A 57,671-nucleotide genomic window follows, 5' to 3' on the forward strand; every position below is an offset into this window, starting at 1 on the left:
GTCAAAGGCATTGAAAATGAGTTTGTTGGCCACGCATTGGTATTTGGCAAGTTTATGCCGCCCACCAATGGCCATCTGTTCCTCATTGACTTTGCCAAGGCTTCTAGCCGTAAGGTCACAATTTTGGTCTGTTCTCTGCCTTCTGAACCCATCCCGGGGGAAGAGCGCTACAAATGGATCAAAAAGCTCTACCCTGACTGTAATGTGGTGCATCACGCAGTGGAAATTCCTCAGTACCCTGAGGAAGCTCCTGACTTCTTTAATATCTGGAAAGACAGCATCCATCGCCACTGCCCAGGGGAAAAGTTTGATGCGATCTTCGCATCAGAGCCTTACGGCTATGACATGGCCAATATCATGGGGCTACGCTTCATTCCTGTGAATACGCGCCGCGATATTGTGCCCATTACCGGCACTGAAATGCGCAACCAGCCTATGAAGCACTGGGACCAACTGAACCCCGTGATTCGGCCCTACTTTGCCAAGCGGGTTGCCATTATTGGCCCAGAGCATTGCGGCAAAACAGCGCTATCTCAGGCTTTGTCTGAGCGCTTCAAAACTGTGATGGTCGGCGATTATGCAGAGATTTTGGTGGATGACTATCAAACCAACATCCCTGACTATGATCGTGAAAGCATGCTGAATGTGGGTGATGTGTCCACTGTGGCTCGCGGCCAATTGGCCAGCATGGAAGCACTTCTGCCCCAATGCAACAAAGTGATCTTCAGTGACACTGAGCTGATTACAACCATGCAGCGCTCCAAAAAGCTGTTTGGCGAGGTACCAGACTGGGTGGAGGATTTGTCCTATTCGCAAGAATACCACCTGTATCTGCTAATCAAACCAAGCAGTCAGGCCGACAAAGAAACGGTCTCCTCTTATAAGTGGCTGCGTGGCGAGATGATTCGCCGCAACCTGTCCTTTGTGGAGATTCACGCAGAAAAACCTGAAGCCATGTGCGATCAAGCCTTCCCTCATGTGGCAGAACTGATCTCTTAAACGAAAGAAAACAGCCCCTATTTAGGGGCTGTTTTTCATTAAAAAAATGGTGCCGTCGAGAGGAGGGCAGACCAGATTCTAAAACCTATTTTCAAACAATGTGTTATTCCACACCTAGGTTTTGATTGTTACATAGGATTGTACCACCTGCAATAAGAAAAGAGCCATGCAATTAATGCACAGCTCCTTAGATTCGCTTTATAACTACCGTTGAGGGCGGATAAAGTAATACTCCGTCTCATCAGGCAGGTAGTCGCCATGTGACTGGCTCACAAGCATAAATCCATGTCTATCAAGCAAGCTCTGTAGCTGGGGTAAGTTTACTCCTGAGACAGTAATGCTTATCTCAGCACTTTCAAGAGTAGCGATACTCTCTTGCATCAGGATTTTACCAATACCAGCTTTGCGGTATTCTTGCTGAACAAACAAAGTGCAAATTTTGTGTTCATCATGACTCTTTTTCAGAAAGGCAACACCAACAGGCTCACCAATCTCGTTAAACACCGCCACAATAGCACGAGTACCAGCTTTTAAGTCTGGAAGGAATGTGTTAAAAAACCATTCTCTATGCTTTGGATAGTAGGTGTTGATGTAGTCAGTTAGCTCATAGAGCTTTGTGTACAGAATGTCATTATGTTGACTGTCTGATGTATAAGTAACAACGTTAAGCATTTGCCACCTCCTTAGGGTAGTGTGCTTAAAGTAAACAGAAGGGATTGAAATGATGCACCACAAGATGTCGGTACAAACAAAGTATTACAACCTCTTAAAGACTGGCTCAAAAACTATTGAACTCAGGCTTTTTGATGAAAAGCGCCAACAAATCAAAGTTGGGCACAACATCACATTTTCAAATTCATCCAATGCTACTGATAGCTTTGAAGCAGAAGTGGTAGCCCTACATAAAGCGCCCACATTTACAGAGCTCTTTTCAACCATTGACGTAAACGTCACAGGTGAGAGCCATGCGGAAACAATGGTGAATGTTCTTGAAGAGTTTTACCCACGAGAGAAGCAACTAGAGCATTCAGTCGTAGGTATTGAAGTAAGAAGGTTGTAGTGTGAAGCTTTCAGCTGGTGGGTTTAAGGCATAACATACACCTCCACTAAGCTAGAGCACAGACCAAAAAGCCTGAGCAGTAAAGATTCAGATAAATAATCTTCCCTTTATGAACCCAGACAAAACTCAAAAATGACAACTAAAAGTTGATTCAAACTAAACTGTCAATTTTGCAAGAAACATAACTTCCTCATGGATAGAGTTGGGCTTTAAACTTGGGGGAGGGAAAAGGGCAAATCCATCCTCGCTAGCCTTAATATCTCCTTGATCTCCAGAAGCAATAACATCACCCTGAGTAACTTTAGAAAAGTGTTTAAACTCTTTAGCAAGAGAGTCAGAAGAATCTCTGAACACAATACTATCAAACACAGTATAGTGAGCAGGCATCTCTAAGGCTTCCTCAGAATGGTCAACAACACCAGTATTTCTTAAAAAGGCAAGCATAGCCTGAGTTGCATTATACCCAGCCTGTTCATCCTCATGTGATCCTGCTTCATAACCAATACACTCTCCAGCATAAAAACCAATTGCAGGTGTTCCGATTTGTTTCTCCACAATACCCTCTATAGCAAGTTTAGCAGGGATACCTTGATATAAAGCCTTAGGTGTTCCCTCTGGTAAAATCAACATTGTGTCTGATGGCAAGGCTGTGCTGTGTATATCTAGAGCATAGTCAAACTGCTGGTATATCGGTTTAAGTTCCTGAACACGTTTAAACTCATAACTATCCTTGTTCTCAGATGTAATACGATTCATGTTTTCATCTATGAACCGACACCGTCTTTTCTCCTTTGCTGAAGTAGCTTGAAAGTACTGCTCCCCTGCTTTGATGTTATTGAGGCAGAAAAACACCTTACCCTTTTTTAGAATATCAGAATGTTGAGAAAAGTAGTTATAAGCATCAAGGCCACAAGGCTCGTTCCCGTGCGTCATAATAGTAATGGCAACAGAAGGGCCAGCAACTCCTGAATCAAAGAGCTTTACTCCTTGGGCACCCTCAAAACTTAAAGAAGCCAAATCTCTAAACACTGTTTCCATACCTAACCTTTCCACATAAATCTTTGCTGTACACATGAGAGTTTACACAAATATACACAATAAGCTACCCACCACAGCATTCCTTAGACTTCAATTCTAAGGCTTTAGCATCTTGTAATATGTTGATTTTCTGCTGACACTAAACACTATTAAACCATTGATTTACATAGAAATTAGATTGACAAATGGCAATACCTTAGGTATAATGCCTAGGTATATTAATAGAGAATATAGATGTATCAACTATCTAACTTCTTATAGATTAACCTTCTACCACCATACCTTAGTAGACCAAAACGGAATAAACATATGATTTAATTTAAAAAACATATGAACAAAAAATGGAGAAACATGACATACGATAAACTTGAAACAACCCTTCAGCTCGCAACAAGCCAGCCAACACACTTCTTTAAAGCAGATTACCTTCTGCTAGACCTTAAAGCCACATGGCATGCATCACGAAACAAACAAGCAGAACAAGCCCTCAGAGCCCTTTGTAAGAACATTGGTGAAAGACCTATTGCAAAGAACTTACAGAGCCTTAAAATGCTTCTTATCAACCTCTGCGAAGGCCTTAAGGTTAGCACTGTTTCAGCTATTGCCTACCCAAGTACAGCATTAAGTTTTAAAAAGTTTACACCCAAGGATAATCCCTATGGCATCACGCCTTACATTCAAAAGATTGTTATCAAACTACAAGATCAAGGTTATGCTCTTCACAGAGCCATCCACAAACCTGAGGTGCATCACAAGGCTCTTGAGTACCTTGCTCAAGCAGTTCATCTCTCATTGTGACAGGAATTAAATATTCTCCATCAAAGTCGCTCTCAGTACGCTTTAGGAGTTCTTGACCTATGGATGGATCAAAATCATGAATATCTACATCTCGAAGGTTTCTCTCGTACTCTAACATTCTATCCATCTCAAGAATTCCCTCACGGAAATAAGCTCTCACAATATCTTTTGCCTCTTGGTCGCTTAATGTTCGCCTGATGTTAGACACGATCTGAAATATCTTCTTTGCCATTTGAGCCAAAAATAGCCCCTTTACCTTTGCATCATCATAACAGTAGGCCTTAAGGGAGTAAATCAACTCACCCTTACCTAGGAATTTCTTTAAATGTTTAGGGACTGGATGACGGAAATAATAGACTCCACCTCGCCTTTGAATATACGAAACCTTAGCCATGCGATTGTACCACCTGTTTGTACGGGTTACTTTTACATGGAACAACGTGTTTGAAAGGCTTGGATTTCTAAGAAAATGGTGCCGTCGAGAGGACTCGAACCCACTTTGCTAAAGCACCGTTTTCGCTCAATCACTTACTCATAGCACCTAGCTAATTTCAGTTCTTTTGTTGCACCTAATTGTAGCACTTTGTTGCGCCTTGGCAATAGCGAACATGATGAAGACTTAAACTATGAAAGCATAAAAACACTTTACCATATTCCCTTAAAGTCACTCCAATTAAGCAACACACTAATAAGCATGACAGCCAAAAACAATATACAGTATGCCAAGGTACCTACAGCTCCTAACCTAAAGAAATATTTAAAAAACAAATTAGAGTTGGAGCTACACTTCCAAAGCATTTTCGCATATGGGGCAATATGCCAAATAAGGAGTAGCACCAACGCACCTGCCCATATAACCAATGCCCTCATATCAAAGTATTCCTCAAATGACATAATAACACCGTAAGCAATCATGATTAAGCATGATGGAATAAGGGAACAGTACAGAAAGATCTTACTGCAAAACTCCTCACCTTTAAGTGCTCTTTGAATAAACCCCATTTATAAACCTCCTGTAATATTAACAATAGTAAATGACCGCTCAATGAGCGGCCGGAGGTTCGAAACTGCATAGAAGTACAGCCAGTGCCTTTTAGGCAAAGCCTTGGACATAGGCACTGCCTCCGGCCTTATAAACCGAAGACAGCACTTTGTTAACGATGATGCTATCACCGCTTCTATTGGAGTTTCGACGCTCCAGAACAGCAAAGCTTGTTCCGCCAACAACCCTAATAATAGAGTCATTCAAAAGCAAGCTAAAAGATTTTATAATTCAAAAACAACTAATGCGCATGGTCATGTCCCTCATGACCGACTGGCACCTCTTGCACGTCTTCAAGAGTTACATGTTCCTGCCCCGCTACATGCCCGTGATCATCATGTCCTCCTGCACTTTGTGGCATTGACATAACGCCAAGACCATAGCGATAAACCAGTTCCCCGCCTTTAAAAGCAGTTACTGCGAGGATACCTGTAGCAATAATGAGGACAACCAAGAAGGTCGTTCCTACTTTTACTCGAGTAAAGGTTTTAAAAGACCAAAGCGTCACAAGAGTAAAAAGAGCAGCCGTTACAAACGCCCAGTTTTTATGATCAGTCATCGCCATATGAGATGGTCCATCATGATTCACAGTATTATAGGCATATAAACCAGCAGAAACAGTAGCAATGGTTGCCAGTGCACCCAGCCATAAATTAATATGCGCCGCCTTAATTATAGCTTTTGCCCACTCTCTCTTATTAAAGAGCCTTCCCAAGATAAACAGCCCAGTGGAAGCGCTAAATAAAGCTACCGTAAAATGGACAAAAACAGGATGCCAATTCGGAATGATTTCAATGATCATTTTATATTTCCTTTATTTACATTTTTGAAGCGTTTTCCTTCCCATAAGTAGTAAATGACAGGAATAACAATAAGAGTAAGGATAGTTGTGCTGACCATACCACCAAGCATTGGCAATGCAATACGACGCATCACGTCTGAGCCTAGCCCCTCAGTAATAAAGATAGGAGCTAAACCTACAAATATGGTTAGCACAGTCATAAGTTTAGGCCTCACCCTCAACACGGCACCATGCACTACGGCATTAAATAGTTCCTGTAAGTCTTTTGGAGGACACAAGCGCATTTGCTGATCAATATATAAAAGCATCACCACAGCTGTTTCCGCAGCTATTCCTCCCAAGGCAATAAAGCCTACACCAACAGCAACGGAAAAATTATACCCAGCAATATAAAGCGCCCACACACCACCTATTAATCCAAACGGCAATGACAACATAACCATTAAGGTGCGATCCAATCTGCCAAAATGAAGCATCAAGAGTACAAATATAATCATGATAGCTAATGGGATGGCAATTTTCATACGTGCCTCAGCTTCAAGCATTTGCTCAAACTGACCAGACCACTCAATTGCATAACCAGCAGGAAGCTTGACCTGGCTTGCCACAACCTTTTGTGCATCCTCAACATATGAGCCAATATCTCGTTCTGCAATATCAACAAACACCCAGCCCGTCAGTCTTGCATTCTCAGATTTAATCATTGGTGGCCCTTCCACAAACTCAATACTAGCAAGCTCACCTAAAGGAATATGCTGTCCATGTGGCGTTGGAACCAAAACATTGCCAAGATCTTCAGAATGCTCACGGAAAGATCGCTCATAACGAAGCATAATATTATAACGCTCACGCCCTTGAACAGATTCTGAAATTCTCATACCACCAAGAGTCGTTTGGATAACTTGTTGGAACATACCAAGGTCAATGCTCTGCCTTGCAAGCTCATCACGATTAGGCGTAATTTCAAGATATTTACCGCCAATTACGCGATCAGCAAACGCAGAACGTGTCCCTTTCACATCTTTTACTGCAGCTTCTATATCTAATGAAATACGACTAATTTCACCAAGATCAGCCCCTGATATCTTGATGCCAACCGGGGTACGGATTCCCGTGGAGATCATATCCATACGAATTTTGATTGGATACCCCCAACTGTTGACGAGGCCCGGTAACTTAACAGCCTGATCCAACTCTTCAACAATCTTCTCAACAGTGATACCTGCACGCCATTCGTCTTTAGGCTTAAGCTTAATCCAGCTCTCGATCATAGATATAGGCGCAGGATCTGTTGCTGTATCTGCGCGCCCGACCTTACCAAATACATGGTGCACCTCTGGCACGCTTTTAATAAGCCGATTGGTTTGTGCCAAAATTTCCTTAGACTTAGTAATAGACACACCGGGTAATGTAGTTGGCATATAAAGCAGCTCACCCTCATACAGGGCAGGCATAAACTCTGAGCCTGTACGCCATAATGGAATTGCCATGCTCATAAGAAACCCACCCGCAAGAGCAACCGTTAAGTATTTACGGCGCAAAGCAGCATTCAGTACAGGTTTATAGATATGTACAAACCAGCGATTGATAGGGTTATCTTCCTCTCTCTTTATCCTTCCTCGCACGAGCCACAACATCAATACCGGAACAAGTGTTACGGAAAGAATTGATGCAAATGCCATCGCATAAGTTTTCGTAAAGGCTAGAGGTGAGAACAAACGAAAGGATTGTCCTGTCAATGCAAACACAGGTAAGAATGACACAGTAATAATCAACAAGGAGAAAAACAATCCCGGACCAACTTCTTTAGCAGATAACAATATAGCAGCACGCTTTTCTTCTGCGCTTGCACCTTCTGCCATTTCAGAAAGTTTACGGTGGGCATTTTCAACCATGACAATAGAAGCATCAACCATTGCTCCTATCGCAATTGCGATACCACCAAGAGACATAATGTTTGCGGTAATACCTTGCATAGACATAATCATAAAGGCACCAAGAATACCTAGAGGTAAGGTAATAATGGCAACAAATGCTGATCTTACATGAAGCAAGAAAATCAAACATACAAGCCCAACAACAAGAGCTTCTTCAATGAGTTTTGTTGTCAGGTAATCAACTGCGCCCTCAATCAAAGGAGCACGATCATAAACCGTTTCAATCTCTATGCCTTCCGGAAGGCCTTGCTTTAGCTCTTCTAGCTTCTCTTTAACAGCCTCAATAACCATTAGAGCATTTTCGCCAGAACGCATAACAACTACGCCACCAACAACTTCACCTTCACCGTTTAACTCCACAATACCTCTGCGCAGTTCAGGCCCTTCAATAATGCGTGCAACGTCAGATAAAACAACAGGCGTTCCTCCTTTGGCATAAACAACAACTTTTTTCAGTTCATCTAAATTGGTGATATACCCTTTAGAACGAATCATAAGCTCCATTTCACCCTGTTCAATGACACGCCCACCCACTTCTTTACTGGCGGCTTGTACTGCCTGAGTAATGCGATGCAATGGCACGTCATAAGCACGAAGTCTGTTAGGGTCAACTAAGACTTGGTACTCTTTTACAAACCCACCTACAGACGCAACTTCAGACACACCATCCACAGTGGCCAACTCAAACTTAAGAAACCAATCTTGAAGAGATCTTAAATAAGACAGGTCATGCTTGCCTGTTCTATCTACTAAGGCATATTGGTAAACCCAACCAACCCCTGTGGCATCAGGTCCAATTTGTGGCACTGCGCTTTGTGGTAAGTCGCCTTGTATTTTTGACAAGGCCTCAATCACACGACTTCTTGCCCAGTACTGATCTATCTCGTCTTCAAAAATGATATAAACAAAGGACGTACCAAACATTGAGAAACCACGTACGTCTTTTGTTTTGGGTAAGCCAAGCATAGTGGTAGACAGAGGGTACGTCACAAGGTCTTCTACAATTTGAGGAGACTGTCCCGGAAAGTCTGTTCGGATAATAACTTGAGTGTCAGATAGGTCAGGGATCGCATCCAACGGTGTATTCTTAACAGACATCCACCCTGCAACCAATAGAGCAATCATACCAACAATAACTAGAAGCTGGTTCTTAACAGACCACTCTATGACCTTAGCCACACCTGACTGTGTTGGGTCATGGCTTAAATGATTAGTGTCCTGCATGTGCGCCTCCTACTGGTGCAGTTACAACTGGCACCTTTGCGTTCACTTCATCTGGTAGATCTACTTCTACAGCATGACCAGCACCATAAGGATGAGCCATAACTCCGTCTAATTGCAGCCAATAAAAACCTGTTCCATGATCAAGATACAGCTTAATCCCCTTATCCTTGTAATGCTTCGGTTTTCCTTCTGTAATCCAAGGCTTTAAGGCTTTAACGAGTTCTGCTAAGGCTTTATCACGCTCTGTTTCAGTAATTGCTTCATTGGCACTGTTGAGCGCCTCTTCAGCAGACTGCAGAATAAACTTCAGCTTTGTCCCCCTGAACTGTGGCAATAAATGGTCATTTAGTTTAAGTGCTGGCATCAGCATTTTTGAGTCAGCTTCAAATCCATTGGCCTGAGCATCATGTAAATAAAGTGCAGCATCCACTAGATGGTCAATCATAGAGAGCTGGTCCTGCGTGATATCAATCAAAGCGAGTGGCGTTTGTGCGCTCTCCAACTTACGGAATGATTCACGTAGAGAGCTTTCAGAGTCGATCATAAACTGACTACTTACGACCACATCTTCACCTTCTTCCAAACCACTCAGAACCTCTGTGCGCCCCTTATTATGGATCCCTGTTTGCACGGCTTGCGGCTGAAACTTACCACCGCCTAAAGCTACAACAACAAAGTCACCCTCGGAGCTTTTTAAGATTGCTTCTGAAGGAATGCTTAAGCGTTTATCAATATTTGTTTCAAACTGAACATCTGCATATGCGCCCGGCTTTAGATGACCGCCAACATTATCCAGCACCAAGCGCACCTGACCTGTTCTGCTATTAACATTAATTGTCGGGTGGATGTAGTCAACTTGTGCTGTACGCTCTAAGTTCCCTAAATTAGGAAATGTTACAGTTGCCTGACTACTTTTTGTTAAAAACTGCAGATCCTTTTCAGCAACGCTCACATCAATCCAAACACTGCTGTAGTTTTGAATCGTCGCAATCTGCATTCCGGGTTTTATATAACTGCCTTGGCTCACCATCAGCTGGCTCACAATTCCATCCGTTTCTGCATAAAATGGTAAATATTCCATTTTCTTACGACTAACACGTATTTCATCAATGGCTTTCTGACTTACCCCTAGAGATTTCAAACGTTTTGCACTTGAATTCATACGTCCTTTTACTCCAGTTGCAATAGATGAAATATAATCCTGCTGAGCAGAAATAAGGTCTGGGCTATATAGCGTAAAGAGTAAGTCACCCTGTTTAACTTCATCACCTATAGCCGTAATTTTAAGGTCTTCTACCCAACCTGCTACACGCCCTGAAATAGCATGAGTGAGACGCATGTTCTCTTTAATAAGACCAAAGCTTCTCACATGCGTTCCAAAATGCGCCGCTTCTGCTTTTTCAGTTCTTACGCCAATGTTCTGAATTGTTTCTGGTGGAATCGTAATGGACTTACGCTTATTCCCACTCATGTGCGCACTATGATCCTCTTCCATGTCACCTTCCTCTGAGCTTTCCATGGGTACTAAATCCATGCCACAAATCGGACATGTTCCCATTTCAGTTGAGATATAGTGTGGATGCATTGGGCATGTATATTTTTGTGCTTGTGCCCATACAGGGCTTAACGTAAGTATTAACATTACGAGAAGTATTTTAATTATTCTCATTGTAAGATCTTTCTATAATATGGCTATTAAACTCTGCTGAAAGGCGAGCATATCGACTGCGCTGCTTCGCAAGCTGAGATGCAATAGTGAGTTCATCAATTTGTGCATCTAAAACACTTTCTAATGGCGCATTACCTGATTCATAGTTTCGGTTTGCTGCCTCTACCATTTCTTGAAGCGATGCTCTCTTCCCTTTCAATAAAGCAATATTGTCCTGCGCAACTTCACGCTCAGCTTTCAATTCAGACATACGCTTAACCCAGTAGCGAGCAGTTTCATCGTAAGCAAACTCAGCACTACGTTTTTCTGCTTGTGCTGCACGTAATTTAGGTTTTTGGTTCTTCTTGTACCAAAGAGGAATAGAGACTGTTGCTTGAACACTAAACCAGTCATCACCAGAATAAGTGCTGCCAGATTCCCGTTGTTTATAAAGAGCTTGAATGCCGTAATTTGGCTTAAAAGCAGCCAGAGCAGCATCAGTGCCTTTAGATGCAGCATTGACACTTTCAGATGCAATTGCGACAGGATACAAGGAAGCCTGCTCTCTATGCCAAGCAACATCTGGCAAAGCAGGTAATTCAAGATGGGGCACTTCTCCAACTAAAAAGATAAGCTCCTCTTCAATGGAAACACGCTCAGCTTTTAAACCATTTAAGTACTGCTCTATTTCTGTTCGTTCCACATCAATCTCAGAGAAACGTCCATAAACAGGCTGCCCTGCTTCTAACTGACCTTTAAGGTCATCCTCCATGAGCTTGTAATAACCAAGCTGCTTTTTAGCAAGCTTTTCGAGCTTTTTAACTTTATCTAACTCACTTAACTCGCTTAATAAAATAGCTTTTAAACGCTTTTGCGTGTACTCCGCCATAAGCTGTTGGCGCTTAGATAGCATAACTTGCTTTCCAGCTTTAGCTTTGCGAAGCGAATAGCTTGGTATTTGCTGTTTAAAACCTATTGTTTTTGACGTTGGTAAAAACCTATCAAACTTTGGCGAGTTTACTGGCACATTATCAACTCCCAGAATGAGCTGAGGGTCAGGTAGACCCATTTCAGAAATAGACAGCTCTTTAAGTTTATAGCTTTGCTCTAATATCTGCGTAACTTGAGGATGTTCTTCAAGTTTTTCAAGATACTTTTGTAGTGCTTGCTCCTCTGTATGCGCTTGAATAGAAGCTAAAAGCAGAGTCACAACACCAAGATATTTTATAATCATAATAATTCTCCCGGTCATAAATTAAGGGGCGGCTGGCAAAAAGATGCACGTATCCCACAAGAACACAACAACTGTGTCAATTTATCTAAGAGAGGAGTTTAGGAGGATGCTCGATACCCTGCAGGCCAGCAGAGTGGTAAAGAACAGCTTTAAGAAGGTTGTTTTGTGTATGTGTTGGCAGAGCTGCTGCTTTATGATTTAAAATCATACTCTGCGTTGGAACTTTACAGTGATCACAAGCACACGTATCACATTCCATAGTATTTTGTGCATGCTTATTCGCATCCATATCAGCGTCCATGTCCATCATGTCATGGCATGGCACATCAGAGGACACAACATTTGATGACAACATCTCAATGCAATCACATAAAGACAATGAAGTAACCGCATACGCATTCAGCGTAAATGCAAGCATAACCAGCGCAACCAGTATGTTTTTTATATACTTCATCATTCCACTCTAGCACCTCTATTTATGAGTTGCTACTTATTTTGTTTATTTAGTCTGGCTGCTTATGCATGTTGCTACAAATAATTTTTTCCAGAACCTAACAGACTGACATACTAAAAATTTAAATTTCTGATATTACAAACTCAAACATTCTTCAAGTTTAGCTCTTCCATATACAGCCATATAAATCATTTTATTTTTGCAAAGCTATGGTTGTACCAAACAGTACTCATAACACATCAGAGAGTAGCTTATCATTCGAATTTGAAGAGGTATTAATTACAAGAGTAGCTAACTATTAATAGAGTATAGATTTAACAAGAATTTTTCATAAATCTAATACTCAATATCTTATCTCAACATCTCATTACTATCAAGAATAAATATCACCAAACATAAGAACAAGTAACTTAATCTAAGTAGATATACTGCTACTTATCAATACTTATACTTACTAATAAATATACTATATAAATAATATTATAATTATTCTAAATAAGACCCTATAAAACTATATAGTCCTATATACAAGGGGGAAGTGTAGATTTATATATATATTTATATATAAGAAATCCTCTGTATTAAATTTTGAGACTATTTTCAAAAAAACTTATGAATATCTTTGAAGTCACAATAGATAGAAAGTAACTCTTGATTTCCCCCTAGGGGGTACCTACTGAGGTTCTTTGAATAAAGATATAGCTCTTAACTTTTGTTCGAGGGTATACCCATCATTATACCTTTGGGTAATAGTTTTCTTGCCATGACCAACAACGCTTGCAATTAGGGCCTCTTTTTCATCAGCTCTTTCAAGAACAGAAATAAAGGTTCGCCTTAAACTATGCATATCAACGTGCTTACTCTTCAAACCTAACTTAGTCAAAAAACCATTCTTGTTGTCATTGAACCAGCGACTTACATTCTTAGCATATGTACCTCTATTTGGCTGGTAGTTAAGTTCAGGAAACAGCCTCTCCGAACCCTCTTGCCTAATACTCTCCACATACTCCAAGAAACCTAAACCTACAAGATGCAGGTGAATGGGAACATGCCGCCTACTGGAGTCAGTCTTAATGCTCTGATTTTCAAACCTGTCACTGATTTCTATGTAGCGGATTCCATCCTCTTCATGAATATTCTCAACATACAGCTGAGCAATTTCATTAAGCCTCGCACCAGAAAACATGAGGATCATTGTGATCCAATAATTGTGAATTTTATTACGCTTAGACTCGGCACAAGCGGCTCTGTATTGTTGAAGGGACGTGTAAAGGGATAGTAATTCGTCTTTTTCAAACCCTCTGACTTCTCGGGAGCCTGTATTCCCTTTAAATTTAACAGAATCAAACAAAGGCTCTTTACAATATCTCTGTCCCTTACACCAAGCGAAGAAGCTACGATAGAATGACACATACTTCTGTTTAGTTGGTATAGCCTTGTTTTCAGCATCTAGCGCATCCCTAACCAAGTCCACCTGCTCATATGATAAACTTCCTACAGCAACAGACTCACCAAGAGTCTTATACAGATACCTTACATATGTTTGATAATCACGCTGAGTAGATGGAGTCCAAACATTACTATTCTCTTTGAAATATCTATCTACAGCATCTGATAAGGAGATCAGCCCTCTCTGACTAATAGGAGACGCATGAGAAGTATTTACAGACATAAGGTTACTCACTGTATAAGCAGGGTCGGAAAGCTCTTCATTTAGCCTTACACGCTCTTTATTATAATGAGCAAGTCCCTTAAGAATTTCATCATACACATCAGAGTCATTGCAACCCTCTAGGCCAGCCTCTTTCTTAATATCTTGAATAACATTGCTGGCAAGCAAGTGTGCCTGCCCCTTCTCAATTCGTAAAGCAAGCTGCTCTGACTGAATAACCTCCTCTGAAGAGAGCAAACCACCCTTATGCATATCAGCTCTATCAGCCTCCAGCATATCCTTAAAGCATTTCTGTATAAGCTGTTTCTTCTCAATGTAGTCCACTGGTAAACCTTCAAGGTAAGTTATCAATTGGCGTACAGCATACCTCAGACGTGCTGAACAAGCCAAGGCCTCCTTACGGCAGCTTGTCTTGAGACTCACCTGAATACTTTCACGCCTACGCTGCGGGTGGATAGAAAGCGGTATAGGATACCGGAAGTAGTACACACCATGACGTGATTTAAGTAGATATGAAGGATTATAAACCATAATTGTAGCACCTTTGTGTAGCACCAGATGCAATTCGTACAATTAAGTAATTGATTATAAAGAAAATGGTGCCGTCGAGAGGACTCGAACCTCCACACCTTGCGGCACTAGCACCTCATGCTAGCGTGTCTACCAATTCCACCACGACGGCAAGCTCGGCTTGTTCTACTTTCACTCCCACAAACATTGCTGTTACTTCTAGCGGTTGTTTGTGCTTGTAAAAAGCAGTACACTTTGCTTATTCACGATTTATAGCAAGGAAACGCCAGTGACGCAAGCACCAATCCGTATTATTCATGTCGGACAAGATGTCCCTTACGAGGACGTGGTAAAGCTGCAAGAAGATGCTGTGCAAAATGTGATAAACGGTGGTGAAGAAGTCATCTTTTTTGTGGAGCACGCCCCTGTTTATACTGGTGGAACATCGTTTGAAGAAGGCGCAGTTGGCTCAATTGGCGATATCCCCCTCGTTCATACAGGCCGCGGTGGTAACGTGACTTATCACGGCCCTGGCCAGCGTGTTATTTACCCCATTTTAGACCTCACCAAACGTGGCCGAGATATTCGTGCTTACATTTGCATGCTACAAAAGTGGATGAAAAGCATGCTTGATGAATATAACATTCCAACAGATATCTGCGATGAAATTGGAGTCTGGGTACCTATGCCTTCAACCGCACCAAAGGAGCAGAGATCTATCCTAGGAAAAAGCCCACAAGTGGGCAAGATTGCTGCCATTGGTGTACGTGTACGCAAGTGGGTGACCTTCCATGGTATCGCACTGAATGTAGATCCCAATATGGAGCACTTCACACGCATTACCCCATGCGGCATTACTGATAAAGGCGTTTGCGCTATTAAACACTTTGCACCAGATGTCACCATGGACGAAGTGGATGAAAAACTAAAGCGCCATATGATGACGCATTTAGGCGCTTAAAGCAGAGACGCAATACTTGATGAGCTGCCGTTTTGAATATCTGTGAGCAAAGACCCTAAATCATTACGGTTACTACCTTGATCTTCCCCATTCAGAATACTCAAAAACAGAGATGTCGTTTGCGCACGAGACTCAAGAAGGAACGAACTCATAGAATTGGCTTCTGCTTGCTCAAACAGTTCCGCAAGTTCATTTAAAAGCTTTTCTGCTTCACTCTTTTCAGCAGCGCTTAGTTCACGTGCAGGCTTTTCTGTACCGTACTCTGTAAAGGCATTATCAATATTTTGAGCAATCACTGCAGCGCGCTCTGTTTCAGATGCCGAAAGCGACCCTCCACCAGAGACAAGCTCAGCCAGCACTTTAAACTGTGCGATCACATCTTCTTGAATATCAGCGGGAAGGTCTGCAATATTATGACTTGATCGCACGCGGCTCTGATCTAACAGCACATCAAGCTCAGCTGTTAAGCGATTCATCTCTGCCTGCTGTTCATCTGTTGGCTCAACTCCATCAGGAATACCTTCATAAATGCTAGAAAGCTCTGTAATGATCTCCGCACCTGCGGCACGGTTTTCTTCTGTCATATACAGATACGCCTCAGATGGTGGAACTGTTTCAACATCGTAAATATCGTCAAGCTTTGCTGTGATTTCAGAAATTTGCGTAATTTCACCCTGCGTCAGCTGGCGCCCACCCAGTTGCGTTTGAATCGTGTTTAAGTGGCTTGTGAGGTTATCAATACGCTCAAGCGCTGCACGCGCCTCAGGAGACAGCGAAACTGCATCATCTTTCCAGTTGGTTTCCTCAACAATTGCACCTGTCTCAGTGTTCACACGTACACCCGCAATTTCTTGCGTGTTTTGTGATCCTGTTAAAAGGTTATTTGTGTAGCTTGTTAAGCTTTGTAATGAAGATGAAATCATCTCAGCGTATCCTTTGTTTAAACATACAGATAAATACGCAAGATATAGGCCAAAAAGAAGAGCCCTGCAGGGCTCTTACTTAATCATCTTCTTGTTTGCGGAGGAAATCAAACAGGTCATCAATGTTAGATGTGTCAGGCTTTTCTTCCTTCTTCTCAGCTGGTTTCTTCGCCGCTTCACCACGCACAATTGGAATTGGGTCCGATTGTGGCAGGTCCATCAGTTTATCATCTGCAGGCGCTTCAGATTTCGCCTCACCGTCTTTTTTGAGGAAGTCAGATGGCAGCTCTTTCTTCGGCTCTTCATCGCCAGTGGCTTTCATTGCCCCTTCAACAAGCTCTTCATTTGAACGTGTCTTTGTTGGCGCACTGTCTGAGCCTTCTGGCACAAACAGGTAACATTCTTTTGTAAAGCCATGCGGTGGTACTTTACCAACCTGTGCACGCTTACCAACCCAGTCTTCAAACTCGTTAAGGACACGGTCTTTTGTACCAATTGTGTTCTTAAGTCCAATACCAACACTACTGTTGAACGAAACAAGATCAGCAAGGACAGCTTCTTTGGCTTCCATCAGCTTCACACCCTTACCACGGCCAAGAACACTGATCTGATCACGATCAAACATCAACAGACGACCATTCTTGTTTGTGAGTAGGCATGTTGACAGACCAACCATATCATACGGTGCTTCCACCATAAACTTAGCCTTATCGCCTTTGGCAACGTTAATAATTTGCTTACCGTTCTTGGTTTGTGAGAACAGGTTATCTTTTTCAACAAGGAAACCAAAACCACCTTCGCTTGCCATCAGCACATACTGAGATGACGGCACAAGCGCTGTCACAATTTCTTGACCAGGTTTTAGATCAATACTGACATTAATCGGCTCACCAAAGCCGCGCCCGTCAGGAAGCTTAGAGCCATGAAGTGTGTAAACCTTACCATCACTACTTAGGAAACAGATGTTATCCGTTGTGTAAGCCGGGATACGTACAAGCTCATCATCACCCTCTTTAAAGCGGTATGTCGTGTCAGCAGAGCTGTGGCCCTTCATGGCACGCACCCAACCTTGCTGAGAGAGCACCATTGTAATTGGCTCTTTCTCAATCTGGTCTTCAAGAGAGACAACAACTGCCTCTGGTGCACCCAGTACTTCTGTACGACGCTTATCACCAAACTCTTTTTCCATGTGCTGAATTTCTTCAGTCAAAATGCGAGTTTGCTCTTCGTAAGAGGCGATAATTTTTTCTAAGCCAGCAAGTTCAGCAGTCAATTCATCGTACTCACGTTGAATTTCCATTTCTTCTAGCTTACGCAGACGGCGCAGGCGCATGTTCAAAATGGCATCAGCCTGAATCTGATCAATCCCGAAGCGTTCCATCATAATTGGCGCTGGATGATCGTTCTCTTTAATAATCGCAATCACCTCATCAATGTTGAGGTAAACAATCTTGTAGGCTTCAAGGAGGTGTAGACGCTCAGCGATTTTACCACTGCGCCACTTAGATTTACGCACAAGCACCACACGACGGTGGTCTAGGAATTCATCCAGAGCTTCCTTCAGGCTCACACATGCAGGTGTACCGTTAGAAAGAATCACGTTCATGTTTAGTGAGAAACGTACTTCAAGGTCTGTGAGCTTAAAGAGCGTTTCCATAAGAGCGGCGGCATCAATTGTGCGGTTCTTTGGTACAAGTACCATACGGATGTTTTCATCCGACTCATCACGCACATCTTCAAGCCATGTAATCTTTTTCTGGTGCATCAGGTCAGCGATTTTCTCAATCACTTTACTCTTCTGCACTTGGTAAGGCATTTCCTTAATAATAATTTGGTACTGGCCACGATCCAGTTTTTCAATCTCGTATTTTGCACGGACACGCATGCTGCCACGGCCTGTTTCATAAGCCTTAACAATCGTTGCATGGTCTTCGTTTAGCGTACCACCCGTTGGGAAGTCTGGGCCTTTTACACTGCGCATCAGTTGTGCTGTTGATGTTTCTGGCGCTTTCAAAAGCGTCAGCATCGCTCGGCAAAGTTCACCCACGTTATGCGGTGGAATGTTTGTTGCCATACCTACGGCAATACCCGTTGTCCCGTTTGCAAGTAAGTTCGGGAAAGCAGCAGGCAACAGCATTGGCTCTTCATCTGAGCCATCGTATGTTGGCATAAAGTCAACGGTGCCAGACTCTAGGTCACGCATCATAGCAATGGCAACTTTGGTCATACGAGCTTCCGTGTAACGCATCGCCGCGGCGCCATCACCATCAATCGAACCGAAGTTCCCCATACCATCAACCATTGGGTAACGCAGAGAAAAATCCTGCGCGAGACGCACCATTGCATCGTAAACCGATTGGTCACCATGTGGGTGGTATTTACCAATCACGTCACCGACGACGCGGGCACACTTTTTGTAACCTTTATCTGGATCAAGGCGAAGCATACGCATTGCGTAAAGCAGGCGACGCTGTACAGGCTTAAGACCGTCACGAACATCAGGTACAGCACGAGACATAATGGTTGAGAGCGCATACGTGAGGTAGCGACTCTTCATCTCATCTGCAAAATTACCTTTAACGATCTCTGTCATAAATACACCTAATATTTGTTTGGCACTGCGCTCTCATCAGCGCAAAAGCGTGGTTTTGCTCGATGCTCACACGTGGCTGTGGCAATCCGTGCCCCAGCTCGCTGGGTTTAGGCAATTGCCTAAACAGCTCTAAAACCCTTTGAATTTGGCGCATTATAGGGCTTTTCGGGGCTTTCGTAAAGGATCAGATACCTGTTTTTATGAGATTTTTTGCTTAAAATAGGCGCATTTTAGGTAAGGGCAGCAATAGAGTAGGCTACTTTTGTTTTTTCTCGCCCACTTAAACAGCCCGAATACAGCAAATCATATTTATGAATATTCGCAGCATTCACTTCTACGCAGTGCACTAACGTCCCCGGAACAAATTGCCATTCTTCATAAGCTGGCCCATAACATGCGCTCGGCAAAATCTCGTAAATATCCTCTTTGATATACCTTGCTAAAACAGGGCGGTAGCACCACTTGCCCAGCAGGCACACCGCAACTTCTCTTTTCTCGAGGCAAGATTTCAAATAGATCACGACATACATGTCTCACAGAGACACGGTCACCCTTTTTCAAAAGGGTTGCATCCACCTGCACAAGATTCACATCAACATATATATCTTTTGCAAGAGGGTACATGCGATTCAAAACGTATTCTTCAAGACCGTAGCGCTTAATATAAGATATGATTAACCTTGCCTTAAACATAACTATTTAACCAACTCATAAGACTTCTTTTCGTATAACTTAAACACAAGACGTCCTTTACCTTTATTCAGATATAGACATATGTTTATAATACTGCCACACATGACAAACACAATTTAAAATTGCAGAAACAATGAAAAAGCTCTTTATTCTTTTAACATTGGTAACAACGCCTTTCACATCAATTGCTCAAACACAGGCTGAAATGAATATGGATGCACTGGAAACATTGAAGTCCTATAAAAGAACAGAGCAACTTGTATTGAATGGTGCTTTATCAAGAGCAACCCCAACACAACAGAAAAAACTCCAAAGAATGCAAGAACTCTGGGAAGAATACACCAGAATCTATTCTTCACTATATATAGAAGGGCATACGGGGAGCGCACGCCCCATGTGTGCAAGCTATGTGCAAGAGGCGCTTACCAACCAAAACGCTCAGAATCTAAAGAGCCTCATCACAAGAGAAGAAGGCGATGTTTGTACCCCTGTTTGGATGCTAAACTAGGGCTCCTTCCTAAACAGTGCCTCCTCTCGGGCTCTCCGCTTAATCAACCCCCTACTTACGACCTTCTTGCCATCTACAGTAATCTTGTTCCATCGTTTAAATTCACTAGCAGCTTCATCATAAGCGCCGTTATTTAAACGTTTGATTAATGTTGAATCTTCAAAATTTTTAGCTCCCACGTTGTAGCCAAACGATACTAAGGCATCAAACTGGTTTTGATTAAGAGGAACGCTAACATGAGTACGCACCGCATCTGTTGCAACTTGAACATCTCTTTTCAGCAAGTCTTCAGCCTCTATTTCTGAAATCCCTTCAGAAAAATCTTCACCAGACTGAATTAAATGCCCGTACCCAATAGTAGGAAGACCTGCCTGTATAGAGGTTTGAAGGGTGTGAATTTAAGAATCTTTAGTTTGTGCAAGCGCAATCAAATGACGTCTCGCATCACTCTTTTTGCCATCTAGTGCACGCTCTAGAAAGTGACCTGTGAGGGTAAATACATCCTGAATGTCTTCGCTTTTACCGCCAAATACCTTATGGAGAGGAAGAAGCTTATCGCGATACGGCGCACCAGCTACTTCACCCACCGCGCGGCCACTACGCGGAGACACATAAGCCAGCTGCTCGCCTTCGCTTTCCACCACCGCCTGTTCGGGTTTGAGAGAGAGACCATAGCCCAGTTCAAGCAGAAGCTTAAATTCAAACACACCAAACTTTGGCAGAAGTGCGCCTTCTGGCATGGTGCACACATCTCTGAGGAAGCTTTCAGTATAGCCGTAAAAGGCTGTGTGAGGATCATCACTTTCAAAAGATTTAAGAATAAGATCAGAAACAGCACTCACTGTAGTGAGGCGCTCCTCACTCATCATACACTGTGCAGCCACAGGGTGCTCAAGTTCTACAGAGAACGTCCCAAGTTGGGTTTCTAGCCTGCGGTAGCGAGTAATGTTCACCACATTACCTTGTTGAAGCGCATTCATCTTTTTCTTTGCCGCCTTCACCATGCCACGGCTTACACCCCACTCTTCACTAAACACAGTAAGGAGCACCGCGTTCTCATTATAAGGTGCAGCTTTTAAAACAATGGCTTTGGTACTTTGGCTTGACATAATATCTTACTCTACCTTAAACCAAGGCATACACACCATCTTTTTTACGTTCCTTTGGAGATTCCTCATGGAAAGTTTTGCACTTCAAAAAAAACCTTTAAAGGCAAATGAAGCAGCCCTAAGCAAGTGATTTGAGCATATTATGCTCATCGTTACGGTGGCTTCTATTGTTACAGGGCTTATCTGCACACTCCTTATCAATGGCCTTCTCTATCAATATTGGAGCAGCAACCTCCCCGGCATAATGAAAAGCGCTGCAGGGCCCTTAACATTGGTTTTCTCGGTCATGCTATTTATGACCTTCTCCCAGCTCGCAGCCATTGCGTATTGCGGCATTCTGCAACGCCTAGGCCTCACAGACACATGGAAGTTTTGGATATATATGGATACACGTTAACCGACTCAAAAACACAGCTTCATGCTGTGTTTTTTTTATTTATTTTCACCTCGCCCCTTGATCTGCACAAAAAATAGGCATATATATCTTAAAAGCAAACGATCAAAAGGAAACACTGAATGATCAATACCGCTAGCACCTCTACATTCAGCCAAGCTGAATCTTTGATTCAAGATTTTGAATCTCAAACCCAAATGAATGCCGTAAAAGACTTTGCCAGACGCACTCTTAACCTAGAAGAGTACGAATGTTCATTGATCTTTATGAGTGAAAACAGCCATGTCTACCTTATGAAGGACGGCTCACTTGTACTTGAAGCCCTTACAGAGAGCTCAGTACATGCCATTACAGCAGACGAGCTTAAAGAAATGGCTCGCGCTGAACGCATGGCACCTAAGGGGTCTATTCCAGATGTCATTAACAACAAGGCCATTGATGAAGCCTTTGCACGTGCAGCCAGCATGAGCGATGCTTCTAAAGTGCCTCTACTTTGCAAAGCAAACACCTTCAACATGACAAGGGCTCTGCTTGAGAACCCAGTTGAAGTGATGGCACAAGCCGCTTAATGCGCACACATTTAAAACCCTCCCAAACCATGGGAGGGTTTTTCTTGCAGTATAGGGGCCGGATCCCTATAATGGCGCCAACACAAGCGAATATGAATGTGTCACAACCAAATAGGATAAAGGATGAAAGGACGTCATGATGTCTGTAGAAACAATTCAAAAAAACGGTTATGAAACAATTGTTAAAGCCACTGACCCAGAAAGCGGTCTAAAAGCGATTATCGCTGTTCATAACACCAATCGTGGTCCTGCCGTTGGAGGTACTCGCCTTTATCCATACTCATCTGAAGAAGAAGCTATGACAGATGTTCTTCGTCTTTCTCGCGGTATGACTTACAAATCAGCTCTTGCTGGTATCCAGTTTGGTGGTGGTAAGTCTGTTATTATTGCTGATCCAAGCAAAAAGAGCCCAGAGCTTCTTAAAGCGTTTGGTAAGTTTGTAAACAGCCTAGAAGGTAAGTACTTCTGCGCTGAAGACATGAACACAACACTTGCAGACATGGACACAATTAAAACAAGCACAGACTTTGTACTTGGCCGCGCAAGTGGTGACCCTTCTCCAATGACAGCGCTTGGTATCTTCATTTGCCAAAAAGTTGCTGCTGAAGAATTCATTAAAACACAGATGTCTGACCTGACAGTTGCGATCCAAGGTGTCGGTAACGTTGGTAAAAACCTTATTAAATGGCTTACAGAAGCTGGCGTTAAAGGCGGTAACATTACAATTGCTGATGTCAACCAAGACGCTCTTACTGAAATGGCAACAACATACGGCTGCACAGTGGTACCAACTGAAGACATCCACAAAGTGCCATGCGATATCTACGCGCCATGTGCAATGGGTGGTATCCTGAACGAAACAACAATTCCAGAGCTGAACTGTAAAGCTGTCGTTGGTGGTGCAAACAACCAACTGGCCACTGAATCAGACGCTGACCTTCTACAAGGCCGCGGTATTCTGTACGCACCAGACTACCTTGTAAACGCTGGTGGTATCATTAACGTGTACTACGAAAACCTAGAAGGTGGTTATGAGAAAGACCAAGCTCTTAAATCAATTCACGGTATCGGTGATACACTGCGTGAAATCTTTGCGATGGCAGAAAAAGAAGGCATCCTGCCTGCAGAAGCTGCTGACCGCGTTGCTGAAAGCCGCTTTACACACTAAGCGCTTACATGCGAAACCATTTAAAAGCCGCTCCTTTTGGGGCGGCTTTTTTGTTGCTATAAACCTTTTCTTTATGTATACCACGGAGTATTCTTTATCTGTGTCCCTCTTTCATGAAAGGAATAAAACCATGAAACTCGACCTGACAGGCTTCAAAAAAGACACCCCTGCCAAGGCGATCATGTATTTTCGTGGAGAGTTTAAATTCCTCTCCAACATGGAACCTTGCAGCGTCACCCTGCCTGCTGAACCGGAGTTTGGCCTACCCGCCATTGAGTGCGGCAGCACTGAAAATGCCTACATGGCATGGAAAAGTGTCGATCCAGAAATTCGAGCTATGCTGGCGACTATGGACCCGAAGGAAGCCAAAACCTTCACCCATGAAGATGATTTCATCACCCGTCCTGACGACAGCCCTGAAGGGCGCATTGCCATCATGACGGAAGTTAACAAGCAAAAGTACTCAGAGCGAAACCCTGAACTTCGCGCAAAGCTTCTGGCAACAGATGATGCGCCGCTTTTTGAAGGCAATATCTGGGAAGATAAATTCTGGGGCATTGACCTTCTGTACGGCAAAGGTGGTGAAAACTACCTTGGCCGCATCTTGATGGCCATACGCTACGATATCCAACTGAAACAAAGACTTTTTCAACGATAAATAAAAGCCCCGTAATGTACGGGGCTTTTGTTTATTTAAAACTTAGAGTTTTTCGCCGAGAATATCAGCGAGCGGTTTCAGTCCGCTCCCATATCTGCGCCATTTATCTACTGAACCTGTGTAAATCGGCTGACGCACTTGGTTGAGGCTCGCCGTATGTACACTTCGTGTTGATTTATGGAATTCAAGAGCTTCTTCTACCCATTCCAGCCCCACATATGCAAACAGCTCTTTACTCTCTGCTTCTTGATCAGCCACCATATCTTCATATTTCACAGTGTAAATATCATCAAATAGCTCATGCCAATACGCCATCAGCTCCTCATGCATCATGTAGTAACGCCCCAGCTCATCAAGGTCATAGCTGAAACCTTGGCCATGTGTGAAGTTCTTCTGGAAGCAAGACAGGCACGTATCCATACCGCTACGCTCACAATGAATAATCTTCGCTTGCGGGAACATGAGCTTAATAAAGCCAACAAGCAGTGCATTTGATGGCATCTTATCGCTCACAAACTTGGCACCACTTTGCGGGTCCTCTGCACTTGCGAGCGCGAGGTACTCCTGCGCCCATGTTTTCAGCTTATCTGCCGTTACAGGCTCTGCCCAATCAGAAAAATCTTTAAAGAGGTTATTGGTTTTCTTGAGGCCTAGTACTTGTTGCAGGTGGTTTAACTCCCCTGCGCCATATACATCGGCACTGGTTGAAAGTATCTGCTCCACAAGCGTTGTACCACTACGCGGCATACCCAAAATAAACACGGGCTTTTCTGTTGAAAGACCGCTACCAGAAAGCTCTGCCACTTTCTCTTTTGTAAAGAAGGACTTCATCGCTGAGATATGCGCGCGCGTGTTTGATTCCTCATAAGAGAGGAACGGACGCTTCAAACGGCCTGCCGTTTTCAGAAGCTCCAAACTCTCTTCGTACATCTTGCTGTTCTCATAAATCGCAGCAAGTGTGTAAGCCGCTTTGTATTTATCAGGGTTTGTATCCGGCAATGTTTCAAGCGCTTTCCTAATATGCGCAACATTCTCATCATCGCTTTCAACCTTCTTAATACGGATACGCTGATACTGTAGCCCCATATCATCAGGGAAAGCCTTTACACCCTCTTCAATAATCATGCTCGCCTGCTGCTTGTGGCCTAGCTGAAGCTGAACACTTGCATAAGCATTATACAGCGGTGCAACGCGGTAGCCTGCATTGTAAAGGTCTGCAAAGTAGCGAAGCGCCTCTTCACCTTTACTTTGGCTATTAAGAAGTAGACCCATGTAGAGTTTCGCCATCAGAAACTCTGGCGCAATAGATAGCGCCTTCTTCAAATCCATTTCAGCCAATGGATACTGACGATGACGTAGCCTCACGACAGCGCGGTGTACCAGTGAAATAGGTAAGTTCTCATCCAGTGTAAGCGCCATATTTAAATGATGAAGAGCCTCATCATCTTTATGCTGTTCCTGTGCACATACGCCAAGCCCCTGCAAAGCATGGACATGCCCTGCGTCATGGTCAAGTGCATCCTGAAATGCCTTTTCCGCCTCAGCATAATTCAACGCCTGCAAATATACATTCCCCAGTGTTGTCCAGTACACCGGCGTGCTACTGTGGAGCTCAAGCGCCTTTTTTGTAAATTCTTCTGCCTTTTCATAAGCGCCACGTCCAAGCTCAATTTGGGCCTTCATATGCCATGCATCAGGCATGCTTGGTTGGTGCTGAAGCACCTCATCATACATCGTCTCAGCTTTAGATAAATCACCCTGTTGATGAGACAAAAGGGCATCTTGAAGAGTTTTTACAGCTTGTTCTGGCGTCATTTTTTTTGCTTTTTTATTTACGCTTTACTTCCCAACAGGCTTGCGTTGGTCCTGAAACAAAAGCTTAGCTTTTTATTTTTTTAATAGCGCACTTCTTGCTTATGCGCTTGCGTTGGTTTGGGTATGCTTACGTAGCTTTGCACCATTATATACCAAAACAAAATATGGCACGAGTGCCAAAAGGGCGACCGAAGTCGCCCTTTTGAATTTCGATTATGACATACTACATGAGCGCATGAATAACAGATGCATATTTTGCAGGGTAAGATGCGTAGAGTACTAAAGGGTACTTAAGCAGGTTACCTTGATAAATAGGCGCTGTTAGGCTGCGTTCCTATCCGCATGCATGCGCCAACCCTTCTGCATTTTCTCAATGCGCAGCTGGTGGCAAAGCAAAACGTCAAGTTTAGCAGCCTCTTCAAGTGTCACCCATTTCATGTCCATGCTTTCATGGCTAATTTGCAGAGGAACACTCTCACTCACTTCAAACAAGAAGCACGCATTCAAGTGAATATGCTCAGGTTCAAGCTTGCCGTGCTTCACTTGAGTTGGCTTGTGCATACCGCCAACATCAAACAGCTCCATACCATGTACAGGTTTCAGCTCAGACTCAGGAATCCCAGTCTCTTCTTCAACCTCACGTACCGTGGCTTCGTAAGCATCAGGGCTGCCATCACAGTGTCCACCAGGACCAACCCAAAGGCCATCATCACCGTGCTGAAGCATCAAAATTTTTGTACGTTCAGGGTTTACAATCCAAGCATCACCACAAATGTGGCCCAGCAGGTTTGAGCGGCAGTACGGGTTATCAGACGTATTTAGAAACTGTTCCATCTGCTCAACAAAAGCAGCTTCAAAGTCGTTATAAGGGGTAAAAGCAGCAAGCTTCTTCTTCAGGTCAAAAGTCATGACATCTCCTTTAAGAGTTCGTGAGAGAGTATTGTGCAAGAAAAGCGAACAAAGATCAAAACAGAAACGTACTTTTAACGAAGTTCCTGCAAAAGGTCAATTAGTATACGCCGTCTAGAGCAAGGAAACGCTGACGTCTCGACTTCTTATCGCCTTTAAGATCTTTCAGGTGATCTGTAATAGATTTAGAAACACGCTTAATAGTGAGGTCTTCATCACGATGCGCGCCACCTACTGGCTCTTTAATAATTTCATCAACAACATTCAGCTTAAGAAGTTCGTCAGCAGTCATCTTCATGGCACCAGCAGCTTCACTTGCTTCTTTAGCATCACGCCACAAAATAGAAGCGCAACCTTCTGGAGAGATCACTGAGTACGTGCTGTTTTCAAGCATAAGCACTTTATCTGCTACAGCAATAGCAAGAGCACCACCACTTCCGCCTTCACCCGTAATCACACTCACAACAGGTGTGTTGAGGTTTAGAAGTGTTTCAATGCAGCTCGCAATAGCTTCACTTTGGCCGCGTGCTTCGGCGTCAATCCCCGGGAAAGCCCCTGGTGTATCGACAAAGGTAATGAGAGGCAGGTTAAATTTATCTGCCATTTTCATGATACGTTCAGCCTTACGGTAACCTTCAGGCTTTGGCATACCAAAGTTAAACTTCACACGCTCAGCTGTTTTATGCCCCTTTTGTGTGCCAAGAATAGCAACACTCTGGCCATTAAACTTACCAATACCTGCAAGCATGGTTTTATCGTCTGCAAAGCGACGGTCCCCTGCAAGTGGTGTAAAGTCTTCAATCATCAATTTTACATAGTCTGCAGGCTGAGGACGTGCTTGGTGGCGCGCCACTTGTACACGCTGCCACGGCGTAAGGTTACGGTACAGACGTCTAAGAATTGTTTTTTCCTTCAACTGAAGGCGCTCAATTTCACCATCTACATCCTTAACAGCAGGGTGCTCCACACCTTGCTCTTTGGCTGCACGAAGTTCATCCATTTTAATATGGATATCTTCAATCGGACGCTCGAACTCTAGAAACATCATGGGATGTGTCTTTGCCTTTCAGTTAGTGGAAATTTGAGTTATAAACCAAAACGTCTGATTTGTAAAATTATTGCGTTTTAGATGGCCTTCATATTGGCAATAGGATGAGATGACTCCAAAACAGTGCGTAAACGATCTCTCACGACATCTGTATAAATTTGCGTCGTCGACAAGCTGGCATGCCCCAATAAAATCTGAACACTACGCAAGTCTGCCTCATTTTGAAGCATGTGAGTTGCAAAACTATGGCGCAAAACGTGCGGCGAAATCGCAATGTCTAAATCGTATCCAATTTGTTTACAAATTTGCTGAACTCTCTGCCTTGTCAATGGCTTACGCACATCCTTCGGTGAAGGAAATAAGTAAACAGATTGCTGCTGCCCTAACATGGTCCGACGCGCGCCCTGCATGTAACCAACCACAACAGCACCCGCCATGTCCCCCAGTGGCACAAGCCGAACCTTACCGCCCTTACCTTGAATTTGAATATAAAGATGTTCGCCCGCATCAATGTCGCTCACCTTAAGGCCTATGAGCTCACTTACCCGAAGTCCCATGGAGTACATTAAATAGAGAAGCGTATAATCACGTTGGCCGCGCTCGTCCGTTGTATCAAATTGATCCAGCACTTTACGGACTTGCTCCTTGCTTAAAGCTTTTGGCAGGCTCTTTTTACGTTTAGGAAAAGCAATGCCCTCTGTTGGATCATCATTGCGTAAGTTTTGTTGAATCAAATACACAAAAAATTGGCGCATAGCACTGAGATGGCGAGCCTGTGTATGAGGGTGTTTATCTTGGAACGTTTCTAGATACCCCTTCACGTCATCTGCTGAAAGAGATACCAAAGATTTTTCAAGCACACGCTCCACTGCAAGAAGGTCAAGCTTGTAGCTATTATGGGTATTCATAGAAAGCCCTCGCACAGATAACAGATGATTTAAAAATCCTGCAAGTTCTGGCGAGGGTTGTTGTTTCATATATGAAATTACTGGATTTTCATTTCTGCAACTGCCGCACTCACAAACAGTTTGCGCGCCTCTTCTTGCATACCCATCAGGCGGAATGCAGACGTTACGTTCGCAAGTGTGTTTGTACCGAGCTGGTCAGGTGAGCGCTTGCTGAGTGGTACCAATGCACGCAGCATTGATTCACCAGTACGACCACTGTTTAGGCTAGAACCCAGTAGACGCAGCCATAGGGCACCTGTTTCTTCTGTGTGCATTTCACTTGAAAGCGTGTCGTCAAAACGCAGCCATACAGACTCATCAACAGCCACACCAAGTGCTTCAAGCAAAGTGAGAAGGCGCACAACGTCATCGTTACGAGCCGCAGGCTGAGAGAGTGTCCACTCTGTTGCAGACCCCGCAGTGAGTTTACCGTCCATAACTTCAAACAGTACGTTTACGTCTGCGCGCTGCTTCTTAATACTTTGAGAGAGAGTTTCATTGCCTTTTAGAACTGTCATCCACTGACGCGCCAGCGCAACGTTACCGCTGTTTAGGCTAGATTGGATCACATGTGGCGCAAACCAAGCGAGTTTTACATCTGGTTGAATGCGACGCTTATCTGGGCTAAGAACCACAGAAAGCTTATCAAGGCCGTCTTTATCCGCTTCACCCCAAAGCTTTTTCAAGATCAGAGCACGCTCACTACTCAGGCGTTCTTTTTCAGCCGCCTGCCAGAGAAGAGCACGCGCACGGCTGCCTGTAACATCATCCCCCACGCGTTGCAACGCATGTTTCATAAGCTCTTTATCAAACTGTTGAGCTTCATAAAGCTGAAGAAGAAGCAGGCCATCTGCTGTTTTACCGTAGCTGTTTACAAGACGCTCCACACTGTACAAACGTGTCTCCATTGGCGCACGTGTATTGGTTGCGATAGTACGCAGAGAGACATCGCTTAGTTGGTCCATGTGGTTTTCTGTCAGACGCTCAGGGTAATGCGCAAGCAGAGCTTGGCTCAGAGGGCTCCAACGGCGACCACTATCAAGCAGGATAAAGTTATCGCCTTCTTCTGCGCTCAGGTAATCATCAAGCAGTGTCATCACATCGCTTGCATCTTTCACCTTTTTAGAAATATTCAGGCTCAGCTTTAGACCCGCTTTATCACCTTTCATCGCTTGGCATGTCCAAAGGGCATGTTTCCAGAAAATCGTATCCACGTTTGGAATCATCTCCTGCACGTATGTACAGACTGAAGTATCTCCTTTAAGGAGGCGTGTTTGCACCCAAAGCTCAGGTACACCTGCATCTACAGGCACACTCTCAGGGCTAGCCATACGCTCAACAAGTGTTGTGGCTGCGCCGGCAAGGCCTTGCTGAATCAGTGTGTTGGCACGAACAACTTTCCAGCGCTTTTCATTCATACCTGATGGTGCAAGACCTTCTGGTGCTGGCACATCGCTCAGCATGAGGCGCTCCATAATATCGACCACCATTGGCGCGCTGTATGGCGTTGGTTCAATTTTATTTAGAAGAGAAAGGATTGTTGAAGAATCTGTATTTTGCCACAGATTTACAGGAAGACCTGTTTCATCTGTCTCGGCAAGCACAGGGCGTTGAATCGGTTGTGGTTTGTATGGCTCAGGCGCCACCTCTGGCATTGGGCGTTGCATGCCTTTTGGCTCTGCAGGTACACGCTCTGCTGCACGTTCCTGCGCTTCAAGGCCTTCGGCTTGCATTTCACGGAGAACATTCTCAAGCATATCATCACTCAGTTCAGCAGGGGCTGCTGCAGCTGCACTGCCTTGCAGTTGCGCTTGCTCTGGCGTTGTGCCGCCACTCATTTTAGGGACACGTTTTAGGTCCCCAATGGCAAAGCTTTTAGAGCCAGCTTGTGGTTGAGGCATATTTTTAGGCGTTTCAACTTTTGTTGGTGCCGGAGAAGGAATTTGCTGAGTCGCTGCACGTACGGCAGGTGTACCGTTTAAAAGTGCTTCATCGCTTGCAAGTGCATTCTCATCAATCAGCAGCTCATTCCCAGATGGAGGAGGTGCTAAAACATCCTCACCTGTGAATGATTTAAAGATGCTGCCAATGAGTGATTTTTTCTTAGGAGCTTCCTCCTGAACCTGCTGTGGTCTTGGGAAGTTTGGATCTTCCTGACCAAACAAATATGTCAGCACCATAATGCCAACCATAAACATCACAATCCAACGAAGAATAGCCATGTATTTTTCCTTTTGTTCTTCTCGCGAGAGATAATGTATCATATTCTTCTACTCCAGCAACGGAAAAGACAACATTTTAATTGCAAAAACAAAGGTGTTTTGCTAAAAAGAAAAAACGATGGACATAGACCCCAATTTAGATATTTCGACTTTCAGCCATACCCACCTGTATGATCATAAATTTGACGTGGACGATATTATCCACGCGCTTTGCAGTGCAGGAGACGCATCTTTTGCTGGAAGATTCCTATTAGACACTGAAGAAAAAGAGCTTTTACAAGATACAGGCACACATGCTTCTGTTAAAGAAGGCGACAAAGATGGCCACATTTTTGAAATTACGCCCCTACCCCTTGAAAGTTTAAAAACTGAGCTTACATCTCATGTCATGTTACAGAGACTCACAGAGGAAGACAGGCAAGCTGTGCTGACACAGATTGACACCTCTACTCATATTGCAGACTTCCCCGCTCTTTTTGAGCAGGAACATACTGGCGGCTGGCTCCGTGAGCGCATTAAAGAAAAAGCGCTTGAGTGGCTTGATGCCAGAAATCTTATCCCACCATCAATGGACCACGTCTACGATCGGAATATCTATAAAACACCCCCTGCGAAAACGCAGATTCAATTTACTGAGGAGAACTAAAACGCCATGAGCGACCCCAATGTCACGATGACCTTTGCCACAATTGCAGGACTGATTGCCTGCTCAGGATTCTTTAGTGGTAGTGAAACTGCGCTCATGTCAGCTTCTAAAGCAAAGCTGCACGCTCTAGAAAAAGACGGCAACAAAGCTGCCAAGCGCGTCATTCAACTGACAGAAAACCCAGATGTTCTTCTTTCAACAATTCTACTCGGTAACAACCTTGTAAATATTCTGTCTGCCTCTCTTGCAACTAAACTTGCTCTAGATTTATACGGCGATGCAGGGATTGCGTTTGCAACGATGATTATGACTGTCGTAGTTCTTATTTTTGCAGAGATCTTGCCGAAATCTATTGCCAGCAGAAAAGCAGAAACCTTTGGTATGTTGGTCAGCATTCCCATGTTGTTTATTGTAAAAACTCTCCGACCAATGACTCTTGTTTTACAAGGCATTAACTTTAGCATTATCCGCGCACTAGGATTTAAAGGTGACGGTGATTCATTTGATGAACGTGATGTACGCGGCGCCATTGGTATGGGCCTTGAACATGGTGTCCTTGATGACGGCGAGCAACGCATGCTGGATAGCATCCTTGACCTTGATGATATGGTGGTTGAAGACGTCATGATTCACCGTTCAAGCATTGATGCAATTAGTGCAACGTGCACAACCGAAGAACTTATTGATGCCTTTGCTGAAACAGATTACAGCCGATTACCTGTATATCTAGATGATGAAGATAACATTATTGGTGTCATTCATGTACGTGAATTTTATAATGCGTTACATACGGCACAAAAGAATGGCACGCCATTTGACCCCAACTCTGTCATGAAAAAGCCTTACTTTGTACCAATGACAGCTTCAATTGATGATCAACTGCTTGAGTTCAAACGCCTACGCACGCACCTTGCGCTTGTTGTTGATGAATATGGTGATTTGCAAGGTCTTGTAACACTTGAAGATATTCTTGAGGAAATCGTTGGAGATATTGTTGATGAATTCGATACTCACGAAAACCTTTATAAAGCCCAAAGCGACGGTAGCTTTGTGGTTTCAGGTACACTTACCGTACGTGATGCCAACCGTGAGCTAGACTGGGAACTTCCAGCAGATGATGCTGTTACTCTCGCCGGTCTTGTGATAGAAGAGCTCGGACGTATTCCAAACGTTGGTGAAGAAGTAACGGCCTACGGCATGACCTTCCGCATCATGGCTAAAAAACGCCAAGCAATTGTTAGAATGCTTGCCAAAGTAAATCCGAAAGAAGCTGACGAATAATGACCGTACTGATTTTGCCAGCCCTGATGTTTCTTGCAGGGCTCGTTATCCTTATGAAAGCAGGTGATTATCTTGTTGATGGCGCCGTAAGCATTGCCCATAAATTTAAACTCTCAGATGTCTTTATTGGCGTCGCGATTATTGGCTTTGGCACAAGCTTACCAGAACTCCTCTCTTCGCTGTCTGCCATGAGACTCGGCAGCCCAACTCTTGCTGTTGGTAATGCAATGGGAAGTAACATTGCTAACGTAGGCCTTATTCTTGGTCTAACTTTGCTTGTCGCGGGTACATTTAAACGTGCGGCAGGTCAAGAGCGTGAATATATCTCCATGATGATTGTGACCTTCCTCTTCCTTGGCGCTCTGTTTGTCTTTGATAGCATTAACCTTGTGCTTGCAGGCCTTATGGTTGCAGTACTCTTTGCTTACCTTGCACTTGCTCTAATGGCTGGTAAAAAGAACTTTGACGCCGCTCTCGAAGAAAGTGCTGAGTCTCACGAAGATACAAACATGAAGCGCGCAGGCCTTATGGTTGCGCTTGGTCTACTTGGTCTCTTTGCAGGTGCAGAACTTTTGGTACGTGGCGCAGTTGATATTGCACACTTCTTTGAGGTTCCTGAACGTATTATTGGTCTGACACTCATGGCCATTGGCACAAGCCTTCCTGAGCTTGCCGCCGCCATTAGTGCTGCCAAACGTGGCCGTAGTGCTCTCACATTCGGTAACATTATGGGCTCTAACGTCTTTAACCTACTGGGCGTACTTGGTGTGGCAGGTCTGTTTGGCACCATTCCACTGGTAGAAGGTACTATGACTGATGGCTTTATTATGACTGGCTTTGCCATTGTGCTGATTCCGCTGTTCTGGCAAGCATTTGCTAAAAATGCGTCACGCGTTTGGGGAATAGGCCTTCTTGTGGCTTACTTTGCTTACATTGCAAGCCTAGCCCTGTAGGAGAATACTTTATGAAACACCTGACTGGCCTTTGTTTATTCCTAAGCATCGCCACGATGGTGTTTCTTCTTCCGCTCAGCGCATTTTACTTTAATCTGCTTGACCTTAACCCTGCTGTTTTGCCTGTTTTGCAAGGGCTTTCTGAAGCTGAAACTTTACACCATGTCTTTGTTAATAGTCGTGGGTTTGAGTCTCATGAAATTGAACATTTTGCAGATGTCCGCGCTCTTATTGTGAAAGGGCAAATGCTTCTCCTTTGCACAAGCGTTGTTCTTGTTGGCATCGCTCTCTACAAACCAGAACATCTTAAACATAGTCTCAAACACCCTCTTCTTTATACAGGCGGGCTCGTGAGTTGTGTTGGTCTGGTTTGGATGGTGCTGGGATGGAAGAAACTTACAGCGATTTTACACACCCTTGCCTTCCCTGCTGGCAATTGGCGCTTTTCAAGCAGCAGCCTAACGATTGAACTTTATGGCCGTTCACTTATGCAAACTGGTGTTCTCACCACAGTTGGATTATTACTTTTAATTTCAGTAGGGCTATTTTTCCTACAGAAGAAACTCTCTAAACAACCTCTATAAACAGGATTAAGTGCGCAGCACGTTTTGAGAGTAGATATTTTAATTTGAGCTGCCGCAGAGTAGTCCCGCCCTACTTCAGGCAGAACACAAGTAAAATAGATACCTCAAATAAGCGAGTTTATTCGTCCTCAGGTTCCTCAATATTTAGATACGGCACCCACTGCTCTGGGAAGCGCCCTGTCGGATCAATCTCACGACTGTTCTTCCATAGCTCTCTTACTGTTGGCTGATGTGGTTTACGATTCAGCTTCATCCCTGCTTGCTCAGGTGTACGACCACCCTTCTTTGTATTACAAGGGCTGCAACTGGCCACCATGTTTTTATAACCTCTACCACCGCCTACACACTTTGGAATCACATGATCCAAAGTCAGCGCACCACCTTTACGAATCCCAGGAATATTACCTTCTTTTCCGCAATATTGGCACTCAAACATATCCCTCAAATACAAGTTCACCCGGTTAAAGGCCGGGCGTTGTTGAGGCGTTATGTATTCGTTAAGTACGATTACACTCGGCATATCCATCTCAAAAGAGGGAGAGTGTAAGGTGAGGTCGTAGCTGGCTGCGATGTGGGCTCTGCCCATGAAAAATGCTTTCACAGCATCTTTCCAACTTACCACCGAGAGAGGGTACCAGCTGAGAGGTTGATAGTCTGCATTTAGAACCAACACAGGTTTATTATATCCCGCTGTCATGACGTCTGTCCTTTATCGTTGTTGAAGTCTAGGTCTCCTTATTTGCCATTTTTGATGCATTTTTCTCTTTTGCATCTTGTATTTATCTCTCTTCTATCTTATGTATGTCTCTATTAATATTGTAAGCATAAATTGCCTATTTTTTGTGCAATTTCCACTTATTTACCTCTTGTATCTCTTTCTCTGCACGCACCCTGCGTGGCAGATTCACAACATCCAAGGACACCACCAATGGCTCCATACTCACTCAAAAATGCCCTTAATTTACTTTGGGTTAGCTTAAAAAAGAAGCGGCGAGGCTTCTCCATGGCCATCAACAATGATTGCCTACAAATCCGCGCACGCAGCATGCCTGGGCAAAGTTTTTCTCTCAAACGAGGAGACAAAGCCTGGCAAATCAAAATCCAAGGCCCTCGCAACATGCTGATTGAACTGGAAAACCCTTCCTTGAAGGCCTTGTTCCTTGAGCTTTGTGCCGCCATCAAAGAAGAGCAATGGTGTGCAGAATTTACACCCATCGCTGAATCAGGCGCCGAAGCCTTTGCAGCATAAACGATAGATCAAGCCCCCACTTTGGGGGCTTGCTTTTTGATAACATGGTTGTACGCGACCTGAAAGCTCTGACACAGTTAAAAGAACGCTTCAAATCATAAAACGAAAAAACCCCCTTCGCATACGCAAAGGGGATCTCTCTATCGATTAAAAAAGGGGTTAACCTTCGGCGGGTGCTGCTACATCGGCAGTAGGTGCTTCAGGAGCAGCAGTTTCCGCCACCTGCGCAGGCGCGGCTGTTGCTTTTTTCCGGCGCGGCAGCACAGACATCAGCGCAAAAATCACCAAATAGGCACCAATTGCGCCCAAACCTGACCAAGCCAAGCTTTGAACGTCATCCGTCCGCACAAGCTGGTCAAGTGTCATGCTTTGTGCTTGCAGGCCTTCAACAGCAGCCTGAATGGTCTGGTAAGCCGAGTTATTGCTATATTGCATCGCGGCTTCTGTACCCAGAGGAACAAACAGCAGGCCAGCAAGTATCGGCGACCAACGCGATGCCAGCGCACAAGCAGCCGCAGCGCCTGCTGTGATCGTGAAGAGTGGGTTTCCCTGCACAGCTTGCAGCAAGCCCGTACCGAATTCGGCAATATTGCTGAGCACCAACGATGCCTGGTCAGCAAACGTCAAAGTGGTTTCGGTCGCGGAAGTTGCCACAGTTTCATTAGCCATCATGTATTCTCCTTATGAGGCGTGGATAGAAAAAGGAAAGCTCCCCCAAAAGGGCGGAGCGGTATATTCATTTGCAGAGGGGAATATAGCGAGTTTTCCTGAACTTGCAAGGGGTTTTTACACAAAAGTATACATTTTCATTCTGAAAGCTGTTCTTCGTAGCGCTCCCAAGCCTTTTTAGCGTACTCAAAGCTAAAGCCACGACCAATCAGGAAGCGTAGCCCTTTATCTTTAATTTTTTGTTTTTCGGCGTATTCATCAGGCAAAGTGCCATCTGTCTTACGACTCATCCAGCGTTCTAAAAGCTCAAAAGCACGGTCATCTTCACTCTGCTCTTCTTCTTCAAGGTCATATGATGCCTGCTCAATAAGTTCACGTGGCAAACCTTGCTGCTTTAATTCTTGTGCAATACGCATCCAACCCCAGCCAGACACATTACGACGGTATTCGATGCGCCCCTTAAGGTACTTTTCATCATCCAAATATTCCATCTCATAGAGGCGGGCGATTGTAGCAGCAATCTCTTTTTCGTCATACTTTTTAGCCGTGAGTTTTTCTACCATCATGGATTCAGATACATTACGGCGAGCCAGAATATCAATGGCAGCTTCAGTGCAAGTACGCTTAGGCTTGCGCTGCCTTTTCTCTTTCTTAGGTTTGTCTTCCCAAGACTCAGTGGATGATTTGCGCGTATACTTGCCCCCCCGAGGCTTTCTCTGCTTTTCTTCCGGTGTATCAGGTACATCCGCCAAAGACACAATAATCTTGTCTAAATCCAACTGTTTCATGAGGCGTATCTTAGCACAAAAAAGCCGCCCCATGGGCGGCCTTTCAAATTTTATAAACTTTCTAGATGTGAGCGAAAATTCTTTATTTTGAGAACCGCCCCGCAGTGTACTTATAGGTACATGAGGAGCGGCAGCACAAAAATAATGGATTTGCAGCCACACTCTAGGAGTGTTTAGGCAGTTGGCTCAGTGCCTTCTTCACCATCCACAGGTGTACCTTCAGGCAGGTCAGTCCCGCGAATTTGCGCTTCAATTTTAGCAGCAACTTCAGGGTTCTCCGTTAGGAAGGTCTTTGTCTTTTCACGGCCCTGACCAATACGGTCACCGTTGTAGCTGTACCAAGCACCGGCTTTTTCAACAACGCCCTGCTTCACACCAAGGTCAAGGATTTCACCTGTCTTAGAGATACCTTCACCGTACATGATGTCAAATTCAACTTCACGGAATGGAGGCGCGACTTTGTTCTTAAGAACTTTAACACGTGTTGAGTTACCGATAACTTCGTCTTTATCTTTAATGGCACCTGTACGACGGATATCTAGGCGTACTGACGCGTAGAACTTAAGCGCGTTACCACCCGTTGTTGTTTCAGGGTTACCAAACATAACACCAATCTTCATGCGAATCTGGTTAATGAAGATCACCATGCAGTTTGTACGAGAAATGTTACTTGCAAGCTTACGTAGGGCTTGGCTCATTAGGCGTGCGTGCAGACCCATGTGGCTATCACCCATCTCACCTTCAATTTCAGCACGTGGTGTTAGGGCAGCAACAGAGTCAACCACAACAAGGTCAACCCCACCAGAACGCACAAGCGTATCTACAATCTCAAGAGCTTGCTCACCGTTATCAGGCTGAGACACAAGAAGTTCTTTTGTTTTTACGCCAAGCTTTTCAGCGTAACCAACATCTAGCGCGTGCTCAGCATCGATAAATGCACAGGTACCACCCGCTTTTTGCGCTTCTGCAATCGCGTGTAGAGTGAGCGTTGTTTTACCAGAAGATTCTGGGCCATAAATTTCAATGATACGGCCTTTCGGGAAACCGCCAATACCCATTGCCATGTCTAGGCCAAGTGAGCCTGTAGAGATCGCTTCAATGTTTTTTTGTACAGAGTCGTCAGCTAGGTTCATAAGGCTTCCCTTACCGAACTGCTTTTCGATCTGTGAAATCGCTGCTTGTAGTGCCTGATTACGGTCCATTATTATTTTCCTCTTCTCGTATAAAAATTAGTGACTAAAGAGTACCATTTTTGATTCTAAGCTGTCTATGAAAAGGGTGAATTCATCAGACGAATGCACGAAAAAAAGGCAAAAAAAGCACAGCCTATCTGGGCTTTTCAGAGTCAGGCCCATTCCAGTCCCCTTTTTCCTGTCGTTTTTTGATTAAAAGCCCTTACCATAAAGAGGAGTTAACTTTAGGGATTTTTGAATAGGACAAGCATGAAGCTCAAAGCACTAAAAACAAAAACAACGGTTGAGTTACCTGATCTCGTGACAGCAGACATCGTTACAGAACTTGCAGAACTGCTTAAGGAAGCGGTCTCTCTTGGCAAGCCAATCACTCTTTCAGCAAAAACAATTCAGCACATTGATACGTTGGGTTGTCAGCTTTTTGTTTCACTCAAAAATTCTTGTCAGGAAAAGAGCATCGATCTTGAGGTTAAAAACCCAACAGAAGCGTTTGAGACAAGCATGAGTATTCTCGGCCTAGATATGATGGAGGCCTCATGATCCGTAATCTCTTCCCAAGTATTCTTGTCTTTATCTGTGCCTTGGTAGGAGGATACTTCCTCCTAGATACGCTTGGCATGGATATTCCTGTAAGTGCGCTTATTATTGCATCAGCTCTTATTTTTACAGCCTTGGCAACTGCCTGCCTTACTTACTACTTCCTCCTTCAAGAGAAGGATAAATCTCACCTCCATATGTTTGGAAATACACATACCAAAAGTTTGCAGATCCTAAGTGAGCACATTAAAGATATTACAGAAGATATCGAAAGCTCTATTGGCGGTATTATCCAAGAGTTCATGGATATTTCTACACAAACCAAAGAGCAATCAACTCTAATTGAAAAAGCAATCCTCGCAAGCTCTGACGTAGAGATTAGCGGCGAAAACGTAACAGCTCTTGAGCTTGTTGCCAACGTACGCGACATGCTTGAAGAAATGAGCGGGACTATTGTTTGGTTTAGCAGTAGCTCTCTTAAAATTGCTGAGTCTATTTCTGACCTGACAGGTCGCATTGAGACAGTTAACAACTTCATGGAACAAATTGATAGTATTTCTAAGCGTACAGAGCTTCTTGCTCTTAACGCAACGATTGAGGCCGCACATGCCGGTGAGCATGGTAAAGGCTTTATGGTCGTTGCCGATGAAGTCCGTAAGCTTGCCCTGCAGTCTGCTGAGTTTAACCAAAACATTCAGATGGAAGTGTCTGAGATCACAAAGCTCCTAAAAGAATCTCATACAGGTGCACGTGAAGTGATCTCTAAAGATATGACACACATGCTGGTTCATAAGAACAAGACAGAGCTGGTGATTAAAACACTGACCGAGCAAAAAGAAGAACTTATGAAGCTTCTTAATAAAGCGGCAAGAGACTCTGACAATACGGCCCAAAACATTTTTGGCATTGTCCAAAAGCTACAGTTCCAAGATCGTACAAAACAGCGTCTTGAGCATGTGGCGCTCCCTCTACATACCATTTCAAATGAACTTCAAGCCATTGTTGCTGAAGAAAAGTGGCCTGTGCATATGTCTTATGTTGATGAAGAGTTCCTTGCGTCATTCAGCAGTAAGTACACCATGTTTAGTGAGCGTGAAAAACACGATGCCATCATTGCAGGTGAAGATATTTCACATATTGAAGCCCACGATTACTGCGCAGAAACAGAAGTTGAACTTTTTGGCGAAGATGCAGAACCAGAGCCAGCACCTGTTGAAGTGCAGACACTGCCTGAAAGCTCTGACGAGCTTGATGACATCTTCTTTGGCAATACACCAGAGCAACCAGAAGAAGAACGTGCAGTTACCGCAGAAACCGTTTCAGAACCTGAAGCTTCAACAGAAGTGAAAGAGGAAGAAGTAAAAACACAACAAAAACCATCCAAGACAACATCAGAAGATGCGCTTGGAGATAACGTCGATCTCTTTTAATCAAGAGTACAAACAGGGGGAAAACCTATGAGTAAAACAATTTTGGCTGTAGATGATTCTGCTTCTATCCGCCAGATGGTGGGCTTCACGCTCAAGCAAGCAGGCTACACTGTAGTAGATGCTGAAGATGGCGTAGATGGTCTGAATAAAGCAAAGGGCACAAAAGCTGACCTTATTATTACCGACCTCAATATGCCCAATATGAACGGTATTGAACTGATTAAAGCGCTACGCCAAGAATCAGACTATAAATTCACACCTATTCTCATGCTGACAACAGAAAGTGATGACAGCAAAAAGGCTGAAGGTAAAAACGCTGGCGCGACAGGCTGGATTGTTAAACCTTTCAACCCAGAGCAGCTCATTAAAGTTATTGAGCGCGTTCTTCCTTAATTTATAAAAATAAAAAGCTGAGATTCCTATGAACATAGATATGAGCCAATTCCAGGATACGTTCCTTCAAGAAGCAACGGAAAACCTGGAAGAACTCGAACAAGGCCTTCTGGCTCTTGAAAGTGGTGATAGCGCCGATATGAACGCTATCTTTAGAGCGGCTCACTCTATTAAAGGGGGTGCAGGTACCTTTGGTTTTATGCCAATTAGTGACTTCACTCACACTGTGGAAAGCGTGCTGCAAATGGCACGTGATGGCGAACTTGATATGACGGCTGATCTTGTCACAGCTCTTCTTGCAAGTTGTGACATCATCTCAGAAATGGTTGATATTGCCAAAGCTGGTGGTGACACCGCTGAGGTAGATACAAAAGATTGCCTTGCAACGCTTCAAAAATTTGAACACTCAGACGCATCCCCCGCGACTGATGCAAATGATGACGATTCAGACGACAATTCTGATGACCCATTTGATGACGGCCTTGCAGGTCTCTTCCTTGATAGTGAATGGCATATTACATTTAAGCCCAAACCACACCTTCCACTCACAGGTTCTGACCCTGTTAACATTCTACGTGAGTTGAAAACGCTTGGTATTATGAAAACGATTATTCATACAGAAGCGGTGCCAACAGTGGATAAACTCTTCCCTGAAGAACTTTACCTGTGGTGGGAAATTATCCTGACAACAGATGCCAGTGAATCAGATATTAAAGATGTCTTTATGTTTGTTGAAGACGACGCAGATATCGAGGTCAAAAAACATGATGCGCCTGCGCAAAATGTTGTACAGATTGAAGAGCCTGTTAAAGAAGAAAAAGCCGAACCAGTTGCCACACCCATGGATGATCGCCGTGAAGGTGAAGACCGTCGTAAAAAACAAGATCGTCGCCAAGCGCCTGCTGGCAAAGAACAGCAATTTATCCGCGTTGCCATTGATAAGGTTGATAACCTGATTAACCTTGTTGGTGAGCTTGTCACAACCAACGCCATGGTGGAGCAGCACGCCGGCAATGAAGAACAGAATGACACAAGGCAACAGCAGCTGATCTCTGCTCTGCAAGATATGTCTATGCATACGCGCAATCTGCAAGAAAGCATTATGGCGATTCGTATGATGCCTGTTGATTTTGCGTTCTCTCGTTTTCCACGCATGGTGCGTGACACCGCTAACAAACTAAACAAGAAAGTGAATCTTGTTACAGATAGTGGCCAAACAGAACTTGATAAAACAGTGATTGAAAAAATCAGTGATCCTCTTACACACCTTGTGCGTAACAGTGTGGATCACGGTATTGAGCTTCCAGCAGAACGCGCCGCAGCAGGCAAGCCAGAAGAAGGCACAGTCACACTACGCGCCTTTTATAAGGGTGGCAGCGTTATGATTACCATTACGGATGATGGTAAAGGTCTCGATAAAGAAAAAATCATAGCGAAAGCCATTGAAAACGGTGTTATTACCTCAGCAGATGGCATGAGCGATACTGACATTTACAACATGATCTTTGAAAGCGGTTTCTCAACGGCAGAAGTCGTGACCGACGTAAGTGGACGGGGTGTAGGTATGGACGTTGTCCGCAAAAACATCCAATCTCTTGGCGGAAGCGTATTTATTGATAGCACACCTGGTCAGGGCAGTACGTTCTCTATTTCACTGCCGCTCACCCTTGCCATTGTAGATGCCATGGCGACAAAAGTTGGTGGGGAAATTTACATGGTGCCGCTGCTTTCTATTGTGGAGAGCATTCGCCCAACAGCAGATATGATTCAACAAATTCAAGGCAATTCAGAAGTTCTGAACGTCCGTGGTGAGTACCTACCACTCCTACGTTTAGGTAGCGCTATGAACACGCCAACAGATAAATATCAGCCAGACCCAACGCAAGCGATTGCCGTCATTATTGAAGCTGAGAATGAAAAGCTTGCCCTTGTGGTCGATGATCTACTTGGTGAACGCCAAGTGGTGATTAAGAGCATTGAAAAGAACTACCAAAGCGTGGAAGGTATTTCTGGTGCCACGATCCTTGGTGATGGTTCTGTTGCTCTTATTCTTGACTTGCCAGGCGTGATTAAACTTTCTAAGCGTGATGGCCGTTTCCAAGTGCCAGAAGCCGCTGCACCAAAAGTGACACAACAAGAAACAACCCCAAGTACGGAGGAGCTCTCATGAACACTGAGATCACAACAACAGGACAAGACATTATGAACTCGTCTATTGGTGAAGGCCAGTTCTTGACGTTTGAACTCAATAACGAAATGTACGGCGTCGATATCCTCAAAGTACAAGAAATTCGTGGTTGGACAGAAGTCACAAATATTCCAAACGCACCGCACTTTATTCGCGGTGTGGTTAACCTACGTGGAGCCATTGTTCCTATTCTAGATATGCGCCGTCGCTTTAATATGGATGAGCTGGTGTTCACACATCAAACTGTTGTGATTGTTGTGAATGTCTCTGACCGTACCATTGGTATGGTGGTTGACGGCGTGAGCGATGTTGTGAACATTCCAATGGAAGAGCTCCGCCCTGCCCCAGACTTTGGTACAGGTATTGATGCCAGCTTCCTACAAGGTCTCGCGCCAATTGATGAAGAGAACATGGCGATTATTCTGAACATCGATGAAATGCTACAGGCGTGCGAGCTTGTACAACTTGATAAACTAACAGATGCGTAAGAGGTTCAATGAGTATAGCCAACATGCAAAATCCAAATACTGAGTTTGAACTTTCACAAGAAGATTTTGAGTTCCTAAGAGACCATATTACAAAGCTCACAGGCATTCAGCTTCCTGATCATAAAAAAGCCCTCATGTACACGCGCCTTGCGCGCCGTTTACGTGCGCTAGAAATTGATTCATTCAAAGAGTACCGCACGATGCTGGATAGACAGATTGGCATGGGCGATAACGAAGAGCTTTTAAACGTTGTAAATGCTATGACAACTAACGTAACAGCGTTTTTTAGAGAAGAGCATCACTTTAAAGATCTTACAGAGCACCTGCCAAGACTTATTGAGCGCTTTGGCCGTGTGCGTATTTGGTCCAGCGCCTCATCTACAGGTGAAGAACCATGGAGCATTGCCATGACCGTTGCTGAATATAAAGAGCAGCACCCCATGGCTGATATTAAAATTGTAGCAAGCGACATTGACACCAATGCAGTTGAAAACTGTAAAAAGGGTGAATATGAAATGTCAGAAGAAGACTTTAAAAAGCATAAGCTTCTTAAAAAATACATGGAAGAATACGAGCAAGCAGAGCCTTCTATTTCTGTGCGTAGCGGCTTTAAAAAGGCCTACCGTATCAAGCCAGAACTCAAACGTCTTGTAGATTTTAGAAACATCAACCTTCTACATGCACCTTACGCTTTGCCGTTTGACCAACTACATGTCATCTTCTGCCGTAACGTCATTATCTACTTCGGCAAAGAAACAAAGATTGAGCTCTTTAAACAGTTTTCAAACCTGCTGCAGCCAGAAGGCCTGATGATGATTGGCCACAGTGAAAGCCTCATGGGTATTAGTGATGACTACGAACTGCTCGGCAGAACACTTTACAAGAGGAAGGGTGCATGAGCGAAGCGTCTTTCCATAAAAGCACCTGCAAAACCTATTTTGATAGCTACCTCAAAGCAGAAGCCATCAAAATTCTACCGGGTGAATACCACGCTACAAACGGCGATGAGATGATCGTGACTACACTAGGGTCATGCATTAGCGCCTGCATTCGTGATACCCGCACAGGCATTGGCGGCATGAACCACTTTATGCTTCCACAGAGTGATGGTGGTGAATGGGCTGGTGCCAGCGCCTCTTCTCGCTACGGTAACTTTGCCATGGAGTATCTCATTAACGAAATGCTCAAAATGGGTGCGTCAAAAATCTTTATGGAAGCTAAAATTTTTGGTGGTGGCCAAATGTTTGGTGAAACGCAGCTCAACGTGGGCCGACGTAACGAAAACTTTGCTCTCGAATACCTTAAAACAGAGGGCATCCGTGTTGCTGCACATGATGTTGGCGGCGCCTATTCTAGGAAAGTTTACTTCCAGCCAAGTACAGGGAAAGTCATGTTGAAAAAGCTGACTGTTCTTAAGAACGATACCATTCTTAAACGTGAAAAAGAGTACGAGCAAACGCTCGCAACAGACAAAATTGATGGGGATATTGAACTGTTTTAATGGGTTCATAGGGGACATATGACAACAGATAAAATTAAAGCACTCGTCGTTGATGATTCACTCAGTATTCGCCTGCTTATTAAAGGCATGCTTGAGAAATCAGGTCGCGTTAAAGTGGTTGCCACAGCAGAAGATGGCCGCGACGCACTACAAAAAATTAAAGAGCATCAACCTGATGTGATTACGCTGGATGTTGAAATGCCTGAAATGGATGGCATTGAATGCTTGAAACGCATTATGGCACTCCGTCCAACACCTGTGGTGATGATCTCTACCCTCACGGAAAGAGGCAGTCGCACAGCACTCAAAGCGCTTGCCCTTGGTGCCATCGATGTATTTGGTAAGCCAAGTCAAAAATCAGCTGAAATTGCACAATACCAAGACGATATCATTCGTATGGTTGAGGCTGCTGCACACGCTCGCGTACAAGGCTATGCGCCGAGACCTGCTCTTAAAAACAAACCGCCCCTTCATAAGCCTGTTCATGACGAAGGCATGACAAAAAACATTCTTATTGATGATTTCATGACACCTGTAAGAAAAAGTAGAGAGATGGGTCCATGCATAGCCATTGGTGCTTCAACGGGCGGCACAGAGGCACTTAAAACATTTGTGGAACCTCTTAAAGCACCCTGCCCGCCTATTTTTGTTGTTCAGCATATTGCTGCAGGGTTTAGCCAAGCCTTTGCAGAAAGCCTGAATAAAAAAACTGATCTTACCGTAGTTGAAGCTAAAAACGGTATGACTGTTGAAGACAACCATATTTATATTGCGCCTGCGACACATCACCTCACAGTTCGTGGCGTTGGTAGCCTCGTGCGTTGTAACGTGATTGAAGGCCCACGTATTAACCGTCATAAACCATCTGTAGATGTTCTATTCAGATCCGTACATGAAGTGTACGGCACAGGTGCTGTAGGTGTTGTACTCACCGGCATGGGTGATGACGGCGCACGAGGCTTGAAAGAATTAAAAGATATGGGTGCCACAACGTACGCACAAGACGAAGCGTCTAGCACAGTTTACGGCATGCCTCGCGCTGCAAAAGACATGGATGCAGCCTCACATATTTTACCACTTAAAGACATTCCACATCATATTCAAAAGAAGGGAAAATAAGACATGAATGTTATTGAAAACGGTGATAACACAACGAGTGTAATCCTAGATGAGAGTTTTGACTTTGAATCTCATAAAGCATTTAGAGATATGATTAAAAGCATTATTACAAAGCGCCCAGAGCACCTGATTATTGACTTTGGTAAGGTTGAGTACATTGACTCATCTGCCCTTGGTATGCTGATGCTTGCACGCCAAGAAGCCAGCACAATTGATTGCAAAATGAAGCTTGTAAATGTTGAAGACGGCCACACGCTGAACGTTCTTAAGCTTGTAAAGTTTGACACTCTATTTGATATCGAAACAAAGGCGTAACCCACACCTATGGATTTAAACCATCTTCACTTTGACAGAAGCGTCCCACGCGCTGAACGTAAACCTTTCTACACACATATGACAGAAGGGTTCGGTGCACCAGAGAAAAGTATTCTCGTGACGAAGGAACTCCAGAAGAATCAGCTCTTCTTCACACCGCTCTACCACATCTACCTAATTGGAGATGATCTGAATGGTTTGATTGATCACCTTAAGGAGATTCCCGATCCTGAAGATGGCACAATCCTAACGATTATTGCCACAAGTGCATCGCTGCATAAAGCAGGCCTGCCAGAGCATATTGAGCTCTATCTTAAGCAACAAGAATACCTTGATCATGCACATGCCCATACGTTTAAACTTGCCTTGCAAGAAAGCGTTATGAATGCCATTGAACATGGTAATCTTGGCCTTTCAGAGAAAAAGAAAGAGTTTTCTCAAAAGTCAGATGGCCTCATCCAGTTCCATAAGCATGTGGAATCTCTCCTGAAAGAGGAAGAGCATGCCAACACACGTGTCATTGTGCGCGTTCATATGCAAGATGGACTCCTCTCTACAAGTATTGAAGACTTTGGTGAAGGCTTTGATTACCGAAGCGTTATGAAGGACTCTAAAAAACAAGCAAAAGATGATTCTACTGCAGGCTCTGGCCGTGGGATTGATATCATGCTCCGCAGTACAATTCACTTTGGATTTGACCAAGGTGGTCGGCGCGTTAAGTTTGCTGTCCCAGCTCTAAACAGACCTGAAATTAGTAAACACCTGCGTCCAATTTCAACAGAAGAAATTAAAAATACGTCTAAAATTCTTCTGGTAGATGACCAAGAAATTAACGTCACGCAGATGAAAGAGTTTCTGATCCGTGATGGTTACAAACATATCTTTACAGCTGAAAATGGTATTGAGGCCGTTAAGGTGGCTGTAAACCAGCAACCAGACATTATCCTTATGGATATTATTATGCCTGAGATGGATGGTTTTGAAGCTTGTAAGCGTCTTAAAATTGCAGAGGCTACAGCAGATATTCCTGTTCTGTTCCTGTCTGGTCTTACAGATAGTGGTAACCGCGCACAGGGTTATACCCTTGGTGCCGTTGACTATATTAACAAGCCCATTGACCGCGACGAGTTTCTTGCGCGTACGCTTGTACACCTTCAAAACGGTTTGCAACGTCGCATGATGCGTTCTTACTCTGAGTATATTCGTAACGAGCTTCAAAAAGCACGTCTTTTCCAAAAGTCTCTGCTGCCTGATGATCAGCAGATTAAACGCATGATTGATACGCATAAAACCTACATTGAAATGGCAATGATCTCTTGTGATGAGCTGGCTGGTGACTACATTTCTGCCTATGAAATTGATGATGAGCACCTTGCTGTCATCATGGCAGACTTCACAGGACACGGCCTAAGCGCCGCCCTCCATACCATTTGGTTAGACGCAATTCTCAAAGAGCTTCAATCTTCTGCACATGACCCTGTTAAACTGATGAGTGATTTGAATGATAACCTCTTCAACGTACTCGCTGTTGAACAGTTTGCAACATGTTTCTACGGTGTTTTAAACACCAAGACCGGTGACTTTAAGTACATTAGTGCCGGCGCACCTGAAGTGCTACACTTTGACTCTAAAGGCGCTCTGCAAAAACCACTCAAAGCCGCCGGCCTTCCCCTTGGTATTATCCCAAGTAAAGATCTTGGCCTTGAGATGGAAACCATCACCCTACACAGCTGTGATTCACTCATGCTCTATAGTGACGCGTTGGTTGAAACAACGCACCGCGGTAAAAACATGTGGGATAAGTCTTATATTACAGGCCTAGCAGGACGCATTCTTTCAGAAGAACAACCACTGCTTCATGGTATCAGAAAAGCCTTCTACCGTAGCGCTGATCTCCCGCTTCGCGACGATTTAAGCCTGATGACAATTGAATGGCAGCCTGAAAAGTAAGGCCTTTAGCCAAACACTCTCTTCCATAGTTTCTCAATGTCGTGCGTCACCAAAATGAGGCACGGCACAAGGAAGAGAATCACAACTGTCGCAAACAAAATCCCCATCGCAAGAGATGTTACCATCGGGATCAGGAATTTCGCCTGCATGCTTTTCTCCATAAGAACAGGAAGTAGGCCGAGGCATGTACTGAAAGTTGTGAGTAGAATTGGTCTGAAACGTCTCTGAACGGCTCTGAGAGAACTTTCAAGCATATCCACACCACTTCGTGCATGTGTGTTGAGATAATCCACCAGAACCACGCTATCGTTTACCACAACTCCGCTCAGTGCCACCATACCAAACAGTGAAATAAAGCTTAAATCTTGTCCGAGAATATAGTGACCAAGAATAGCTCCCGCTAACCCAAACGGAATAGCCGTCATAATAATAAATGGCTGTACATAACTTCGCAGCTGTGCACCAAGCAGTACAAAGATAAGAAGTAATGCCACGAGCATGTTACGCCCAAGGCTGGCAAGGTCTTCACTTTGCTCACGGCTCTCCCCTTCAAAGGAGAACTGAAGCCCTTGGTAGGTATCTTGCAGCGTTGGCAGAATATCCATTTGCAGCTTCGCCATAATATCTGTTGGTGTTGTCTTTTCAATGTCTGCATCTGCTGTCACGCTCACAATACGGCGCGTATTATAGGTTTCAATTTGTGAGAACCCAGTTTGCGTTTCAATATCCGCCACATCAGCCAAAGGCACTTGGCGTCCATCAGGGAGTTTAATTTTAAGGCTACGCAGAGACTGTCTATCACGACGGTCTTCTTTCGGGTAGCGTACATACACAACCACTTCATTACGGCCACGCTGCAAACGTTGCGCTTCAAGGCCAAAGTATGCTGCACGCAATTGTGAACCAAGCTCAGATGGCGTGAGACCAACGGCACGACCTGCATCATTCAGCTTAAACAGATACTCTGTCTTACCCACATCAAAACTATCTTTCACGTTCACGGCACCGTCTACCGTTTGCATGTAAGCCTTTAGTTTTTCTGCCGCCTCACTCAACATGTCCTCATCACGGTGAGAGAGCCATACTTCTACATCTGGCTCATCACCAATAATAGAACTTCTAAAGTCGAGAGATTCAACACCTGTGAGATGGTCAAGTTTATCACGAATCATATTTCCGATACTTGATGCAGGAAGCTCTCTAAAGTCAGATGGCACAAGCTGTACAATCACCTGTCCGAGGTTATTAGCAGAGCCACCACCAGTCCCTGCATCAGGGCCAGCTGTTTCTGCTGTTGTTGCACCAATTGTTACAGAAAGGTTATCGTAAATACTGCCACCTGTACGTTTTTGGTCTAATTCATCACGCACTTCAATCGCTGCTTTTTCAACTTCCAGCGTCGCATGTTCTGTGAGTTTAAACGGTGTTCCTTGCGGCATTGTCACTGTAATCTTAATTTGGTCGCCTTCAACATTCGGGAAGAACACAAAACGGATCACGCCACCTTGCACCATAGAGACAATAATAATTGCTGCCGCCACAAAGAACGTCAGCGTTGCATAGCGATATACCAGAAGCTTTTTACCAACTGGAGTCAGAATGTAATCAATAAACCAGCCGAGCATCTTAGAAAATCCATTACGGATATCCTTCATAATACCAAGGCTCCACGTTGTACCACTTGAAAGGTGAGCAGGTAGAATAAAGTACGCTTCAAGAAGTGAGATAAAGAGAATAGGAATCACCACTGCAGGAATCACCGCAATAATTTGCCCTAGCGTACCTGTACTAAACATAAGCGGTGCAAATGCACAAATGGTTGTGAGTACCCCCACCGTTACAGGCGCGAGAACGCGACGCACACCAATAATAGTCGACTGTGGATCTTTCGGGCGTTTTTCCTGAGAGTCAAAAATACTCTCACCCATAATAATGCCATCATCGACAACCACCCCAAGCACAACAATGAGTGCAAAGAGTGTAATCATATTCATGCTGTAACCCATGAAGTGGATCAACATCAAACCACCAAAGAATGAAATTGGAATCGCAGCACTTGTCCAGAAAGCCAGTTTCAGATCTAGGAAGAGAAGAAGGATCAAGAAGACCAACATAAATCCAAGAATACCATTACGGGCCATAAGGCTGATACGGTCTTTCAAAGCAACTGTTTCATCACTTTGAAGTGAAAGCGTTACACCTTTTGGAAGCTCTACAGTTTCAAGGTATGTTTTAATGTCAGAGGCAACAGTTAGCGTGTCTGCGCTATCTGCACGTTGCACATCAATAAAACCTGCTGCTTCGCCGTTAAAACGGCTAATCAAATTGGTATCTGTAAAGTCATCAACAATGCGCGCAACATCACCCAGAGTCAGCACTGAACCATCAGGCAGAGTCTTAATCGCGACGCTTTTAAACTCATCTTCTACGTAACGTTTTTCCTGAACACGAAGTAAAATATCCTCTGATGCAGTTTGCATTTGTCCTGCTGGCACATCTACCGAGTAAGCCTGAACAGCCGCACGTACATCGGCCAAAGACAGGTCGTAATAATCCAACTGCGCTTGCGGCACTTCAATAGAAATTTCATAGTCTCTCACCCCACGAATTACCGTGACAGCCACACCCGGAATTTGGCGAATATTTTCTTCAATACTCTCCACCCAGAACTTCAACGTCTTCTCATCCACATCGCCATGCACAGCAAGAGACATCACGTTTGGTGTTGCACGTGCCTTAGTAATAATGGGGCGCTCTGCATCCTCAGGCGGAAAATCAACAAGACTGTTTACCGCGGTTTCTACATCGTTATACACATCATCAGGATTCACAAAATCTGTGAGCTGCACCATGATTGTGCCATGCCCTTCCGAGGCTGTTGCCGTAATACGTTTTACGCCATTAATGCCAGAAAGAGACTCTTCCACACGACTGGTTACACCTTCCGCCACTTCATATGGCGTTGCACCTGGGTAAGGCACACTTACTGTAATCAGTTTCGGGTCAATACTTGGAAACGTTTCTGTACGCATGTTCATCAAACTGACAAACCCACCAAGAATAAACAAAAGCATCAAAATATTGGCAGCGACATGGTTATGTAAAAACCAATCAATTAGACCTGTTTTATGGCGATGCGGCGTTGGTGCAGAATGGAACATTGAGGTAACTACCCTTCCCCATTCAAGCGTTCAACTGTCATGCCATCAATGGCACCAGACAGACGACTTTTCACAACTGTAAGAGCACCGCCACGGCTACGAATCGCCACGTGATCTTTATTGCGGTAAATAATCTCAGGCACAAATGAAGACACCGTATTATCTGTATTATACACCCACACTTTACCATCTGATTGGAGCGCACTCACTGGAAGTTTAAGGACGTCTTGCTCTACAGGCCCCTTAAGGAAAACCTTAGCCAACTGCCCTGGATACAGATAAGATTCACGCTCTTTAAAGTCAAAGTACACAGGTGTAAAACGTGTTGTACTTTCTGCAAACACATCCCCTTGGCGCAAGATGACTGGCACGCGGTGCATGCTCCCGAGATACTCAACTTCAATTTCAGCTTCAGCCTTCTCACTTGAGATCATCCAGTCTAGCTGTTCAGCATCCAACGTAACACGGGTTTGTAGTTTTTCAGCGTTGTAAGCTGTGCCGTATGACTGGCCTGCTTGTAGATACTGCCCTTCAATCACGCGGCTTTCAACAACCACACCATCAAACGGAAACAAGAAAGAGGTTCTCACCAAATCTCTCTTTGCGTTTTCAAGTGCTGCGCGTGCAGATGTAACAGCAGCTTCAGCTTGCCTCAGCTGAGGGGCGCGAGACACAAGCTCAGGAATCTCTTTTGAGCCGTGTAAGACTTTCCATTCTTTCACTGCAGCCGAGGACTCAGCGCGCTCAAGAGCTAGGGCTGTTTTAGCTTGCGCAAGCTCGCTATCACGCTGCGCGACAAGGAGCTCATAATCGCTGGTATCAATTTGGAATAGTGGCTGGCCAGCCTTAAAGTTTGCACCACTTCTTGCTGAAGCATTTACTTTCACAACACGGCCGCTTACTTCTGGCGTGAGCTGAAGTTCGCTCGGTGCTTCAACAAGGCCCGGCACAGAAAATTCTACATGGTAAGGTGCAGGTGAAACATTCATCACATCCACAATTGTGCGCTTACTTTCAGCCTTCTTCACTTGCGGAAGGGCTTTGTTTGTTTTCAAAGCATTTGAGGCCATGAATGACCCCACAATGAACGCAATAATCAAAATAAGCTGCAAGAGTCCTTTTGCGACATCCTTGCTTGAATGGGCACCGTTATCCTTGTCCATTACTATCCTTTCTCATCAACTTAACGAGGAACATATCCTCGGCTGGATCTGTTTCTGCAGGCTCTTCTGGCTGTTCTGGCTCTGCAAACCAATCACCACCAAGAGCAAGATAAAGCTCAATACGCTTTTGCCACTGTTCGCTCACAAGCGTGACATAACGTTGCTCTGTCCCAAGGCGGCTTTGCTGAATATCTAGATATGTTTTCAGAGGAATCATACCCTGTGTGTAACGTGTGTAGTAAATCTCTTCGCTGGCACGCATCGCTTCAAGAGAGGCTTTCAGAGCAGTACGTTCTTTGCGCAGAGCCTCTTCAGCCATTAGCGCTGTTTCAACTTCTTTCAGAGCTGTGAGGACTGTTTCCGTGTAAGCGTAAACAAGTTCCTCTGTTTGGGCTTTACGCAGGCGAATTTGCGCACGCAGACGGCCACCTTCAAACAGTTTTTGTGTAATACCTGCAGCAATAGAGCCAGCAACCTGCTCAGAACGGAACAGTCGCGAAAACTCTGTTGCTGTAAAACCAAGGCTTCCACTCACTGTCAGATCTGGGTAAAGATCTGCTACTGCCACACCAATGTTTGCGTTTGAGGCTTTCAAGCGCAGTTCTGAGGCTTTCAAGTCTGGACGACGGTCAAGCAGTGATGCTGGAGAGTCCATCGCAAAAAGTTCAGGCTCAGCATCAAAATCAAAGGTAATATTTTCAGCCATAGATGTGCCAATCTTCTGACCGAGCAGTACATCGTAAGAGAATAGCAAGGTCTTCAAAGCACGTTCTGCGCTTTGGAAGTTTGCTTTTGCTGTGCTCATCGCTTCTTCAGCCAGAAGTACATCACCAGAAGTTACACCGTTTGCACCAGACTCGTAACGCTGTTTAAGCAGCATGTGTGTACGTTCACGATTTTTAAAGGCATCTTCAGCCAAGAAAGTTTGTTTCTTTTGAGCTGCAATTTGAATACGTAAAGAAATAAGCTCTGCAATAAGGCTATGCGTGACCGCTTCTGCATCAAACTTTGACGCCTTAAACGAGGCGCGTGAAGATTCATAAGTACGGCGTACTTTACCAAATACATCCAACTGCCAAGAGAGTGCGCCTGTTGCACTAAAACTGTTGCTATAAGTGCGGCTGCCTGTGCCTGTTGGTGTACCCGAACGGCTGGCATCGCCTGTGGCGCTAAAGCTTGGAAGGAACCCTGCCAGGCTACTTCTTAAATTTTCTTCTGATTGCAGCACACGTGCGCCAGCTTGCTTCACGTCAAGGTTTTGCTTCAGCAAAGTCTCAACAGAGACGTTCAGCGCATCGTCCTCAAAGCCATGCCACCATAGGCCCATGCTTTGTGTTTCTGCTACATTTTCAGAGGCATTCAAAAAAGAAGATGTAGTAAGATTATCTGTATTTGGACGTACAAAATCAGGCCCTACAGAGCAGGCCGTAAGCATTACCGTAGAGGCAATAAGAACTGTGTTTAATTTCAGCACGTATTCTTTTCTTCTTTTTCGCCCGTTTAGACAGCCCTAACGGTAGCACAAAACGTGCCATTTAGGCGACCTTTGTTTCATGAAAATGGAAAGATTTTTTAAGGCTAATGTGCCTTGCGCATGCGGTGCACAATTTCTAGAGTTTTACTGTAAATGTGCTCTAGCTCTTTCATGTGACCATTTTCTTCAAAATCACCCGGTTTCATTTCAGCATTTGCACAAATTTCAGCAAGCGCATTCGCACCAATATTCCAAGAAGAGCCCTTAAGTTTATGAGCCGCAACAATCCATTCTTTTGAACCAATAGGCTCTGTTCTCATTTGTTCTAAGCTTTCTGCAAGCGTACTCTCATAAGCAACAAGAATCATCTTCTGGAGCTCTTCATCACCCATCGTAATATCCTCAAATCTCTCTAAGCTAAATAAATCTGGCATTTTTTCTTCTTTTTCTACTTTTCCTTTAATATCCTCATGAGGCATATCATGCATTTCATCTCTTTCCCAAGCTTCAATAGCCTGCAACACTGTTTCCGATGTCACAGGCTTAGTTAGAAATCCATTCATGCCTACCTCAAGACAACGTTCTTTATCTGTTTTAGAGGCATTTGCCGTAAGGGCAATCACATGCAATGGATCTTTCACCAATGTATTGGCTTCATGTTCTCTCAAAATACGTGTGGCTGTCAAACCGTCCATCACAGGCATCTGCATATCCATAAGCACAAGATCAAAGTCACCACTATCAATCATAGTGAGAGCCTCTTTACCATTGCCTGCAATTTCAACACTGCACCCAAAACCTGTAATAATTTTCTCTGCCACTTTTTGGTTTACAACATCATCTTCTACCACAAGCACACGGTAGTCTCGGCGCATACTATCCTTACTTTCACTTACTTTACCTGTTTTAAGTTTTTGACTGGTAATAAAGCCTTTATGCCCCTCTTTAAAGAGCTTAAGAACTTTATGAATATCACCATCTTTAAACGGCTTAGAAAGAAGACTGCTAAACCCTGCATCCTCAAATGTTTTATAATCTCCACGCAACGAAATCGGTACGAGCGCAAGAGAAGAAACATGCTGGCAGCATCTCTTTTTAATTTTCATAAGCTTCTTCAAATCACTCTGAATATCATCACTCACAAAGAACTCACGAATAATAGCATCGTAATTATCATCAGGAAGAGTTTCTGCTTCCTCAATAGTTGGCATAGACACAAAATCAACGCCCCAATATTCCATATATTCTTTTAGGAGATGGGTCGTTGTTGGCTTATGGCTAATAGATAGAACGCGCATACCTTCCAAGCTGCCCTTCATCTCATCCACGTCTTCTTCACCCTTAGCAACCTCAACAGTAAACCAGAAGGTAGATCCTTCTCCAAGCAGGCTGCTCACCCCAATATCACCGTTCATAATTTCAGAAAGCTGCTTACAAATTGCAAGACCAAGACCTGTTCCGCCAAACTTTCTTGTTGTGCTTTCATCTGCTTGGGTAAAACGCCCAAAGACATCAGAAAGACGATCTTTTGGAATACCGATTCCGGTATCCTCCACCTCAAATTTCAAGAGGGATTTTTCACCAGTAATATGTGCGTATTCCTGCACATTAATGAGAATATGTCCCGTATCCGTAAACTTAATGGCGTTGTTCACAAGGTTAGTCAGGATCTGCTTGATGCGCCCCGGATCGGCCATAATATGGCGCGGTGTCCCTGGCTTAAAGCGTACAGCAAGGTCAACCCCTTTCTCTTCTGCAGAGGCCGCAAAGATATCAGCCACATCATCTACAAGATCACTCAAACAAAACCGCACAGGTTCAAGTGTCAGAGCACCTGCTTCAATTTTTGAGAAATCAAGAATATCATTAATGACACTTTGCAAAGATTCAGCCGATTTTTTAATCGTGCAAGCAAACTCTTCCTGCTCAGATTCCAGCTCACATTGCAGCAGCAGATCAGTCATACCAATAACACCATTCATCGGTGTTCTCAGTTCATGACTCATATTGGCAAGGAACTGTGATTTTGCATCACTCTTTCTACGCTCACTCTCCGCTTGCTTCTCTGCTGAAATATCACGGATCATGGCTGTATAGCTTTCACGTCCTTCAAAGTAGATACGCGAAATACTCAGCTCAATTGGAATGCTTTGCCCGTCATCCGTCAGAACTTCATACTCCTTACGGGCAGAGCCTGTCTCTTGCACATAGTTCTTAATGCTGAAGTTTTTATGACCGGTTACACGCAAAATATCAGGAATCATTTCCTGAATGGTTTTGCTCAACACGTTTGATTCCTTCTCCTTAAAAATAAGAAGAGCAGACTTATTACAAGATGAAATTTCCCCACCAGCCTGCAGGGTCATAATTCCGTCAGCAGCATATTCAATAACCGCCTGATACTCAGCACGGCTCCTCTCTACCCGACGACTTGAAATTTCCAAACTATGCAGGGCCTGATCTTTTAAGGCCTCAGATTCTAAAATAGCGCGCTGCCATTTTCGTAAAATAAACCAACCAACAAGCCAGCCCAATGACACAATCAACAATATCCCACCAGCGAGAATAATTTTACGAATAAGACTCTCTTGCAAGGCCTGTACTTCTTGCGTAACAAGCTCATCCACCCCCTCACTAATCATCCTTAAGTTTTCATCAAGGATTTCGGAATATGTCTGATGTTCATAACCAATAAGCATATCAAGGGCCTCTTCGGTATAGTCAGCATCCCTTAAAAGAAAAGCTGAGTGATGAATATCCATAATACGGTCATGGGCCGCGTTGATTTTTTCAGCATATAAACCAATCACGCGAGGCGCCCTTACCTCTAACTTTTCAAAAACTTCCTCCATTTTCACACGGTACATCGCATAGGCATCTTGCCATTTATTTTCACCTGTAAGCACATGCATTTGCGCTGCATTATTCATCAAACCATTGTAATAGAGAATCTGCACTTCAATAGCTTTTGTCTCTAAAAGCACAGCCTGTTTTTCTTTGTAGGTTTGATAAGCGTCAAAAATGGTAAAGAGGACGGCTGCGAGAGAAATTAAACTCAAAGCAATAACAGCAGCGAGAAGATACAGAGGACCACTCTGAGTCGTTCTATATTCTTGATTCCTATTCTCCACGGGTCGTCCTGTTTTCTTTCTAACCTCTTGCCAGAAGTTTGAAGATATGGGTTAATATTAACCTTATGTTTTTTAATAATAATAAAGACTTTTAAAATGCTATCCAAACATATTCTATTCCCGACATTTGTATTTGCATCAGCCTTTTTCTTTTTGAATCAAGCTGTTGCAGAATCTCCTGTCAGTTTTTCAAATGAATCACACGTCCAGGGTGTGTCTGACAAAGAAGTGATCATTGGTATGTCTAACGCCCTTTCAGGGCCAGCACAGGATTTAGGAACCAACCTTAAATTGGGAGCAGAAATTTACTTTGATAAAGTCAATAAAGCTGGCGGCGTACATGGCCGCCAAATCAAGCTGATTAGCTACGACGACGGTTATGAACCTGTACGTACAATTACAAATACTAAAAAACTACTAGAAGACGATGTGTTTGCACTCTTTGGCTATGTTGGGACACCGACTTCTAAAGTCGCAGTACCCATTGCGGTACGCGCAGATATCCCATATCTCTTCCCGTTCA

General features: G+C 44.1%; 50 protein-coding genes and 1 tRNA gene (1 of these 51 running past the window's edge). 24 read left to right on the top strand and 27 right to left on the bottom strand.

Translation table 11 applies throughout. From position 1 onward, the window contains the following. On the top strand, nt 1-999 hold a 999-nt coding region (locus tag VX730_03075; protein ID MEC9291363.1), incomplete at its 5' end, for an AAA family ATPase. 204 nt (nt 1,000-1,203) lie between these two features. On the opposite strand, the gene VX730_03080 is transcribed toward VX730_03075, so the two are convergent. Further along, nucleotides 1,204-1,671 carry a GNAT family N-acetyltransferase gene (locus tag VX730_03080; GenBank protein MEC9291364.1) on the bottom strand — a complete coding sequence of 156 codons (468 nt, stop codon included), beginning with the start codon at nt 1,669-1,671 and terminating at the stop codon, nt 1,204-1,206. Nucleotides 1,672-1,735: 64 nt separating this feature from the next. On the opposite strand from VX730_03080, the gene VX730_03085 reads away from it, so the two are divergent. Continuing rightward, complete coding sequence (locus tag VX730_03085; GenBank protein MEC9291365.1) at nt 1,736-2,059, top strand: ASCH domain-containing protein; 324 nt, start codon at nt 1,736-1,738, stop codon at nt 2,057-2,059. 156 nt (nt 2,060-2,215) lie between these two features. On the opposite strand, the gene VX730_03090 is transcribed toward VX730_03085, so the two are convergent. Beyond that, nucleotides 2,216-3,097 (bottom strand): succinylglutamate desuccinylase/aspartoacylase family protein, encoded by an 882-nt coding sequence (locus VX730_03090; GenBank protein ID MEC9291366.1) that lies wholly within the window; start codon nt 3,095-3,097, stop codon nt 2,216-2,218. Nucleotides 3,098-3,448: 351 nt separating this feature from the next. Here VX730_03090 and VX730_03095 point away from each other — a divergent pair, with 351 nt between their 5' ends. Next, nucleotides 3,449-3,895 carry a hypothetical protein gene (locus VX730_03095; GenBank protein ID MEC9291367.1) on the top strand — a complete coding sequence of 149 codons (447 nt, stop codon included), beginning with the start codon at nt 3,449-3,451 and terminating at the stop codon, nt 3,893-3,895. A 1,283-nt stretch (nt 3,896-5,178) separates the two neighbouring features. Here VX730_03095 and VX730_03100 read toward each other — a convergent pair. The 7 genes from VX730_03100 to VX730_03130 all read right to left on the bottom strand — a co-directional run bounded on the left by VX730_03100 (nt 5,179) and on the right by VX730_03130 (nt 14,590). Next, nucleotides 5,179-5,739, bottom strand: coding sequence for a DUF2231 domain-containing protein (locus tag VX730_03100; protein ID MEC9291368.1), 561 nt, complete (start codon nt 5,737-5,739; stop codon nt 5,179-5,181). After that, the gene (locus VX730_03105) at nt 5,736-8,900 is read right to left on the bottom strand and encodes a CusA/CzcA family heavy metal efflux RND transporter (GenBank protein ID MEC9291369.1); all 3,165 of its coding nucleotides are present in this window, start codon (nt 8,898-8,900) and stop codon (nt 5,736-5,738) included. Before VX730_03105 ends, VX730_03100 begins: the two co-directional genes overlap by 4 nt. Then, nucleotides 8,887-10,542, bottom strand: coding sequence for an efflux RND transporter periplasmic adaptor subunit (locus tag VX730_03110; GenBank protein ID MEC9291370.1), 1,656 nt, complete (start codon nt 10,540-10,542; stop codon nt 8,887-8,889). The genes VX730_03105 and VX730_03110 overlap by 14 nt, the downstream gene beginning before the upstream one ends. 13 nt (nt 10,543-10,555) lie before the next feature. Continuing rightward, nucleotides 10,556-11,782, bottom strand: a complete 1,227-nt coding sequence (locus VX730_03115; GenBank protein MEC9291371.1) for a TolC family protein — start codon at nt 11,780-11,782, stop codon at nt 10,556-10,558. Nucleotides 11,783-11,867: 85 nt separating this feature from the next. Then, on the bottom strand, nt 11,868-12,239 hold the full coding sequence (locus VX730_03120; protein ID MEC9291372.1) for a hypothetical protein: 372 nt from the start codon (nt 12,237-12,239) through the stop codon (nt 11,868-11,870). Nucleotides 12,240-12,909: 670 nt separating this feature from the next. Continuing rightward, nucleotides 12,910-14,232 carry a site-specific integrase gene (locus VX730_03125; GenBank protein ID MEC9291373.1) on the bottom strand — a complete coding sequence of 441 codons (1,323 nt, stop codon included), beginning with the start codon at nt 14,230-14,232 and terminating at the stop codon, nt 12,910-12,912. A gap of 273 nt (nt 14,233-14,505) precedes the next feature. Beyond that, nucleotides 14,506-14,590, bottom strand: a tRNA-Leu gene (locus VX730_03130). Between the two features lie 117 nt (nt 14,591-14,707). On the opposite strand from VX730_03130, the gene lipB reads away from it, so the two are divergent. After that, entirely contained in the window at nt 14,708-15,379 is a 672-nt protein-coding gene (gene lipB / locus VX730_03135) for a lipoyl(octanoyl) transferase LipB (GenBank protein MEC9291374.1), read from the top strand. Here lipB and VX730_03140 read toward each other — a convergent pair. The 3 genes from VX730_03140 to VX730_03150 form a co-directional block, all read right to left on the bottom strand. Continuing rightward, nucleotides 15,376-16,302, bottom strand: coding sequence for a hypothetical protein (locus VX730_03140; protein ID MEC9291375.1), 927 nt, complete (start codon nt 16,300-16,302; stop codon nt 15,376-15,378). The genes lipB and VX730_03140 overlap by 4 nt on opposite strands. A 79-nt stretch (nt 16,303-16,381) precedes the next feature. Further along, complete coding sequence (gene parC, locus VX730_03145) at nt 16,382-18,895, bottom strand: DNA topoisomerase IV subunit A (GenBank protein ID MEC9291376.1); 2,514 nt, start codon at nt 18,893-18,895, stop codon at nt 16,382-16,384. A 230-nt stretch (nt 18,896-19,125) separates the two neighbouring features. Further along, a complete protein-coding gene (locus VX730_03150) occupies nt 19,126-19,416 on the bottom strand; it encodes a hypothetical protein (protein MEC9291377.1) in 291 nt (96 codons plus the stop codon). A gap of 305 nt (nt 19,417-19,721) precedes the next feature. Between VX730_03150 and VX730_03155 the strand changes: the two genes are divergently transcribed. After that, nucleotides 19,722-20,096, top strand: a complete 375-nt coding sequence (locus VX730_03155; GenBank protein ID MEC9291378.1) for a lysozyme inhibitor LprI family protein — start codon at nt 19,722-19,724, stop codon at nt 20,094-20,096. Here the strand turns inward: VX730_03155 and VX730_03160 are convergent. Together VX730_03160 and recO are read right to left on the bottom strand one after the other, a co-directional pair. Continuing rightward, the gene (locus VX730_03160; GenBank protein MEC9291379.1) at nt 20,093-20,494 is read right to left on the bottom strand and encodes a lysozyme; all 402 of its coding nucleotides are present in this window, start codon (nt 20,492-20,494) and stop codon (nt 20,093-20,095) included. The genes VX730_03155 and VX730_03160 overlap by 4 nt on opposite strands. Continuing rightward, nucleotides 20,495-21,205 carry a DNA repair protein RecO gene (gene recO / locus VX730_03165; GenBank protein MEC9291380.1) on the bottom strand — a complete coding sequence of 237 codons (711 nt, stop codon included), beginning with the start codon at nt 21,203-21,205 and terminating at the stop codon, nt 20,495-20,497. 516 nt (nt 21,206-21,721) lie between these two features. Here recO and VX730_03170 point away from each other — a divergent pair. The 3 genes from VX730_03170 (at nt 21,722) to VX730_03180 (ending at nt 23,994) form a co-directional block, all read left to right on the top strand. Continuing rightward, nucleotides 21,722-22,168 carry a hypothetical protein gene (locus tag VX730_03170; protein MEC9291381.1) on the top strand — a complete coding sequence of 149 codons (447 nt, stop codon included), beginning with the start codon at nt 21,722-21,724 and terminating at the stop codon, nt 22,166-22,168. Between the two features lie 136 nt (nt 22,169-22,304). Continuing rightward, the gene (locus VX730_03175; GenBank protein MEC9291382.1) at nt 22,305-23,336 is read left to right on the top strand and encodes a Glu/Leu/Phe/Val dehydrogenase; all 1,032 of its coding nucleotides are present in this window, start codon (nt 22,305-22,307) and stop codon (nt 23,334-23,336) included. A gap of 130 nt (nt 23,337-23,466) precedes the next feature. Continuing rightward, nucleotides 23,467-23,994: an NADAR family protein gene (locus tag VX730_03180; GenBank protein MEC9291383.1), complete on the top strand. Its 528-nt coding sequence runs from the start codon at nt 23,467-23,469 to the stop codon at nt 23,992-23,994. Nucleotides 23,995-24,036: 42 nt separating this feature from the next. Here VX730_03180 and VX730_03185 read toward each other — a convergent pair whose 3' ends face one another. From VX730_03185 to VX730_03205, 5 genes are all read right to left on the bottom strand, one after another. After that, nucleotides 24,037-25,809 carry a sulfotransferase gene (locus tag VX730_03185; GenBank protein MEC9291384.1) on the bottom strand — a complete coding sequence of 591 codons (1,773 nt, stop codon included), beginning with the start codon at nt 25,807-25,809 and terminating at the stop codon, nt 24,037-24,039. Between the two features lie 321 nt (nt 25,810-26,130). Further along, nucleotides 26,131-26,718, bottom strand: coding sequence for an NUDIX domain-containing protein (locus VX730_03190; protein ID MEC9291385.1), 588 nt, complete (start codon nt 26,716-26,718; stop codon nt 26,131-26,133). 100 nt (nt 26,719-26,818) lie between these two features. Continuing rightward, a complete protein-coding gene (locus VX730_03195; GenBank protein ID MEC9291386.1) occupies nt 26,819-27,766 on the bottom strand; it encodes an acetyl-CoA carboxylase carboxyltransferase subunit alpha in 948 nt (315 codons plus the stop codon). A 77-nt stretch (nt 27,767-27,843) separates the two neighbouring features. Next, entirely contained in the window at nt 27,844-28,743 is a 900-nt protein-coding gene (locus VX730_03200) for a tyrosine recombinase (protein ID MEC9291387.1), read from the bottom strand. Nucleotides 28,744-28,751: 8 nt separating this feature from the next. Continuing rightward, nucleotides 28,752-30,935 carry a hypothetical protein gene (locus VX730_03205; protein ID MEC9291388.1) on the bottom strand — a complete coding sequence of 728 codons (2,184 nt, stop codon included), beginning with the start codon at nt 30,933-30,935 and terminating at the stop codon, nt 28,752-28,754. A gap of 118 nt (nt 30,936-31,053) precedes the next feature. On the opposite strand from VX730_03205, the gene VX730_03210 reads away from it, so the two are divergent. From VX730_03210 to VX730_03225, 4 genes are read left to right on the top strand one after another with little or no spacing between them, the layout of a single operon-like run. After that, nucleotides 31,054-31,581, top strand: coding sequence for a hypothetical protein (locus VX730_03210; protein ID MEC9291389.1), 528 nt, complete (start codon nt 31,054-31,056; stop codon nt 31,579-31,581). A 6-nt stretch (nt 31,582-31,587) separates the two neighbouring features. Continuing rightward, on the top strand, nt 31,588-32,862 hold the full coding sequence (locus VX730_03215; protein MEC9291390.1) for a CNNM domain-containing protein: 1,275 nt from the start codon (nt 31,588-31,590) through the stop codon (nt 32,860-32,862). Beyond that, complete coding sequence (locus VX730_03220) at nt 32,862-33,815, top strand: calcium/sodium antiporter (protein ID MEC9291391.1); 954 nt, start codon at nt 32,862-32,864, stop codon at nt 33,813-33,815. Before VX730_03215 ends, VX730_03220 begins: the two co-directional genes overlap by 1 nt. Nucleotides 33,816-33,826: 11 nt before the next feature. After that, a complete protein-coding gene (locus VX730_03225; protein MEC9291392.1) occupies nt 33,827-34,399 on the top strand; it encodes a DUF1461 domain-containing protein in 573 nt (190 codons plus the stop codon). 118 nt (nt 34,400-34,517) lie between these two features. Here the strand turns inward: VX730_03225 and VX730_03230 are convergent, their stop codons facing one another. Further along, nucleotides 34,518-35,096, bottom strand: coding sequence for an HNH endonuclease (locus VX730_03230; protein ID MEC9291393.1), 579 nt, complete (start codon nt 35,094-35,096; stop codon nt 34,518-34,520). Between the two features lie 231 nt (nt 35,097-35,327). Between VX730_03230 and VX730_03235 the strand changes: the two genes are divergently transcribed. After that, entirely contained in the window at nt 35,328-35,648 is a 321-nt protein-coding gene (locus VX730_03235; protein ID MEC9291394.1) for a hypothetical protein, read from the top strand. 159 nt (nt 35,649-35,807) lie between these two features. Here VX730_03235 and VX730_03240 read toward each other — a convergent pair whose 3' ends face one another. From VX730_03240 to recA, 3 genes are all read right to left on the bottom strand, one after another. Beyond that, nucleotides 35,808-36,203: a hypothetical protein gene (locus tag VX730_03240; protein ID MEC9291395.1), complete on the bottom strand. Its 396-nt coding sequence runs from the start codon at nt 36,201-36,203 to the stop codon at nt 35,808-35,810. Nucleotides 36,204-36,454: 251 nt separating this feature from the next. Next, nucleotides 36,455-37,105: a regulatory protein RecX gene (locus VX730_03245; protein ID MEC9291396.1), complete on the bottom strand. Its 651-nt coding sequence runs from the start codon at nt 37,103-37,105 to the stop codon at nt 36,455-36,457. A 173-nt stretch (nt 37,106-37,278) separates the two neighbouring features. Beyond that, complete coding sequence (gene recA / locus VX730_03250) at nt 37,279-38,307, bottom strand: recombinase RecA (GenBank protein ID MEC9291397.1); 1,029 nt, start codon at nt 38,305-38,307, stop codon at nt 37,279-37,281. A gap of 240 nt (nt 38,308-38,547) precedes the next feature. Here recA and VX730_03255 point away from each other — a divergent pair, with 240 nt between their 5' ends. From VX730_03255 to VX730_03300, 10 genes are read left to right on the top strand one after another with little or no spacing between them, the layout of a single operon-like run. Beyond that, entirely contained in the window at nt 38,548-38,838 is a 291-nt protein-coding gene (locus VX730_03255; protein ID MEC9291398.1) for an STAS domain-containing protein, read from the top strand. Beyond that, nucleotides 38,835-40,265 (top strand): methyl-accepting chemotaxis protein, encoded by a 1,431-nt coding sequence (locus VX730_03260; GenBank protein MEC9291399.1) that lies wholly within the window; start codon nt 38,835-38,837, stop codon nt 40,263-40,265. The genes VX730_03255 and VX730_03260 overlap by 4 nt, the downstream gene beginning before the upstream one ends. A gap of 27 nt (nt 40,266-40,292) precedes the next feature. Then, nucleotides 40,293-40,658: a response regulator gene (locus VX730_03265; protein MEC9291400.1), complete on the top strand. Its 366-nt coding sequence runs from the start codon at nt 40,293-40,295 to the stop codon at nt 40,656-40,658. Between the two features lie 40 nt (nt 40,659-40,698). Continuing rightward, the gene (locus tag VX730_03270) at nt 40,699-42,828 is read left to right on the top strand and encodes a chemotaxis protein CheA (GenBank protein MEC9291401.1); all 2,130 of its coding nucleotides are present in this window, start codon (nt 40,699-40,701) and stop codon (nt 42,826-42,828) included. Beyond that, nucleotides 42,825-43,334 (top strand): chemotaxis protein CheW, encoded by a 510-nt coding sequence (locus VX730_03275; GenBank protein MEC9291402.1) that lies wholly within the window; start codon nt 42,825-42,827, stop codon nt 43,332-43,334. The genes VX730_03270 and VX730_03275 overlap by 4 nt, the downstream gene beginning before the upstream one ends. 23 nt (nt 43,335-43,357) lie before the next feature. Next, nucleotides 43,358-44,233, top strand: coding sequence for a protein-glutamate O-methyltransferase CheR (locus VX730_03280; protein MEC9291403.1), 876 nt, complete (start codon nt 43,358-43,360; stop codon nt 44,231-44,233). Further along, nucleotides 44,230-44,835 carry a chemoreceptor glutamine deamidase CheD gene (gene cheD / locus VX730_03285; protein MEC9291404.1) on the top strand — a complete coding sequence of 202 codons (606 nt, stop codon included), beginning with the start codon at nt 44,230-44,232 and terminating at the stop codon, nt 44,833-44,835. Before VX730_03280 ends, cheD begins: the two co-directional genes overlap by 4 nt. A gap of 18 nt (nt 44,836-44,853) precedes the next feature. Next, on the top strand, nt 44,854-45,954 hold the full coding sequence (locus VX730_03290; protein ID MEC9291405.1) for a chemotaxis response regulator protein-glutamate methylesterase: 1,101 nt from the start codon (nt 44,854-44,856) through the stop codon (nt 45,952-45,954). A gap of 3 nt (nt 45,955-45,957) precedes the next feature. After that, on the top strand, nt 45,958-46,269 hold the full coding sequence (locus VX730_03295) for an STAS domain-containing protein (GenBank protein MEC9291406.1): 312 nt from the start codon (nt 45,958-45,960) through the stop codon (nt 46,267-46,269). A gap of 9 nt (nt 46,270-46,278) precedes the next feature. Next, nucleotides 46,279-48,219: a SpoIIE family protein phosphatase gene (locus VX730_03300; GenBank protein MEC9291407.1), complete on the top strand. Its 1,941-nt coding sequence runs from the start codon at nt 46,279-46,281 to the stop codon at nt 48,217-48,219. Between the two features lie 5 nt (nt 48,220-48,224). On the opposite strand, the gene VX730_03305 is transcribed toward VX730_03300, so the two are convergent. The 4 genes from VX730_03305 to VX730_03320 form a co-directional block, all read right to left on the bottom strand. Continuing rightward, a complete protein-coding gene (locus VX730_03305) occupies nt 48,225-51,380 on the bottom strand; it encodes an efflux RND transporter permease subunit (protein ID MEC9291408.1) in 3,156 nt (1,051 codons plus the stop codon). Between the two features lie 8 nt (nt 51,381-51,388). Then, nucleotides 51,389-52,543 carry an efflux RND transporter periplasmic adaptor subunit gene (locus VX730_03310; GenBank protein MEC9291409.1) on the bottom strand — a complete coding sequence of 385 codons (1,155 nt, stop codon included), beginning with the start codon at nt 52,541-52,543 and terminating at the stop codon, nt 51,389-51,391. Then, nucleotides 52,530-54,017 carry an efflux transporter outer membrane subunit gene (locus VX730_03315; GenBank protein ID MEC9291410.1) on the bottom strand — a complete coding sequence of 496 codons (1,488 nt, stop codon included), beginning with the start codon at nt 54,015-54,017 and terminating at the stop codon, nt 52,530-52,532. The genes VX730_03310 and VX730_03315 overlap by 14 nt, the downstream gene beginning before the upstream one ends. Nucleotides 54,018-54,121: 104 nt before the next feature. Beyond that, a complete protein-coding gene (locus tag VX730_03320; protein MEC9291411.1) occupies nt 54,122-57,076 on the bottom strand; it encodes an ATP-binding protein in 2,955 nt (984 codons plus the stop codon). Between the two features lie 168 nt (nt 57,077-57,244). Here VX730_03320 and VX730_03325 point away from each other — a divergent pair, with 168 nt between their 5' ends. Then, nucleotides 57,245-57,671, top strand: the 5' end (the start) of a protein-coding gene (locus VX730_03325) for an ABC transporter substrate-binding protein (GenBank protein MEC9291412.1). 788 nt of this gene lie beyond the right edge of the window; the window shows 427 of its 1,215 coding nt (coding positions 1-427); its start codon is at nt 57,245-57,247; its stop codon lies beyond the right edge, outside the window.

The organism is Pseudomonadota bacterium, from assembly GCA_036141575.1.
Lineage (GTDB): Bacteria > Pseudomonadota > Alphaproteobacteria > UBA2136 > JAPKEQ01 > JAPKEQ01.

Bases quoted from the DNA above. Each gene is read 5' to 3' on its own strand.
- VX730_03230 (MEC9291393.1), bottom strand. From the start codon at position 35,096: ATGACAGCGGGATATAATAAACCTGTGTTGGTTCTAAATGCAGACTAT.
- VX730_03235 (MEC9291394.1), top strand. From the start codon at position 35,328: ATGGCTCCATACTCACTCAAAAATGCCCTTAATTTACTTTGGGTTAGC.
- VX730_03200 (MEC9291387.1), bottom strand. From the start codon at position 28,743: ATGAAACAACAACCCTCGCCAGAACTTGCAGGATTTTTAAATCATCTG.
- VX730_03085 (MEC9291365.1), top strand. From the start codon at position 1,736: ATGTCGGTACAAACAAAGTATTACAACCTCTTAAAGACTGGCTCAAAA.
- VX730_03245 (MEC9291396.1), bottom strand. From the start codon at position 37,105: ATGAAACAGTTGGATTTAGACAAGATTATTGTGTCTTTGGCGGATGTA.
- recA (MEC9291397.1), bottom strand. From the start codon at position 38,307: ATGGACCGTAATCAGGCACTACAAGCAGCGATTTCACAGATCGAAAAG.
- VX730_03175 (MEC9291382.1), top strand. From the start codon at position 22,305: ATGATGTCTGTAGAAACAATTCAAAAAAACGGTTATGAAACAATTGTT.
- VX730_03105 (MEC9291369.1), bottom strand. From the start codon at position 8,900: ATGCAGGACACTAATCATTTAAGCCATGACCCAACACAGTCAGGTGTG.
- VX730_03220 (MEC9291391.1), top strand. From the start codon at position 32,862: ATGACCGTACTGATTTTGCCAGCCCTGATGTTTCTTGCAGGGCTCGTT.
- VX730_03305 (MEC9291408.1), bottom strand. From the start codon at position 51,380: ATGTTCCATTCTGCACCAACGCCGCATCGCCATAAAACAGGTCTAATT.
- VX730_03295 (MEC9291406.1), top strand. From the start codon at position 45,958: ATGAATGTTATTGAAAACGGTGATAACACAACGAGTGTAATCCTAGAT.
- VX730_03280 (MEC9291403.1), top strand. From the start codon at position 43,358: ATGCAAAATCCAAATACTGAGTTTGAACTTTCACAAGAAGATTTTGAG.
- VX730_03170 (MEC9291381.1), top strand. From the start codon at position 21,722: ATGATCAATACCGCTAGCACCTCTACATTCAGCCAAGCTGAATCTTTG.
- VX730_03290 (MEC9291405.1), top strand. From the start codon at position 44,854: ATGACAACAGATAAAATTAAAGCACTCGTCGTTGATGATTCACTCAGT.
- VX730_03180 (MEC9291383.1), top strand. From the start codon at position 23,467: ATGAAACTCGACCTGACAGGCTTCAAAAAAGACACCCCTGCCAAGGCG.
- VX730_03275 (MEC9291402.1), top strand. From the start codon at position 42,825: ATGAACACTGAGATCACAACAACAGGACAAGACATTATGAACTCGTCT.
- VX730_03215 (MEC9291390.1), top strand. From the start codon at position 31,588: ATGAGCGACCCCAATGTCACGATGACCTTTGCCACAATTGCAGGACTG.
- VX730_03100 (MEC9291368.1), bottom strand. From the start codon at position 5,739: ATGATCATTGAAATCATTCCGAATTGGCATCCTGTTTTTGTCCATTTT.
- VX730_03210 (MEC9291389.1), top strand. From the start codon at position 31,054: ATGGACATAGACCCCAATTTAGATATTTCGACTTTCAGCCATACCCAC.
- recO (MEC9291380.1), bottom strand. From the start codon at position 21,205: ATGTCAAGCCAAAGTACCAAAGCCATTGTTTTAAAAGCTGCACCTTAT.
- VX730_03310 (MEC9291409.1), bottom strand. From the start codon at position 52,543: ATGGACAAGGATAACGGTGCCCATTCAAGCAAGGATGTCGCAAAAGGA.
- VX730_03265 (MEC9291400.1), top strand. From the start codon at position 40,293: ATGAGTAAAACAATTTTGGCTGTAGATGATTCTGCTTCTATCCGCCAG.
- VX730_03260 (MEC9291399.1), top strand. From the start codon at position 38,835: ATGATCCGTAATCTCTTCCCAAGTATTCTTGTCTTTATCTGTGCCTTG.
- VX730_03195 (MEC9291386.1), bottom strand. From the start codon at position 27,766: ATGATGTTTCTAGAGTTCGAGCGTCCGATTGAAGATATCCATATTAAA.
- VX730_03185 (MEC9291384.1), bottom strand. From the start codon at position 25,809: ATGACGCCAGAACAAGCTGTAAAAACTCTTCAAGATGCCCTTTTGTCT.
- VX730_03270 (MEC9291401.1), top strand. From the start codon at position 40,699: ATGAGCCAATTCCAGGATACGTTCCTTCAAGAAGCAACGGAAAACCTG.
- VX730_03095 (MEC9291367.1), top strand. From the start codon at position 3,449: ATGACATACGATAAACTTGAAACAACCCTTCAGCTCGCAACAAGCCAG.
- VX730_03140 (MEC9291375.1), bottom strand. From the start codon at position 16,302: ATGATTTCATCTTCATTACAAAGCTTAACAAGCTACACAAATAACCTT.
- VX730_03225 (MEC9291392.1), top strand. From the start codon at position 33,827: ATGAAACACCTGACTGGCCTTTGTTTATTCCTAAGCATCGCCACGATG.
- VX730_03155 (MEC9291378.1), top strand. From the start codon at position 19,722: ATGAAAAAGCTCTTTATTCTTTTAACATTGGTAACAACGCCTTTCACA.
- parC (MEC9291376.1), bottom strand. From the start codon at position 18,895: ATGACAGAGATCGTTAAAGGTAATTTTGCAGATGAGATGAAGAGTCGC.
- VX730_03110 (MEC9291370.1), bottom strand. From the start codon at position 10,542: ATGTTAATACTTACGTTAAGCCCTGTATGGGCACAAGCACAAAAATAT.
- VX730_03300 (MEC9291407.1), top strand. From the start codon at position 46,279: ATGGATTTAAACCATCTTCACTTTGACAGAAGCGTCCCACGCGCTGAA.
- VX730_03080 (MEC9291364.1), bottom strand. From the start codon at position 1,671: ATGCTTAACGTTGTTACTTATACATCAGACAGTCAACATAATGACATT.
- cheD (MEC9291404.1), top strand. From the start codon at position 44,230: ATGAGCGAAGCGTCTTTCCATAAAAGCACCTGCAAAACCTATTTTGAT.
- VX730_03090 (MEC9291366.1), bottom strand. From the start codon at position 3,097: ATGGAAACAGTGTTTAGAGATTTGGCTTCTTTAAGTTTTGAGGGTGCC.
- VX730_03115 (MEC9291371.1), bottom strand. From the start codon at position 11,782: ATGATTATAAAATATCTTGGTGTTGTGACTCTGCTTTTAGCTTCTATT.
- VX730_03120 (MEC9291372.1), bottom strand. From the start codon at position 12,239: ATGATGAAGTATATAAAAAACATACTGGTTGCGCTGGTTATGCTTGCA.
- VX730_03205 (MEC9291388.1), bottom strand. From the start codon at position 30,935: ATGGCTATTCTTCGTTGGATTGTGATGTTTATGGTTGGCATTATGGTG.
- VX730_03255 (MEC9291398.1), top strand. From the start codon at position 38,548: ATGAAGCTCAAAGCACTAAAAACAAAAACAACGGTTGAGTTACCTGAT.
- VX730_03190 (MEC9291385.1), bottom strand. From the start codon at position 26,718: ATGACTTTTGACCTGAAGAAGAAGCTTGCTGCTTTTACCCCTTATAAC.